Source organism: Arthrobacter sp. efr-133-TYG-120, from assembly GCF_030209785.1.
In the GTDB taxonomy this organism is placed as follows: Bacteria; Actinomycetota; Actinomycetes; order Actinomycetales; family Micrococcaceae; genus Arthrobacter.
In genome coordinates, this window is the sequence record NZ_JARVRI010000008.1 from 56,574 (window position 1) to 111,972 (window position 55,399).

Genomic DNA, 55,399 nt, shown 5'->3' on the forward strand with positions numbered 1-55,399 from the left:
GAACGCGGTGACATCCGTGCCGTGGAGGTTCGGGCGAGCGACTACTTCGGTCCTGGGGCGGCGGGGATGTCGACTCATCTTGGCGGCGGCTTTTTTCAACCACTCCTGGCCTCCAAAACGGCGCGTGTCGTGGGGGACCCCGCACTGGAGCACAGTTGGAGCTTCCTGCCCGATATCGCCGCGACACTTATCGCGGCCGCAGACCACACGGGCGAATGGGGACGGGCCTGGCATGTGCCGAGTGCATCCGTCCCGCGCTCGGAAATCGCGCGGCAGGTGAATGAGCGGTGGGGCGTGAATGGCCGGGCGGCCCCGATCCCGCAGTGGTCACTTAAAGCCCTCGGCACCGTGATTCCGATCATGCGCGAGATCTCAGCTTCCAGCTACCAATTCACGATGCCCTTCGTGATCGACTCCGAGGAGACGCGGAAGATGCTGGGTGTTAAGGCAACATCGTGGGACCAAGCACTGGAGGTCACTGTGGACAGCTACCGTAAGCCCGAAACGAGCCATTCGGTGCGGTGACTAACCCGTCCGCTCAACCGCCGCAAGAATGGCCTCGCCGAGTTCATGGGGCTTCGTGAACTGGGGCCAGTGTCCGGTGGGCAGATCCATGAATTCCACGTCGTTGATGCGCGCGAGCTCAGCTACGAAGGGGTGGCCGGATTCGATCCACTCGCCGAGCAGGCTGGAGGGGAACTCGCACGCGATGATGGTGGCCGGGACGTCGTAGCGGCGCACATCGTGCAAGCGCTGCTTATCTGTGGTCACGTTCTTTGGCTCCGGGATGGCGCGTGCCCGGAACGCGGCCCGCAGCTCCTCGTTGAGGTCCACGAGGTCCTCGTTTTCGAAAAGCTCCCACGGTGGCAAGGGCACGGCATCGCCCTCGACAGGCAGTTCGTCGTTGATGACGCCGCCCTCGCCAAGCGGTCCGCTGTCCACGTAGACCGCCCGGACCACCCGGTCCGGGCGGGCGTCGACGGCGCCGTGGATGATGGCACCTCCACCGGAGTGGCCGACCAGTACAACAGGACTGCCAACGGCGTCGACGGCTGCCACTACTGCCTCGATGTGATCCCTGAGGCCGATACCGGACCTCGGGGCGTCAATTGCCTCCAGCCCAGGCAGCGTGAGCGGGTGGACCGTGTGGCCCGCAGCAACGAGCGGCGGCGTGACCTCCGACCACGAAGAAGCGTCCAACCAGAATCCGGGAACCATGATGATGTCCATGCCGGTACCCTACGACGGGCCACCGACAGAATGAACCCTTGCGTTGGTCCCGCACGCCGGAACGCGCCAACAGCTCAGACCGCTGCGGTCCGTCCCGATCGCAGGAGGGGCGCGAAGAACGCGGCGAGCTCCGCCGTCGCGGTCAAGGGCAAGACGTTCGCCACGTACTGGTCCGGCCGCACCACCACCACGACGCCGCCGCGGTCAAGGCCGCGCAACTCGAAGATGTCTGCCGAAGGATCGGTGCCGTAGACGTTCTCAAGGTAGGTGAGCTGGAACGGTCCGACCTCCGGCTTGAATGCTTCCGGCACCGCTCCGATGTCGACGCTCGTGTGCTCCTGCTGATAGATCACCTTCACGTCGAACCACGCGTCCCGGTCAGCGCCCGACGGCGTTGCGGCCAGCGGCGAGTCCGGCGAGTTCGCGATCCACTCGGCAAAGTCCGAGATGGGCGACGACCCCCCTTGTGCCGTCCCGGCCTTGCTTGCGTCCGCGAACACGTAGATGCGCCACCGTCCGTCAGCCTTGGCCTGGTGGCCGAGTTGCAGCGGGTTGGTATCGCAGACGCGCACCACGGGCGCCGACTTGAAACGCTTGCCGATCGTGAATCCCTTGGCCAGGTCTTGGTGCGCAGGCTCGGCGATGAGCGGCGAGGGGGCGTAGTGGGTCATGAAGCCGGCAGGGAACTCTGCGGTGCTCACGTAGAAGTTCTCCAGCTCGGTGGGGTCCTCGAATTCTTCGGGCTTCTTCGCCATGAGCGTGGACCACTCTTTGTCGAAGTCGATGAGGTTCTTGGCAACCACTTGGCGCTCGGCGGAGTATGTGGACAGCAGGCTCTCCGGGCTGCGTCCTTCGAGTACGTGCCCGAGCTTCCAGGCCAGGTTGAAGCCGTCCTGCATGGAGACGTTCATGCCTTGGCCGGCCTTGGCGCTGTGCGTATGGCATGCGTCGCCGGCAATGAACACACGCGGTGTGCGGGTGCCGCGCTGGTCCGGCAGGACGTCGTCGAACCTGTCCGTGAGGCGGTGGCCCACTTCGTACACGCTGTGCCAGGCGACGTTACGCACATCGAGCGTGTAGGGATGGAGGATGTCGTTGGCCTTGGAGATGATCTCCTCGATGGTGGTGTTCCGCACGGAGCGGTTGTCGTTCCGATCCACCTCGCCAAGGTCGACGTACATGCGGAAGAGATGGCCGCCTTCGCGCGGGATCAGGAGGATGCTGCCGCCCGTGCCGGACTGGATGGCGCACTTCGTGCGGATGTCGGGGAAGTCCGTGACGGCAAGGACGTCCATGACGCCCCAAGCGTGGTTGGCCTGGTCGCCGGCGAGGGTGCAGCCGATCGACTCGCGCACCTTGCTCCGCGCGCCATCCGCGCCCACGACGTATTTGGCCCGGACAATGCGTTCCTGGCCCTCGTTTGGTCCGGCGGTGCGGAGAAGGGTAACGGTGACTGGGTAGTCACCGTCATTGGTGACTTCGAGGCCGCGGAACTCGTATCCGTAGTCGGGGGTCATGCGGGTGGGGGAGTTCGCCATGTACTCGGCGAAGTAGTCCAGCACGCGCGCCTGGTTGACGATGAGGTGCGGGAATTCGCTGATATCCCCGGTCGGATCGTCGAGGGCCCGCGCGGTACGGATGATGCGTGAAGGGTCTGACGGGTCCGGCTTCCAGAACGCCATCTCGGTGATCCGGTACGCCTCGGCAATGATCCGCTCGGCGAATCCGAAGGCTTGGAATGTCTCCACGCTCCGGGCCTGGATCCCGTCGGCCTGCCCGATCGCGAGCCTGCCGGGGCGACGCTCCACGATACGGGTTGTGACGCCCGGGAACTGGGACAACTGCGCGGCGGCGAGCATGCCGGCGGGCCCGCTGCCGACGATGAGTACGTCGACCTCGTCGGGAAGATCAGTGGGTCTCTTGATGCCGACGCCGGCGGCCGCCTGGACACGCGGGTCGCCGGATACATAACCGTGGTGGTGGAACTGCATGGGCTTTCCTCACTTCATTGTGCGGTTGTTCAATTATAGAACTGTGAATTCTTTATTTGAACCTTTGTGTGGATTCATACTGTACGGCAGGCGTGACGGGGGCTACAAGGGCCTCACGATCCGTCCGGGGATGCAGGGGGTTGACGTCCCGAAACTCCAGGGTCATAGTTATCGTATACGATTTCGTACTCGATGAGGAGTGAAACTTGGAACAGGTCACCGACCACACCCTGGCCGCGGCCCGCAAGGTCATCGCGGTGCATATCAACTACCCCAGCCGGGCGGCGCAGCGGGGCCGGATGCCGGAGCAGCCGTCGTACTTCCTGAAGCCGTCGTCCTCCCTTGCCCTCAGCGGCTCAACGGTGGAGCGTCCGGCTGGCTGTGAACTCCTCGGCTACGAGGGCGAGATCGCGCTGGTCATCGGCACGCCCGCCCGCCGCGTGGGTCTGGAAGACGCCTGGAGCCACGTCCAATGGGTCACGGCCAGCAACGACCTCGGCGTCTACGACCTCCGCTACGCGGACAAGGGCTCCAACCTCCGGTCCAAGGGCGGCGACGGCTTCACCCCGGTAGGCCCCGCGCTCATTCCGGCCGCCGACGTCGACCCCTCCGGGCTGCGGATCCGCACCTGGCACAACGGCGAACTCGTCCAGGACGACACCACCGAAGAGCTGCTGTTCCCCTTTGCGCGCCTCGTCGCCGACCTTTCCCAGCTCCTCACCCTCGAACCCGGCGACATCATCCTGACCGGCACACCGGCCGGCGCCTCCGTCGCCCGGCCCGGCGACGTCGTCGAGGTTGAAGTCACCGGCGGCGGGCTCAGCAGCGGCCGCCTGGCCACCACCGTGACGGAAGGTATGACGGCGTTCGCGGACTTCGGTGCCCGGCCCAAATCCGACGACACGCAGCGGGAGGAAGCATACGGTTCTCGGGAAGCGGCCGGTCTGACCGCCGTCGTGCCTGTCCTGACCCCGGAGTTGAAGAAGAAACTCGAGTCCGTCGCCACCGCCACCCTGTCCAGCCAGTTGCGCAAGCGTGGGCTGAACAACGTGAGCATCGACGGCCTGCAGGCCACCCGACCCGACCGCCGCGTCGTCGGGCTCGCCCGGACGCTGCGCTATGTCCCCAACCGCGAGGACCTCTTCACGACCCACGGCGGAGGATTCAACGCCCAGAAACGCGCCATCGACTCCGTCAACGAAGGCGAAATCCTGGTCATGGAAGCCCGCGGCGAAAAAGGCACCGGGACCGTCGGAGACATCCTGGCGCTGCGTGCCCAGATGCGCGGCGCCGCCGCGATCATCACCGACGGCGGCGTGCGCGACTATTCCGCGGTGGCGGGGCTGGACATGCCCACCTACTTCGCCAACCCGCACCCCGCCGTCCTGGGCCGCCGGCACATCCCGTGGGACACGGACATCACCATCGCCTGCGGCGGGGCCACGGTCCAGCCCGGGGACATCATCGTGGCCGATTCGGACGGGATCCTCGTGATTCCGCCGGCCATCGCCGACGAACTGGTGGACGAGTGCATCGCGCAGGAGAAGGAAGAGGCCTTCATCTTCGAGATGGTCAAGCAGGGCAACAGCGTGGACGGTTTGTATCCGATGAACGCCCAGTGGCGTGCCCGCTACGCAGAGTGGGAAGGAGCCCAAGGTGACTGAAACCGCCGTAAGCAGCACCGCCGTCGGGAGCAAGTCCGAGCAGGCCTATGCCGCCGTGAAGGCGCGCATCGTGGAGGGCACCTACACGCCGGGATACCGGCTGGTGCTGGCCAAGATCGCCGAGGACCTCGGCGTGAGCGTGGTTCCGGTCCGGGAGGCGATCCGCCGCCTGGAGGCCGAGGGGCTCGTGAAGTTCGAGCGCAACGTCGGCGCCACGGTCTCCGGGATCGATCCGACGGAGTACCTGTACACGATGCAGACCCTGAGCATCATCGAGGGAGCGGCCACGGCATTGTCGGCCCCCTTGATCGACTCCGTGGCCATCGCCCGGGCCCGTGCGGTCAATGCCGAGATGCGCGACTGCCTGGAGCATTTCGATCCGGTCCGCTTCACGGCCCTGAACCAGGATTTCCACAGCGTGCTCTTCGAACACTGCCCCAATCCGCACATCCTGGACCTCGTGCACCGGGGTTGGAACCGGCTGGCCTCGATCCGGGCCTCGACATTCCGCTTCGTCCCTGGCCGTGCGCAGGAATCCGTCAAAGAGCACGAGGCGCTGCTTCAGCTCATCGAAAGCAATGCCGACGCCGACACCATCGAACAAGCAGCCCGCCGCCACCGCAGCGCCACCCTGGACGCGTACCTCGCACAGAGCAACGCGGGGTCACTTAGCGCCCATTAAGCGCCCCGACATGGGCCGTAAGTGACCCCGCGTTCCAATAGCAAAGGAGAAAACAATGACGTTCACTGCACCAGAAACCACCCATTACGTCCCGAAGGACCTTCCCACCCACATCCAGCACTTCATCAACGGCGAATTCGTTGACTCGGTCAGCGGGAAGACCTTCGACGTCCTGGACCCGGTCTCCAACACCAACTACGCCACCGCAGCGGCCGGGCAGAAGGAAGACATCGACCTCGCCGTTGCCGCGGCCCGCGAAGCCTTCGTGAACGGCCCGTGGCCGAAGATGAAGCCGCGCGAACGTGCCCGCGTCCTGAACAGGATCGCCGACGCCGTCGAAGCCCAGGAGGAGCGCCTCGCCGAACTGGAGACCTTCGACACCGGCCTGCCGATCACCCAGGCCAAGGGCCAGGCGTTGCGTGCGGCGGAGAACTTCCGCTTCTTCGCGGACCTGATCGTGGCCCAGTTCGACGACGCCATGAAGGTCCCGGGCTCCCAGATCAACTACGTGAACCGCAAGCCGATCGGCGTCGCGGGCCTGATCACGCCGTGGAACACCCCGTTCATGCTCGAGTCCTGGAAACTCGCCCCCGCCCTGGCCACCGGCAACACCGTGGTCCTGAAGCCGGCCGAGTTCACCCCGCTCTCGGCCTCGCTCTGGGCGCAGATCTTCAAGGACGCAGGCCTGCCCGACGGCGTGTTCAACTTGGTCAACGGGCTCGGCGAGGAAGCCGGTGACGCCCTCGTCAAGCACCCGGACGTGCCCCTGATCTCCTTCACGGGTGAGACCACCACGGGCCAGACGATCTTCCGCAACGCCGCCGCCAACCTCAAGGGCCTGTCCATGGAGCTGGGCGGGAAGTCCCCGTGCGTCGTGTTCGCCGACGCCGACCTGGACGCCGCGATCGATTCGGCACTATTCGGGGTCTTCTCCCTCAACGGAGAACGCTGCACCGCCGGTTCGCGGATCCTCGTCGAACGCGCGATCTATGACGAGTTCTGCGAGAAGTACGCCGCCCGCGCGAAGAATATCGTCGTCGGCGACCCGCACGACCCCAAGACCCAGGTCGGCGCACTCGTCCACCCCGAGCACTACGAAAAGGTCGCCTCGTACGTGGAGATCGGCAAGTCCGAAGGCCGGCTGCTCGCCGGCGGGGGACGCCCGGAAGACTTGCCCGCAGGGCTCAACAACAGCAACTACATCGCGCCGACGGTGTTCGCCGACGTCGCGCCCGACGCCCGGATCTTCCAGGAGGAGATCTTCGGTCCTGTCGTCGCGATCACCCCGTTCGAGAACGACGACGAAGCCCTCGCCCTGGCGAACAACACCAAATACGGCCTGGCGGCCTACATCTGGACCCAGAACCTGACCCGCGCGCACAACTTCGCGCAGAACGTCGAGGCTGGCATGGTGTGGCTCAACAGCCACAACGTCCGGGACCTACGCACCCCCTTTGGCGGGGTCAAGGCCTCGGGCCTGGGCCACGAAGGCGGCTACCGCTCCATCGATTTCTACACCGACCAGCAAGCCGTGCACATCACCCTCGGCGCTGTGCACACCCCGAAGTTCGGCGCCTGACCCCGCCCAGCCCAACTACCTCGCACTTGTTGTCGTTATGGGGCTCCAAAACGACACTTACTGCGAGTCAGTTGGGCGGCACCCGGCACCAAAGGCGAGCATCCCGCCGTCGAACACCACAGACCCTTTCGAAGAAGAGAGAACCCCATGACCAACTTCGTCCCAACCCCCACCGTCCCGGCGCCGGATATCGTCCGCTGCGCCTACCTTGAACTCGTGGTCACGGACCTCGCCAAGTCCCGCGAGTTCTACGTGGACCTGCTCGGCCTGCACGTCACCGAGGAAGACGAGAACACCATCTACCTGCGTTCCTTCGAGGAGTTCATCCACCACAACCTGGTCCTGCGCAAGGGACCCGTCGCCGCAGCCGCGGCCTTCGCGTACCGGGTGAAGTCCCCGGCCGAGGTCGACGCCGCCGAGGCCTACTACCGCGAATTGGGCTGCCGGGTTGAGCGCCGCAAGGACGGCTTCACCAAGGGCGTGGGCGACTCCGTCCGCGTGGAGGACCCGCTGGGTTTCCCGTACGAGTTCTTCTACGAGGTGGAGCACGTCGAACGCCTCACCCAGCGCTACGACCTCTACTCCGCCGGTGAGCTGGTCCGCCTGGACCACTTCAACCAGGTCACCCCGGACGTTCCCCGCGGCCGGGCCTACCTGGAGGACCTGGGCTTCCGCGTGTCCGAGGACATCAAGGATTCCGACGGCGTCACGTACGCCGCGTGGATGCACCGCAAGCAGACCGTGCACGACACCGCCCTGACCGGGGGCAACGGCCCGCGCCTGCACCACATCGCCTTCTCCACGCACGAGAAGCACAACATCATCCAGATCTGCGACAAGATGGGCGCCCTGCGCATCAGCGACCGGATCGAACGCGGCCCGGGCCGGCACGGCGTGTCCAACGCGTTCTACCTGTACATCCTGGACCCGGACGGGCACCGCATCGAGATCTACACCCAGGACTACTACACCGGTGACCCGGACAACCCCACGGTCACCTGGGACGTCCACGACAACCAGCGCCGCGACTGGTGGGGCAACCCCGTGGTCCCGTCCTGGTACACCGAGGCCTCCCTCGTCCTGGACCTGGACGGCAACCCGCAGCCGGTCGTCGTCCGCGAGGAAAAGAGCGAAATGGCGGTCACCGTGGGTGCCGACGGCTTCTCGTACACGCGCCAGCCCGAGGACGGCCCCGCGGGGGAAAGGAAGGGCTTCAAGGTCGGCTCGCAGCTCTAGGCCGGCGGCCCTCAACGTATGCTGACCGCAGGATGGCCGAACGGAGTGTGGAGATGCTTGACCCGAAGACGATAGAAACCATTGCCGACGAACTAGTAGAAGCAGGCCGGAGCCGGACCCCGGTTCCGCGCCTGACTGCCCGCTACCCGGAGATGACGGTGGAGGATTCCTACGCCGTGCAGCAGTTATGGCGGCGCCGGAACGAGGACGCCGGCCGGAAGCTGGTGGGCCGCAAGATCGGGCTGACGTCCAAGGCCATGCAGGCCGCCACCGGAATCACCGAACCGGACTACGGCGCGATTTTCGATGACATGGTCCTGGACACCGGTTGCTCCGTGCCGTGGGACCAGTACACCCACCCCCGGGTCGAGGTGGAATTGGCGTTCGTGCTCAAGAAGGACCTCTCCGGGCCCGGCTGCGGCATCTTCGACGTCCTGAACGCCACCGACTACGTGGTTCCGGCCCTTGAGATCCTGGATTCCAGGATCGAGATGGAGGGCCGGACCATCGTGGACACCATCTCGGACAACGCGGCCATGGGTGCCATGGTGGTCGGCGGACGCCCGGTCCGCCCGGACGCCGTCGACCTCCGCTGGGTATCGGCGATCCTGTACAAAAACCAGGTGGTGGAGGAAACCGGCGTCGCCGCCGGCGTCCTGGACCACCCCGCCAACGGCGTGCACTGGCTCGTTAACAAGATCGCCCCGCACGGTGACGGGCTGAAGGCCGGGGAGATCATCCTCGCCGGCTCCTTCACCCGCCCGCTCTGGGTATACAAAGGCGATACCGTCCACGCCGACTACGGTCCCTTGGGAGTTGTCACATGCCGGTTCGAGTAGAACCAGACCGCACGTTCCGTCAAGCCCTGGCCGCCGCGGACAGGCCACTCGCCGGCATGTGGGTGTGTTCCGGCAGCCCGCTCATCGCCGAACTATGCGCCGGGGCCGGGCTGGACTGGCTCCTGATCGACGCCGAACACAGCCCCAACGGCCTCGAATCCATCCTCGCCCAGCTCCAGGCCGTCCGCGGCTACCCCGTCCAAGCCGTGGTCCGCCCGCCGATCAACGACACCGTGCTCCTCAAGCAATACCTGGACCTGGGCGTGCAGGACCTGCTCATCCCCATGGTCAACTCCGCCGCGGAGGCACAGGCCGCCATCGCCGCCGTCCGCTACCCGCCGCACGGGGTCCGCGGCGTCGGCTCCGCCCTGGCCCGGGCGTCGCGCTGGAACCGCATCCCGGACTACCTCGCCCGCGCCGCCGAAACCATCAGCGTCACCGTCCAGATCGAAACCGGGGCCGCCGTCGCCGCCGTCGAGGAGATCCTCGCGGTCGACGGCGTCGATGCCATCTTCCTCGGCCCCTCGGACCTCGCGGCGTCCATGGGCCTCCTCGGCGAACAGGAACACCCCACGGTGCGCGCCGCCGTCGAACACTGCCTCGCCGCCGCGCAAACCGCGGGCAAACCGGCCGGTGTCAACGCATTCAACGAAGCCACCGCACGCGCATACATGGACGCCGGTGCCTCGTTCCTGCTGGTCGGCGCCGACGTCGCGCTCCTAGCGCGCGGCACCGAAGCCCTCGCCGACAAGTTCATCCCAACAAACCCCGACGGCGGAGCGCCCTTAGGCGGGACAGGTGACGCCCCGTCGAGCTACTGAACTAGGTAGGTAGTCGGTACTCTTCCGGAGGTCCTTGGACGGAGCTACATTGGATATCCCGAGGCCGCTCGGGGGCGGTCGAGGAGGGGGTCGGCCGCAATTTCAATGGAGCATGCCGTGGTCCCGCAACCAGATCTCAATCCTCAACAAGCCGCAGCCATCGCCGAATCGCCGGCTGCAAGGCGTCCAGGCCCCGTGGAGTACGATCTGCGGGCTGTTTACGTCCCGCAGTCCGGGCTGTTCCTGGATGATGAGGGGCGCGAATTCTTTGTAACCGCCGTGGAATTCTGGGAGCACGCGACGGTAGTCAGTCTGTGCTGGAAACGCAGGCCCATGGCAGGGCAGGGAAGTCCGCCCTTGGTTGCGACGGATGAGCACGACCGGGTGCTGGGCGTGAAGCGCATTTGGAACGTTGGTGCGCGGTCGATCCAGCATTTTGAACCGATCTCGACGTCGGCCCGCGCATTAACGGTGCTCATCGCGAGGAAAACGGGAACACAGGAACTGTTTAGCTGCAGGACGCCCCCGGAAAAGAAAGACGCAACGAAGTAAGCTAGGCGGAGCGCGCGATGCCCCGCGTTGACCGGCGGATATGCTCGGGTGTGAGACCGGTCAGCGAGGCAAGTTCAAGGTCATCGCAGGCTTGGGTGCGGAGCGCCGTGACAATCAACGCTTCCCGCTGATTAACGATCCGGTCGCGATGCCTTTCGGCTGCTTTGAGTTGCTCGCTTTTCGCCCTCAGGCCATCCACATGCGCGCCTCGCGTGAGCCCGCTCGGGTGAAGGTCGTCATAAGCCAAACCGATGGTTCGGACAGCCCGAATGTTTTCCCCGGTCACCGCCGAAATTGTGGCCAACGTGAGCCCGTCTTCAAGGGCCTGGGCGATCATCTCGTTGCGGGCAGCGGTCAATGTGCGGATGGCGCTCGAAGCATGGGACAGGAGTTGCCTGTGCGCCGCGAGGGCGTGCGTGAGCTTGGCACGCTCTCCTTTGGCCACGGTTTGGGACCGGGCTGGAACCTTGGCCCGGTAGGTATACCTGCCGGTGGTTGACGGGCCCGGAAGGGACCCGGATTGGGCTGGCATTGGATCCCTTTCGGACTCTTCGCGAACTTCTGATCTATGAAATCTAGGCGGTGTTCGCAGAGCCGCGGAAATACCAATACCGCGTGAACCCATAAGCGAAGTGCATGGAAGATTCCCATATGGGGTTGAAATGTCCCTAAACGACCACAGAATCCCTATATAGATCAGGTGGTCATAAGGGCCTCTTATTGATCCACGCACATTAGGTCTTATCCACGGCGCCCGGCAGTGCCTAGTCTCGAAATTGGGGATTCGACACCCGAATCCTGAGTTTCACGATTCTGGAGAAGACAAATGTCCGAGTACCTGCCGGCGTCGAGGGTCACACGCATCAAGTCCTCAGCGAGCGTTGCGGCCGCCGCCCGCGTCCGTGAACTACGAGCCGAAGGCATCCCGATCATCGACCTGACCGTCGGCGAGCCGGACTTCGACACCCCCGGCCACATCAAGGCGGCAGCGATCGAAGCGATCAACGCCGGCCAGACCAAGTACACCTCGGTGACTGGAACGCCGGAACTGCAGACCGCCATCCTCCGCCGGATTGAAAGCCACACCGGCGTGCGCTACGAAGCGAACCAGCTGACCATCGGCGGCGGTGCCAAGCAAGTCCTCTACGTAGCACTCATGGCTTCGCTCAACGAGGGCGACGAGGTCATCGTCCCCGCACCGTACTGGGTGTCCTACCCGGACATGGTCCTCGCCAACGACGGCACGCCCGTGATCGTCGCTTGCGGAGAAGACACCGGCTTCAAGCTCACACCAGCCGCCCTCCGCGAAGCCATCACGCCCAAGACGAAATGGCTCATCCTCAACGCTCCGTCCAACCCGACGGGAGCCGTGTACACACGCGAAGAACTCCAGGCCCTGGGTGCCGTCCTTGAGGAATTCCCGCATGTCTACATCCTCACGGACGAGATCTACGACGAAATCCACTTCGGCGACGGCCGGGTGACCAGCCTCGTCACTGCCGTTCCGACCCTCCGCGACCGCATCCTCCTGGTCAACGGAGTCTCCAAGGCCTACGCAATGACCGGTTGGCGCCTTGGCTACGGCGTAGGTCCAGCGCCTTTGATCGCAGCGATGAACAAGCTGCAGTCGCAGACCTCATCCTGCCCGTCCTCGGTCAGCCAGGCAGCTGCGGCGGCCGCCCTGAACGGCGACCAGTCGTTCGTCCGGGACAGCGTGGAGGTGTACCGCAAGCGCCGGGACGTCGCCGTCGAAGGCCTCAACGCCATAGACGGACTTTCCGTCGCGCCGGCCGAGGGTGCCTTCTACGCTTACGTGAATTGCAGCGGCGTCATCGGCAAGACCGCTCCGGACGGCACGGTCATTGAGAACGACCAGGACTTCACGCTGTACCTCCTCAACGCGGCTGCGGTCGCCGTCATCCAGGGCTCGGCCTACGGCCTTGGCCCCTACTTCCGGATCTCCTTCGCCACATCGCTGGAGACCATCAACGCCGGCGTGGACTCGATCCGCAAGGCAGTCAGCGCCCTCAACTAAGCCCCACGGGCACCCCAGAAGCCAGCCAAGAGAAAGATTCAGGAAATGATCCACGTCAAGACCAAGTTCCAGAGGCCCGACGCCGACGTCGTCAGCCGCCTCGCGGCGTTCTCCTCCGCGACCATCCACGAAGCCCAGGGCCGCCGCGGCGCCCTGAGCTCCAAGATCAAGCCGATCGACCGCTCGATGTCCTTCTGCGGCCCGGCCGTGACCGTGGCCTGTGCCCCGCAGGACAACCTCATGCTGCAGGTGGCCATCCACTACGCCCAGGCCGGCGACGTGGTCCTGGTCGGTGCCCAGGAATTTTCCGACGCCGGAACGTTCGGCGACGTCTTGGGCAATGCCATGAAAGCCAAGGGCATTGCGGCGATGGTGACGGATTCCGGCGTGCGGGACACCCAGGACCTCATTGAATTGGGCCTGCCGGTATTCTCGGGCAGCGTCTGCATCAAAGGCACGGTCAAGGAAACCCTCGGACCCATCAACCACCCCCTGGTGTTCGGCGATGAGATCATCTACCCCGGAGACATCCTCCGCGGTGACGCTGACGGCGTCGTTGTCGTCCGCCGTGAGGAAGCGGAGGAGGTCATCGCGCTCTCCCAGGCCCGGGACGACGCCGAACGCGAGCTCATCAAGGCCTACCACGCCGGAGGCACCACCATCGAGTTGTGCGGACTAACGGAAAAGCTGAAGGCCAAGGGACTGCTGGTCGAAGACTGATTGTCACGCTGGGGCCGGTCACCGAATGCGGTGGCCGGCCTTTTGCGCGCCCGTTTCCGGGCACGAAGAAGGCGCCTTGCCTGGGGCAAGGCGCCTTGGGTGGTTAGTCGAGTCAGTCCAGTCCGGGGTGTCCTGGCCGTGCGTCGACCAGGTACCGCTCGATGCTGTGTCCGGCATGGGGCGGCATGAGGCTTCCTTCGAAGACGAAGAGGGGCTCGCCCACGCCGCCCAAAGGACGCCAGAAACCGTTCCTAGGGCAGTGGAATCCGGTCCGTGCGCTGATCGTTCCGAGGGTTGGATTCGAAACCCACCGGGTCTGGCTGATCTTTTTCACCGCTGTTCCTTTGATTGGGTTCACGGAATCCGCGAGCCGCTTTCGAATTACTTGCTAATTCGATAATAGGAAATAAAAATGCCCGTGAATAAGACCAAAGATGTCTGTCCGGATAAGGCAATGTTATGGATGGATCAACCCTAGGATGGATCGGCCGCGTACTTGCTGATCAACTGTTGCTGCAGCATCTCCTTGACCAGGATGAGCACGGCCGAGGCGGCCTCTGACAGCGGTTCGTGGTCGGGGGTGCACAGGGCGATCTTGCTCTGCAGGGCCGGTTCGACGATCCGCAGGACCTTGAAGTTCTCATCAGGGAAGAGCGCATCGGCAGCCGATTTCGGCAGCACAGTGGCCCCGAGGTTTGCGCGGATGAGCCGGACAAGCGACGGAACCGACTCCACTTCTCCTACGAGCCGCAGGGGCAACCCGTGCTCGGCCAGTCCCTTTTCGATGATCTGGCGCAGGGTGTGGTTCTTTTCGGGGAGGAACAGTCCAAGGGTGCTGGCTTCTTCAAGAGTGACAGTAGTGCGGCCCTGGGCAACATCGACGTCTTCGTGGGTGACCAGGTGCAGGTCTTCCACGATCATGGTGGTGAACTGAACCCCGCGGATCTTCCCCGGCTCGTAGATCAGGGCCATGTCGAGGCGCCCGTTCTTGATTGCTTCGCTCAGCACGCCCCCGAAGATCTCGGTCAAATGCACCACGATGTCCGGGTATCGCCGGCCGACCTCCCGGATGATCTGCGGTGTGAGGCTGGAGGCCATGCTGTACGGTGCGATGGCGATGGACACCCTGCCCGATGGTGCGGCCCCGGATGTCGCTACGTCCTGCCGCGCTTGTTCAACAAGCCGCAGGATGGTCTGGGCATGGCGGTAGAGTGTGTGCCCCGCGGCGGTCGGCTCGACACCTTGCTTACTGCGGATCAGCAGGCGCTGCTTCAAATCGCTTTCCAGTGCCGACACCTGCTGGCTGAGGGCAGGCTGGGCGACGTGGAGCGCTGCAGCGGCCTTGGTGATGCTCCCCGAATCGACGATCTTTACAAAATATGAGAGCTTCCGCGTATCCATCGGTCTGCCTTCCTCCAAGTCCACTTGGGGCCTGGATGCCATAAGGAAATTCTATGTAGGGACACACAATCCGTCTTTGTGTGACCTGTCTCTCAGCGACTAATTTGAGATCCACATCCCCATGGTGGCGTTTCCCAACCATTTACTGACAGTTCGTTGACTCCCCATCACCCGAATTGTCCCGATACCCAAATATAGACGCATTCGGGACGCTGCCTCACAAATCGATCGTCACGCAAAGAGCACCCTATGAGACTTTCGGGCACATCGCCCTCCGGCAACAGCGGCAGGTCCACCGCGCGCGCCGCCGCCCGCCGTCGTCGACCTTCACCACGGAGGACGACGACGGCGGCCCGGCAGCATGCCGTCTCCCCCACCAGCATGTGTGCCGTAGGTCATAACCGGGAGCTATCCCGTGATAGGGAATAGGTCTTTGTGCCCGAAGTTCGTGGGTGCGAGACTTCTATCACCAAAGAATTACCGACAGTTCCCCGGATTGAAGAATTTTAGCTAAACACTTTCAATCGAAAAGGCAACTGAGTTTACCGGATATTCCAGCCGTTCGAGCGGAATTGCCGGACCCCAATGCAGAACCACGGAAAGAGAACCACGTGAACCCGACAATTGATCTTGTAGCGGATCTTGGAGAGGGATTCGGTGCCTACACCATAGGCAGCGACACCGATCTTCTGGAGATCGTTTCAAGTGCCAATATCGCTTGCGGGTTCCACGCGGGCGATCCGGACATCATGGACGCCACCGTTGCTGAATGCGTTCGCCGCGGTGTGGGTATTGGAGCCCATCCGAGCTTCCCCGACTTGCGTGGTTTCGGCCGCAGGGACATGGGCCTGACTGCCAACGAGGTGCGCGCGGATGTCCTGTACCAGCTGGGGGCCCTTAACGGCTTCGCCGCCTTCCACGGAACCAAAGTGACCCACGTTGCGCCGCATGGCCGGCTGGGAAATCTCGTCGCCGTCCGGGCGGATTACGCGGAGGCCGTGGCTGAGGCCGCTGCCCGCGTGGACAACGAACTGATCGTGGTCGCGCAGGAGGGCGAGTTGGCCAAGGCGGCACGTTCCGCCGGCCTGGACGTGGCGATTGTGGGCATTGTCGATCGTGCCTACCAGGAAGACGGGACCCTGGTCCCGCGCAGCCAGCCGGGCGCCGTGCTGCACGATCCCTCGGCGATTGTCGAGCGAACCGTCCGCATGGTGTGCGAGGGCAAGATCCGATGCGCCAACGGCACTGACATCGACATCTCCGCGGACACCGTCCTGCTTCACGGGGACAACCCCGGCGCCGTCGAGCTCGCCCGGCTGATCCGTTCGGAGCTCGTTTCGGCCGGCGTCCGTATTGCCCCGTTGACCGAAGTCATGGATGCCAAGAGGAAGGCGGCCTGACATGTCCGTTCTCATGGCGGCTCCCACCGAGATCTACGAATCAGGAGACTCCGCATTGCGCGTCGTCGCCCTTGCCGAAGCAAGCGAGGACAACTGGCTCACGGTCCACCGTCTTGCCGACTGGCTGGAGAGCTGTGGCGCCGAGGGCCTTCACGGCGCGGTACCCACCTACGATTCCGTGCTGGTGGAATTCGACCCCGTCCTGGTGTCGGCCCGTCAGGTGCGCGCGTTCGTCAAGCTGGGGCTCCTCGAAATGGGCCGGTCCGCCGGCGCAGCAAAGGCACCCCGTGAATTTGATGTTCCGGTGGTCTATGGCGGCGAATACGGTCCCGACCTGGAGAAAGTAGCCGAATACCAGGGCATCTCCACCGAGGAAGTCATCCGCATCCACACCGAGAAGACTTACACCGTCCGCTGCCTGGGTGCTCCTGCCGGCTCGCCCATGATGGACGGTCCCGCCTTCCCCAAGCCTGTGCCCCGCCTCAAGGATCCGCGGCTCAGCGTCCCGGCCGGGGCAGTGGCCGTGGCCGGACGCCAAGCCGTCATCGCTCCCGCGTCCGCACCGGGTGGTTGGTGCGTCATCGGTCAGACCCCTTTGACTGTCCTGAACATTCGCCGTGAACCACTTGTCCCTTACAAGCCAGGAGACATTCTCCGTTTCCGTCGCATCGAGGCCGGAGAGTTCGGCTCTTACGTCGGCAAGGAACTGGAACCAAGGCCATGAGCGGGCACATCCTCATCCAGCAACCCGGTAACGCCGTGGTCACAGACCTTGGCCGGTTCCGCGGACCCCGCTTTGGGCTTCCGGTCAACGGCGCCCTGGACCAGTACTCGGCCCGGGCCGCCAACATCCTTGCCGGCAACGCGGACAACGATCCCCTGGTGGAGATCACGGCCCTCGACTTCAGGATGAAAGCGCAGTCCGACATCCTGATCGCAGTCACGGGGGCTCCGTTGACCCTCACCGTCGGAGGGCGTCCGTGCAGCCAGTGGGAACCGGTTTCGGTCCGTGCTGGCGAGACGGTGGCCGTCCGGGGAATCAACCGGGGCCTCCGTGCCTACCTGGCCGTCCACGGTTCCGTGGAGGCGCCGACGCTGCTGGGTAGTTGTGCCCCGGACACCGTTGTGGGCTTCGGCCTGCAGCTCAAGGAAGGAACCACCCTCCTGACCCGCCGCAGCGTGGGCCCTGTTCGCCAACCGTACTTCGACCTTCCGCTCTTCCGGCTTGGTCTTGAACGGCCGGACATGGGGCAGGAACTGATGGTCGATGTGACTGACGGTCCGGATGTCGCCGAGTTTGGCGATTCCGCCGAGCTGCTCTTCACCTCGGAATACGCCGTAAGTGGCCGGAGCAATCACATCGGCCTGAGGCTCGGGGGTGAACTTCCGGAAAGAACCTCGAGTGGCGAAGTGCTTTCACGCGGGGTACCGGTGGGCGCCGTCGAGGTTCCTTCCCGGGAAGAGTTGCTGGTACTGCACCGGGGACGCGGCGTCACCGCCGGATATCCAGTCCTCGCCGTGGTCACCAGCAATGGCCTGGACGTCCTTGCCCAAGCCCGCCCGGGCGACAAGGTCCGCTTCAGGAAAACAACAGTGGCGGAGGCAACTTCCGCCCACCGGCGCTCGCGGGCGCAGCTTGAAACCCTCCGCGAATCCGTCAACACAGTCTTCGGACTACTTGGCATTGGATGCCGACCCCAGTGGCAGGACCTCCCGGTTGCGGCATGCAGCTAAAAACCTGTCGTCAAAACCAATAGGCGTTGCTACGCTCAACATCAAGAAGGAAATGTCATGACCGCTAACACCAACGCTGCACAAGTGCAGCATGAACGGCTCACAGGCCGTCAAACGCGCAAGGTTGTCACCGCAGGCTGCGTTGGCATCTTCGTGGAACTTTATGACAACGGCATCTTCGCGTTTATGGCCGGAACACTTGCCTTGGTGTTCCTCGCCCCCGGTAACCCGGACAACGCCTTGTTGTTCGTCTTCGCCGGCTACGCCGTCTCGTTCTTCGTCCGGCCCCTCGGCGCGGTTGTTTGCGGCTACCTGGGCGACCGGATCGGCAGGCAAAAGCTACTGGTCTTCGTCATTCTGCTGATCAGCGTCGCCACAGCCGGTATCGGAATCCTGCCCACGTACGCGGCCATCGGCATTGCGGCTCCCATCCTGCTCGTCCTACTGCGGCTCCTGCAGGGCTTCTCGGTCGGCGGCGAAGCCGCCGGCGCCATGACCTTCCTCGCTGAACATGCCCCCGAGGGCAAGCGCGGCATCATCACTTCCTACGCGCAGATCGCTTCGTTCGCAGCCCTCCTCACCGGCACCCTTGTGGCGTTCTCCATGTCTCCGTGGCTCACCCAGGCCGCGATCGACGGCGGTGGCTTCGGCTCCTTCGCATGGCGCATTCCTTTCCTGGTCGCCATTCCCATGGGCGTCATCGGCTGGTACATCCGCAAGGCCATCGCGGACACCCCCAACTTCACCAAGCTCAAGGAAGAAGGCGGCCTTTCCAAGAACCCGCTCAAGGAAGCCTTCCAGTCCGCTGAGCACCGCCGGGCCATGGTTCTTGCCCTCTTCATCCCGCTCATGAACGGCTCCGGCTACTACGTCCTGTTCTCCTACATGCCTACGTTCCTCAAAGGCAAGCAGCTCAACTTCACCATCGGCGAGGCACTGTTCATCACCGCCTGCAGCCTGGTTGTCATCTGCATCGCCATTCCTTTCATGGGTGCCCTCTCCGACCGCATCGGCCGCAAGAAAGTCATCGCCGGCTCCGCCATCGCCATGACCATCCTGGGCATTCCGTCCTACGCCCTCATCGCAACGGGAAACATGGGCCTGGCTATCCTTGGCGCCTCGATCATGGCCATCGTCTTCGCCGGCCACACGGCCGTCATCCACATCCTGATCGTTGAGCTGTTCCCCACCCGGGTTCGCTACTCCGCCTACGGCCTCGGCTACAACATCTCCTCCGCGCTCTTCGGCGGAACCGCTCCGTTGCTGATGACCTGGCTTATCAGCAGCACCGGCAACATCTACATGCCGGCCTTCTACGCAGTGATCACGGCACTCGGCACGCTCGCAGCCGTGAGCACGGTCAAGGACCGGGCACACGAACCCCTGCGCGACGCCTAGGCGCCGCTGACCTCCGGGCACAGTTCGTGCCTTCCATTTCCACTCTTTGGAGAACCGATGTCTTTTTCCGACTACACCACCGCCCTCGTCACCGGAGCGTCAACCGGTATGGGTGCCGCGATCACGGAGCGCCTGGCCAAAAGGGGCCTGACCGTTCACGCCGTGGCCCGCAACGAGGAACGCCTCAGCGAACTGGCCGATCGTACGGGTGCCATCCCGCACGTAGTTGACCTGACCGACACAGCTGCCCTGACCGCCGTCGTGAGCGAGCTGAAGGTCGACGTCCTGGTCAACTGCGCCGGAGTTTCCCGGCCCGGGAACCTCCTGGACTCGTCCGAGCAGGACATCGACGAGCTCATCGACGTCAACCTTCGCGGCCTGCTTCAGCTCACGCGGCTGGTCCTGCCGGGCATGGTGGAGCGCGACCTTGGCCACGTCATCAACATCAGCTCGATCGCAGGCGTCTACAACTTCTATGGCCACACGGTGTACCACGCCACGAAAGCCGCCGTGCACCAGATCTCCCGCCAGCTCAGGAACGATACGGTCGGCAAGCGCATCCGCGTGACCGAGATCTGCCCGGGGCGTGTGGAAACCGAGATCTTCGGCCGGAACATGGGCGGCACGCCTGAAGCCATGGAAGAAGCATGGAAGACGTACTACGAAGGCTACGAGTCGTTGACCACTGACGACATCGTCAACGCGCTCGATTACGCCATCGAAACCCCGCGCCACGTCAATGTGGGCATGCTGGAACTTATGCCGACGTTCCAGGTCCCCGGTGGTCTCACCTTCGACAGGCGCTGACCCCCCGCCTCCCTTGAGGCGCCGCGCCCGTCTGGGCGCCCCGAAGTTCCAGTGACATCACTCCCGTTGCTGGAAATACAAGCTGGCGGCCGCGAATTTCGCGGCCGCCAGCACCCGTTTCCGGGGAAAGGAGCTTTGGTGCGGGCCCGCCGCTTAGGGAGGGCCCGACGTCGGGCGCTCAGTCCTCGTGGAGGGCTTGCGTCAGGTGGTGTGTCGGGATGCGGTCACGGTCATAGGTGATTTCCGTGTAGCCGTGCGGTTCCGGGCGGCCGTCGTGGCCGAGATTGACGAACACGATTTCCTCGATGGTCAGGATGCTGTCGCGGGTGATCATGTTGCGCACCTCCGCGCGCATGGTCAGAGACGTCCGGCCGAAACGGACCGCCGTCAGGCCCATCTCCACCAGATCGCCTTGGACGGCCGAGCTGACGAAGTTGATCTCGGAGATGTACTTGGTGACGGCGCGGCCGTTTCCAAGCTGGAGGATTGCGTAGATTGCCGCTTCCTCGTCGATCCATTTCAGCAGGCTTCCACCGAACAGCGTGCCGTTGGCGTTGAGGTCCTCCGGGCGTATCCACTTGCGCGTCCGGAACGTGATGTCAGCCTTTTCCATAATGCGAGATTAGCCGAGGCCGGGCGCCTGCGTCTCCTGCGGCGTGCCATGCTTGGCGCGACTCCGTAACATGGATACGGTGCACCCGGTTCAGGGCACAACACGACACGCCGATTCGCGCACCATGCGGTACACCGGGAACGCGCTGGAGGAACACCATGAAGATCGACAAAACCCGCCGTAGCGCCTGGCTGAGCGCCTGGCTGAGCGCCCGGCCTTCCGGCTTGGAACACTGACCATGCCACCGTTGGACGCTGTATTGGGCGCCTGGTCCATGAACTGGCCTGCCCTGGTCATTCTTATTGCCGCAGTCGCCCTGTATTCAAAGGGCCTGATTGCTGCCAAGCGCCGTGATATCCGCTGGCCCCTGTGGAACTCCTTTGCCTTCTTCGCCCTTGGCCTGGGTAGCTTCGCGGCACTGAGCTTTGGATTCCCGGGAACCTACAGCCACGACCTGAGGTGGGCATTCACCCTCAAAGTGACGTCCTATCTGTTTGTGGTCCCGCTGTTGGTTGGCCTGGGCAAGCCGTTAACCCTTGCCAGGCAGACCCTTGGCCGCGCGGGTGCGGCGAGGGTGGAAGCTGTGCTCGGGCACCGGCTCGTTCGCATGCTCAGCAACACGCTCGTGGCGGCGCTTCTGGGGCTCGCAATGTTCACAGTGTTCCTGACCCCGTTTTTCTACGTGCTGCGGACCAACCCCGCCGCCGACGTCATCCTGACGTTGCTCGTGCCCGTCATGGGCCTCCTCATGACCGTACCGATCATGGAAGACGGCGCAGGACGCACCTCATCGCTCATTGTCGTCGAGTTCATCTTTGTATTCATTGAGCTGCTTGCCGACGCGGTGCCCGGGGTCCTGATGCGGCTCAGCCCGGGAATTCTCGACGGCGCCACGTCAGTTTTGGGCAATCAGCCAGGCTGGTTCCCCTCACCCTTGCGCGACCAGCAACTCGCGGGAGACCTGATGTGGTTCCTCGCAGAGATTGTGGATCTTCCCCTCATCATCCTGATGTTTGTCCGCTTCTCCCGGAGCGACAAACACGAGGCCAAGAGCTTCGACGACCTGAGCGACGAAGAAATCGAAGCCCTGAATCGGGCACATCTGGGCCAAGGCGGACGCAGCCTGGATTGATCCGGTCCCGTCCTTAGGCCATCCCCCTGTGCCTCACGCCATTGCAGTGTGCGATGCGCTGTGCGAATCGATCGGCTTGGCGTAGCACTGCGAGTGGGTGACACCGATGTAGGGGCCGAAATTTGGCACCGCAGCGAAGCCGGCGCTTTCGTAGAAGCTGCGGCCGTCCGATTGGGCCGAACCCGCTTCCGCGGTGATCATGCTGAAACCGTGGGCATGTGCCTGCGCCTCCAACGCGGCAAGGATTGAACTCGCCACTCCTGAGCCCCTGGCGTACGGGACGACGTATAGCCGCTTGATTTCGGCCGTCTCGGCATCCAGGATCCTTAGCCCTCCGCAACCCAGGGGCTGGCCGGAACACTTTTCGTAGGCTACAACGAAGACGGCGGTATCTGCTTCCGACGGCGCGGGTCCGGGCTCGTGGTCCGAGTTGCCGAAACGTGCGTCCAGTTCCGCTTGCTGCGCTGCGCGGAGGTCCGCACCCACCGGGTTTGCCCAGGTGACCTGTCTGATGTTGAGCCGCGGATTTGTCTGCATCGGAACCTCTTTCGCCGAAGGGGGTTATGCCTATCAAGCCTAAGAAGCGGGGGTTACCGCGGTGTTTCCTCCGCGTAAGCGTCCGGAGAAATACCGGTGAGGCGGAACTGACCCCAACCAGCCCCTATTCGACGGCGTCGCCGGTGGGATCCTCGACCGTCCGGTCGGCCACGGCAAGTCCGCCTACGGGGCTTTGGTCCCAGTGCAGCAGCCGCCACCCGGTCTCCGGATCGCCTTCGAGCACCACGATTCCGGTGTTCTGCAGTTGGTGGGTGGCGGCGAACTCACGGCCAACATCCACGGCACGGCGGCCTGCCCAACAGCGGATCGCGGCACCATGGCTGACCACGACGGCGGTTTCGTCGCCCGACGCTGCCACTTTGGCAATGGCAGCGTCGTAGCGGGCGAAGAACTCGTGTCCATCACCAGCTCCCGGCATGCGGACGTCGAGTTCCCCGTCGGTCCAGTCGAAAACGGTGCTCATGTACCGGTGGTGCGACTCGTGGTCGGTGAGTTTCTCCAGGGCCCCGGCCTCAATCTCCTGCAGGCCGTCCAATACAGTGGCCTCGAGCCCGAGGGCTTTTGCAAGCGGGGCGGCGGTCAGCTGGGTGCGGACCAGCGTGGATGCATAGATGGCCGTGATGTCTTCGTTGGCGAGGGACTCCGGGAGCGCAGCGGCCTGGCGTTCGCCAAGTTCAGTCAGTCCCGGACCGGGAAACGCCGTGTCCAACTGCCCCAAGACGTTTCCAGGGGTCTGCCCGTGGCGGATAAGCAAGAGCCTCATGCTGACACAATTCCTTACGTCGATTCGGAAACGCAGGGCCCATGTGGCCGCTACTTCAGGTGGTCCACCAACTGGTCCGCGATGCCCGTGTACTTGCCTGGAGTAAGCGCCAGGAGGCGTGCCTCGGCTTCGGGAGACAATCCCAGGCTCGAGACGAACTCCTGCATGCGGACGGCATCGACGCGCTGGCCGCGGGTGAGATCCTTGAGCCGCTCGTACGGGTTTTCCATTCCAGCGACCCCGGCGATGGCCTCGGCGCGCATGACCATCTGGATCGCTTCGCCCAGGACTTCCCAGTTGGTGTCGAGGTCGGCCGCCAGTACGTCCTCGGCAACGTCCAGGGCCTTCAGCCCCTTGGCGACATTCGAGATCGCAAGGAGCGAGTGTCCGAATGCGACGCCGATGTTGCGTTGCGAAGAAGAGTCGGTCAGGTCTCGCTGCCAGCGGGAGGTAACCAGCGTGGCGCCCAGGGTGTCCAACAGGCCGTTGGAAATCTCCAGGTTGGCCTCGGCATTTTCGAAGCGGATCGGGTTGACCTTGTGCGGCATGGTGGAGGAGCCGGTGGCGCCTGCTACCGGGATCTGGCGGAAGTAGCCAATCGAGATGTAGCTCCAGATATCCGTGCAGACGTTGTGCAGGATGCGGTTGAAGCGGGCGACGTCCGCGTAGAGCTCGGCCTGCCAGTCGTGGCTCTCGATCTGGGTGGTCAGCGGGTTCCACGTCAGCCCCAGTCCCTCAACGAAGGACTGCGCTACGGCCTGCCAATCGGCGCCGGGAACGGAAGCGACATGCGCAGCATACGTGCCGGTAGCGCCGTTGATCTTGCCCAGGTACTGGGTTTTGGAAACGCGGTCCAGCTGGCGGCTCAGGCGATGCGTGATGACGGCCAGTTCCTTGCCAAGGGTAGTGGGAGTGGCCGGCTGGCCATGGGTGCGGGAAAGCATCGGGACGGCGCGGTTCTCCTCGGCCATTGCCTCGATCTGCTTCACCAAGGCGCGGGCTGCAGGGAGCCAGACATCTTCCACTGCGCCCTTGACGCCCAGGGCGTAGGAAAGGTTGTTGATGTCTTCCGATGTGCAGCCGAAGTGCACCATCGCGGTCAGCTTCTCGATACCGATCGCCGGGAGGCGGCGGCCGATGTAGTACTCGACTGCCTTGACGTCGTGGACCGTGACGGCTTCGATTTCAGCGAGTTCCGTGACCGAAGCGGCGTCGAACTCGGTGACGATGGCGCGCAGCTTCTCCTGCTGCTCGGCGGTGAGGGGCCCGGCGCCGGGAAGTACGTTGTTGCTGGTCAGGTGGATGAGCCACTCGACCTCGACGGCAACGCGGTCGCGGTTCAGCGCGGCCTCGGACAAGTAGTCGACCAGGGGAGCGACGGCGGACTGGTACCGGCCGTCCAGCGGGCCCAGGGCGATCGGCTCCGGCGACGCGGCGAGGGCCAGGCGTCCAGAGGGCGTACGGGTAACAGCGGCGGCGACGGTTTCAGGCATGGGGCAATTCTTTCATGAACTCGGCTCGCGCCCTTAAGCCGGACTTCTCTATGTGAATAACGTCGCAGCTTGCCCTCCCCGACCACGTTTCCTACAGGTTATCCACATAGCCCATCACGGCGGTTCCGAGCTGTCGGGGCACAACGTAGCGTCGGTGCCACAACATCAATGGACACGGAGGAGGGCAACGTCTTGAGCGGCATTCTTATGGCGGCCGGAGGAACGGATCTGGATTCGCAGCAGTGTATTTCACGAGGCGCGGAGATCCAGAGGCTCGGATGGCGGATGAGGATCTGCGCCGACCAAGCCGATGCCGTTCTTGCAAGGCTTGCTCAGTTGCAACTCGAGCAATGGGAGTCGCCGGCCGGCCGTGCCTACCGGACCACGCTGGCTTTTCAGGCCGCCTCCCTTCGAAGGGGGCGTGATGCCTTGCATGAGGCAGCTGAAGCGACCCTTCGCCATGCCCAAAATGTGGCTACGAAACTCCAGCCTGGCTTCTGATGGCCGAGGTCGCTCCTATCGGCGCGGGCGGAACACCCCACCCCCGAGCACCCGAGCCGGATGGCACATTGCGGATACGCGGCGGAGTCGGGGGAATCCATTTCCAATTCGAAGAGCTGCTTGCTGGCGCCGCCGCGCTGGACGCACTGGTGCTCCAACTGCAGGCCATTGAAGTGGAGGCTGAAGCGGTGAGGGTGGCTCTCTTCCCGCACCAGGCCTCGTCCTACGCGAGCGGCAGCAACGCAATCATCGCCGTTGGTGAGAGCGGCCGGGACATTGGACGCGTCCGCGAACAGCTTCAGCGGATCGGCAACGGGGTCAGGGCGAGCCATCGTGAATACGAGTTTGCGGAATCACATGCGGCGATCAGGTTGCGGATGGGATTGGGAATGCCAGGTCCTGCGACTGGTCCTGCTCCCCTCGACGTTGGCTTGAGGGGCGCCACCGAAGGAGCCGTGCGGGACCTGACCCGGATATTGGAGCTGCTGGTGGGGATACCGCCGGCCGCGGCCAACCTTGCAGGGGCAATCGTCGGGCCCACTGATGTCGGTGCAGTCCTGAGAGCGATCGTCGCGATTCCCGCATTGGCTTTCCTCAAGCCACGTCCCATTACGGTCAGCCGGGGAGAGGCAACCACCAAGAGCGTGGACCTGTCGGCAGCAGGAATGCTCAGGGAACTGGATCACGTCGGCGCCACGTCGGAGGGCGAAATTGAAGTGATGCAGGTAGATAAGGGCGGCGAACAGGCGTGGGTGGTGCTGATTCCGGGCACCCAGCCAGGCAACCCGCCGGGAGGGGGAAATCCATTGGACGAGGCCGGGATTGCCGAAGCGCTGGGTTACAACTCGATGGAAACCAGCAAGGCCATCCGTCAGGCGTTGCTCGAGGCTGGCGCCGCGGCCGGCGAAACGGTGGTGGCAGTCGGCCACAGCCAAGGCGGAATCCACGCCATGAACCTGAGCAAGGACAAAGCGTTCCTCGCCGAGTATGACCTCAAGTTTGTGGTGACAGCTGGATCGCCCGTCGGCGGGATTACCCCGCAGGCCGGCATCGGGAGCCTGCACTTGGAGCACGAACAGGATTGGGTACCCGGCGCGGAAGGCAAAGCGAATCCGGACACCAAGGACAGAGTCACGGTCACCATGACCAGTCCGGTGATCCTGGAACCCGGTGAGGACCTAGGCATTGGGCCGGCACACAAGCTCTCACGCTATGAGGAAGGGGCGAAGCTGGTGCAGCTCAGTTCCGATCCTTCACTGGCCGCTTCCACTGCCGCTCTGGGCGGGATACTGGGCGCCGGAGGAGTGGCCAAGGTGAGCCGGTTCAAGCTGAACCGCGAAGCGCCCCCGGCCCCTCGGGGAGGGCGGTGAGGAAAGCCGAGGAACATGCTGGCTTAAGGCCACTTAAGGCCACTTACGGCCTCTCACGGCCTGTTACCGCCTACCGCCTGGAATCCAGCTGGCCACCATGGAGATCAGGCTGATGATGATCGCCGCGAGAACTGCGGTCCAGAAGAAACGGTCGATGGTGAGGTGTACCGGCGTGTAGCTACTGAGCCAGGCTGTCAGGGACAGCATGGCCGCGTTGATGACAATCGTGAACAAGCCGAGGGTGAGGATCGTGATCGGAAGGGAGAGTAGCTTGACCAGAGGCCGCACGAAGGCGTTGACGATGCCAAAAATGAGCCCTATGAAGAGATAGGCAAGAACCACGCCCAAAGTGTCGCCCCCTTGAGTGACCCCCGCGTTGCTTACCGCATTGGTAGTTGCCGACGTGGAAATATCCATCCCAGGCAAAATCCAACTGGCAACCCAGAGGGCCAGTCCGTTGATCAGGACACGCACAATGAATGAACCCATACGCCCATGCTTTCACATGCGCCGGTTTCACACGCGATCGTTTTCACATGCGCCGGTTTTCATGTGCACAGGCCAAGGGGCTTCGAGCATGGCCCGAAGCCCTGCAAGTAGGCTGGTGCCATGAATTCTTCTGACAACGCACCGGAGGGCGTGCGTCCCCGCCCGGTGGTGGACAGGCTCCCCAAATATGCCGCAGGCAAGCCGCCCGCCGCGATTGAGGGCCTGACCAGTTACAAACTGTCGTCCAATGAAAACCCGCTACCCCCGATCCCCGCCGTACTCGAGGCGATCGCTGATCAGTCGGACATCAACCGGTATCCGGACCCGCTGTCCACCAAGCTGCGCACGGCGCTCGCTGACTTCCTGGGAATTCCCGCTGACGACGTCGTCACCGGAGCCGGAAGCCTCGGGGCCCTCAACCAAATCTTGTCCACCTTTGCCGGACAGAACCACGACGGCAAGTCTGATGAGGTCATCTACGCCTGGCGTTCCTTCGAGGCCTACCCCATTTCCGTAGGACTGGCCGGTGGGGAGAGCGTCCAGATCCCGTTGCTTTCCGATGGGCGTCACGATCTCGAGGCCATGGCGGCCGCCGTGACCGTCCGCACCAAGGTGATCTTGCTTTGCACGCCGAACAATCCCACGGGTCCCATCCTCACGGCCGAGGAAACTGAACGGTTCATCCAGTCGGTTCCGGCGGGCGTCGTCGTGGTCATCGATGAGGCCTACCAGGAGTTCGTCAGGGACGAGAACGCCGTGGACGGCATCAAGTTGTACCGCAAGTACCCTAACGTCGTGGTCCTCCGTACCTTTTCCAAGGCTCACGGCCTTGCCGGGCTGCGCGTTGGATACAGCGTCTCCGGTCCGGATCTCACCCAGCACCTGCGCGTCGCTGCCACCCCATTTGCTGTCTCGCAGATTGCGGAACGCGCCGCCATTACTTCGTTGGAGAATTTCGACCAAGTTGTTGAAAGGGTACAAAGCCTGGTGGACGAGCGGGACCGGGTTACCGCGGGACTTCGCGAGCTCGGATGGTTCGTGCCCGAGGCCCAAGGCAACTTCGTATGGCTGAATCTTGGCGAGAATAGCGCCGAATTTGCCGGACTGGCAGGCGAGCGGGCGTTGTCCGTGCGGGCCTTCGGCAACGAAGGTGTCCGGGTCAGCATTGGAGAGGTCGAGGCCAATACTCGATTCCTGGAACTCTGTGCGTCCTATACAAAAGCGCCGCTGCCTTCCTAGCGGTTAACAAATGCCCCTGCGTCCCTTACTGCGGATAAAGTAAGGGACGAAAGCCAAGATATGCCGATTCCGGAATGCATTCCGGAATCGGCATATATCAGCGAATATTGCTCAGCATCGGCTGTGGCAGGCAAGGAGACGGAATGGGCGCAACTCAATTGCCCACCCCCGGGATCAACGGAACGGGACTGGATCAGCAGTCTCCTGCGGGAGGCGCTTCGAGCGATCCCGCGGCCGACATGATCCAGCTGCTGGGGCCGGACGGCAAGCTAGGGACAGATCCAGTCTTCTCGGACTACGCCAAGCGCCTTGATCCTGAGCAACTCCGGGGCTTCTATGCCGACATGGCCAAGGTCCGCCGCTTCGACCAGGAGGCCACTGCACTCCAGCGCCAAGGCGAGCTGGCACTTTGGGTTCCCCTCACCGGCCAGGAGGCCGCCCAGATCGGTTCCGGGCGGGCTACCCAACGGCAGGACTATATCTTCCCCACGTACCGGGAACACGGCGTCGCATTGACCCGCGATGTGGACCTGGCGGAACTCCTCAAGTTGTTCCGCGGAATTTCGAATGGTGGCTGGGATCCCACCGAGAACAACTTCCATCTCTATACCCTCGTCCTTGCGGCCCAGACGCTGCACTCCGTCGGTTACGCCATGGGAATCCAGCGCGACCAGAAGCTTGCGGAAGCCAATGGTTCCAACGACCCGAAGGCTGCTGTGGTGGCCTACTTCGGCGACGGTGCCAGCTCCGAAGGCGACGTCCACGAATCCATGGTCTTCGCGGCTTCCTACAATGCTCCCGTGGTGTTCTTCTGCCAGAACAACCACTGGGCCATCTCCGTCCCTACCGAGGTCCAGACCAAGGTTCCGCTGTTCAACCGGGCCAAGGGATACGGCTTCCCGGGCATCCGCGTTGACGGCAACGATGTCATCGCAGTCCATGCGGTCACCGAGTGGGCGCTTGAGCACGCACGGGAAGGCCGCGGCCCGGTGCTCATTGAGGCATACACGTATCGCGTTGGTGCCCACACGACGGCGGACGACCCCACCAAGTACCGCGAATCCGCCGAGGAGATTTCATGGCGGGGCAAGGATCCCTTGGATCGTCTTGAGAAGTACCTCCGCAACGAGGGCCTCGCCGACGAAGCTTTCTTTGAGCAAGTCAGGGTCGACGGCGACAAGCTCGCCGCTCACGTCCGCAGCACCACGCAAGGCCTGCAGGGTCCCAACTTCCGCGAGTCATTCGCGGGTGTCTATGCCGAGCCGCACCCCTTGGTGGCCGAGGAACTTGCTTGGTTCGAGGAATACTCCGCCGGATTCGAAGGCAACGAGGAAGAGGGGGCAGGCAACTGATGACCACTATGACCATTGCCAAGGCCATCAACGAAGGCCTGCGTGCCTCGCTCACCAATAACCCGAAGTCCTTGCTCATGGGCGAAGACATCGGCCCGCTGGGCGGCGTCTATCGCGTGACCGACGGACTCATCAGGGAGTTCGGCGCAGACCGGGTGGTGGATACCCCACTGGCTGAGTCCGGCATCGTCGGCACGGCTATTGGCCTCGCCTTGCGCGGCTACCGTCCCATCTGCGAAATCCAGTTCGACGGTTTTGTGTTCCCCGGGTTCAACCAGATCACCACTCAATTGGCCAAGATGCACTCCCGCAGCGGCGGCAAGTTGACTGTCCCCGTAGTCATCCGCATTCCTTACGGTGGCGGCATCGGCTCGATCGAACATCACTCGGAATCACCGGAAGCACTGTTCGCCCACACCGCCGGCTTGCGCATCATCACCCCGTCCAACGCCCACGACGCCTACTGGATGATCCAGCAGGCCGTTGACTGCACGGACCCGGTCATCTTCTTCGAGCCCAAGCGCCGCTACTGGCTCAAGGGCGAGGTGGATACCGAGAACGCCGGATTGGCTTCGGACCCCTTCCAGGCGCACGTCCTGCGCGAAGGTTCCGACGCCACCATCGTGGCGTACGGGCCGCTGGTACCGGTCGCGCTGGCCGCAGCAGCGGCCGCGGAAGAGGACGGGCACAGCATCGAAGTGATCGACCTGCGCTCGATTTCCCCCATCGACTTCGACACCGTCACGGCTTCCGTCAAGAAGACCGGCCGCTTGATCGTTGCCCACGAGGCACCGACGTTCGGAGGGATCGGCGGCGAGATCGCTGCGCGGATCAGTGAGCGTGCTTTCCTGCACCTGGAGGCTCCGGTCATCCGCGTGGGCGGTTTCCACATGCCATATCCCGTGGCGAAGGTGGAAGAGGACTACTTGCCGGACATCGACAAGATCCTCGAAGCCCTGGACCGTTCCCTGGCCTACTAGCCGCCCCTGATTGCACCCGCCGCCACGCGGACGGGCCAGCCGAGATCGAGGACCTAAGTGACTGTTAAGAAATTCAACCTGCCGGATGTCGGCGAAGGCCTGACCGAGGCGGAAATCGTCTCCTGGAAGGTCAAGCCCGGCGATACCGTGGCCATCAACGACGTCATCTGCGAGATCGAGACCGCCAAGTCCCTCGTGGAATTGCCGTCCCCGTATGCCGGCACCGTGGCGGAATTGCTCGTTGCCGAAGGCATCACGGTTGAAGTAGGGACCGCGATTATCGGAATTTCGGACAATGCGCCGGGTGACACCGCGCCCGCGTCAGCGCCCGGTGCGCCGCTCGCCGAGCAGCCTGCGGCTCCGACCGCCGCCGCGACGCCCGCCGCCGCGCCTGCAGCGGAACAGGTCTTCGAAGCCTCGATGTACGGCAAGTTGCCCGACGACGCCGGAACGTCCGACGGCGGTCCGGCCGGCGGCCCGCTGGTTGGCTCCGGTCCCAAGGCCGACGCGGTCAAGCGCCGCCCGCGCAAGCGCCCGGAAGGTGCTGCTTCGGTACCCGCCGCCGCGCCGAGCGCGGTACCCGCCGCCGTCGAGACCGCCGTCGAGCGAGTGGCAGAGCCCAGCGCTCCGGCCCTGCCGCCCGTTGCCGCACAACAGCCCGCAACCGCAAGCCAGACATCCGCAAGCCAGACATCCGCAAACCAGGCGCCGGGTCTCACCGGCATCGGTGCAACGGTCAGTGGCCTCGTCAACCGGGTGCTGGCCAAGCCGCCCGTGCGCAAGATCGCCCGTGAACTTGGGATTGACCTGGCCGACGTCGTTCCCACCGGAGCCCGCGGCGAAGTGACCCGCGAGGACTTGGTCAGCTACCAGTCGCAGCGCGATGCCGAGGTGGACCAAGCAGACACGTTCTGGGGTGCGTCCAAGAAACCGCAGGATCAGCGAGTGGAACGGATCCCGGTCAAGGGCGTCCGCAAGGCCACGGCCAAGGCCATGGTGGAGTCGGCCTTCACGGCGCCGCACGTGAGTATCTTCGTTGACGTGGATGCCAGCCGCACCATGGAATTCGTCAAGCGGCTCAAGGCCTCCAGGGACTTTGAGGGAATCAAAGTATCGCCGCTGCTGATCCTCTCGAAGGCTGTGATTTGGGCCGCGGCGCGCAATCCGAGCGTTAACGCGACCTGGGTGGAGAACGCCGATGGCAACGGAAACGCGGAGATCCACGTCAAGCACTACATGAACCTGGGCATTGCCGCGGCGACGCCGCGAGGGCTTATGGTTCCGAACATCAAGGATGCCCAGGATCTTTCCCTCAAGGAACTGGCCCTCGCCCTCAATGAGCTTGCCAGCACGGCACGCGCCGGCAAGACCCAGCCGTCGCAGATGCAGGGCGGCTCGCTGACCATCACGAACATCGGCGCCCTGGGCATCGACACCGGAACGCCTATTATCAACCCCGGTGAGGTGGCAATCGTCGCGTTCGGCACCATCAAGCAAAAGCCGTGGGTGCTCGACGGCGAGGTCATCCCCCGCTGGATCACAACGCTTGGCGGTTCGTTCGACCACCGCGTGGTGGACGGCGACCTCTCTGCCCGTTTCATGGCCGACGTAGCATCCATCCTCGAAGAACCTGCCCTGCTGCTTGACTGAGCATCGCGGCATCAAGGACGGGCGGCGCGGCGTTAGGGGAGAGCGGCACCGCGTTGCCAGGGTCCTGACGGAAGTCTTCCAGCCGCCCGCCGTCGTATCCGTCCTGCTGCTCATGAGCCCTGCGGTGGAACCAGGCTTCCCGGGCACGATATGGTTCGGTGTCCTGGCGGCGCTCTTTGTCTGCGTGCTGCCGCTGGCCTACGTCCTGCTCATGGTGCGGCTCGGCAAACTCAGCGACCACCACGTCAGTGATCGCAAGGAGCGGGCGCCGTTGCTGATGCTTGCGCTCGTGTCCGTGGTCGTGGGGCTGGTGGTCCTCAATCTCATCCACGCCCCGACGAGCGTCTCAGCGATGATCCTTGCACTGATTGGCGGCATCACGGTGTTGGCCGCAGTCAGCCTCGTGTGGAAAATCAGCGGCCATGCCTCGGCAATTTCCGCGGGCTAGTAGGACGTGTAGCTGAGCGCGAGGTCGCGCAGTTGCTGATCGCTCATGCTGCCGATCATTCCGAATGACAGCACCATCGCCAGGGCTCCGACGGCGAGCATCGCGGAAGCAACCACAAGCAACAATTTCCAGTCGGAGCGAAGGATGCTGCGGAAGGTCTCCGGCATCTGGAGCAACGGGGAGATCATGTTCGGGGCGCTGTCTACCGAGCCGTCGTCGAGAAGTGCCACGATGCGGTCATTCGCCCGGTCGAAGCGCATGGAACTGATGTGGTTGCCATGGCGGGCGAGCAGAATGTCGTGTCCGACGCGTTGGCGCGGCTGCAGAGTAAGCAAAAGGGATCCCCTACGGGTTGATGTGATGGGCGGCTCGCGCCCTTGGGGGCCACTTCAATTTTATCGGCGGCATCCTAGCCGCACGGCCAAAATCGGGGTGAGACCGCCCACCACAACGCGTGATCCCCGTCAAAGTCCAGGGGTCGGCGTGTTCCCTACGGTTCGTCCGTCTTGGCAATGTAGACGTCGCACGGCGCGTTGTGCGCCACCGTGTTCGCAACGCTGCCGAGAACCCTTGCCAGTCCCTGCATACGGCGGTTGCCGACCACGATCACTTGGGCACCCACTCGTTCGGCTTCCTTGACCAAGGCCTCTCCGGCTTTGCCGAAGACGGCCCCGTAGCTGGTGGTCAATTGCTCGGAGGCGAGTTCTGCGGCGACTTTGCTGGCGACCTTCTCCGCGGCGTCGGCGTCGGAGAGAATCCACTTGTCCCCTCCGCTTTCGACGACCTCCACGTGGGCGCCTTCAAAAGCGGTGATGACGCGGAGTTCCGCGCCCAGTGCGGTCGCCAAATTCTTTGCCGAATCGGCGGCCCTTCTCGCTGTTACGCTGCCGTCGACTCCGACGAGGACTATTCCGCTCATATATCTGCTCCTTTGCTGATGACATCAATGGCTTCTTGCAAAACCGGCGCCAATCGGCGGACACCTTCGGCGATGGACTCCGGTGGCACTGCGCTGAAAGCCAACCTCAGTTTGTTGGATGGTTCGTCCGAGTGCGTGAACGCCGCGCCGGGGATGAACACGACCCCCGCCGCGATTGCCCTCTTGAGCAGCGGATACGTGTCGACGCCGTCGGGCAAAGTGACCCAGACGAAGAAGCCGCCCTCGGGCCTGGTCCACCTGAGCCCGGAAGGCATGTGCTCTTCCAGCGCCACCAGCAGGGCATTGCAGCGTTCCTCGTAAAGAGCCCGGTAGGTGTCAATCTGCCCGCGCCAGTCGTAGTCCCGAAGATATGCGGAGATGATCATCTGGTTCAGGGTGGGAGGGCATAGGGTCACGGCTTCCGAAGCCAGGTAGAAGCGCCGCTGCAAGTGCTCGGGTACAAGGGCCCACCCGATGCGCAGTCCCGGGGCAAAGATCTTGGAGAACGAGCCCATGTAGATGACGTCGTGCTCATTCGCGGCACGCATTGGTTCCAACGGCTTGCCGTCGAAGCGCAAAAGACCGTAAGGGTTGTCTTCGAGCACCAGAATATTCGCATTGCGGCATATATCGACAATGCGCTGACGCCTCGCCGGAGCAAGCGTGATGCCGGAGGGGTTGTTGAAGTTGGGGATCGTGTAGAGGAACTTGATGGTCTTGCCCTCGGCCTGAAGCTCAGCGATCTTGGCTTCGAGGAGCTCCGGAACCAAGCCGTCGTCGTCCATGTCCACGGTCTCAACCTGGACCTGGTAGGCCTCGAAGGTGTTCAGGGCACCCACGTAGGTGGGGTTTTCCACGAGGACGACGTCGCCAGGATTGCAGAAGACTTTCGTGGCGACATCCTGGGCCGACTGGGAACCGGCGGTGATCACCACGTTCTCCGGGCGGGCGTCCATGATGCCCTCCGCGGCCATGATCTCGCAGATCTGGGTACGCAGTTCCTCGGTGCCTTGGCCGCCGCCGTACTGCAGTGCCGTCATGCCTTCTTCCGCGATGATGCGGGCCGCGGTCTGGCCGAGCTTCTCGAGGGGCAGGGACTGCAGATAGGGGTTTCCGCCAGCGAGGGACACGAGTCCCGGCCGCATTGAAATGTCGAAGACGTCACGCACAGCGGACTGCTTGATGTTGGCGGCGCGCTCCGAGAAAAGTTCCTCGTGGCGGTGGGCGGCAGTTGCTGCTCGCTCTATTGCGTCGATTGCTTCCGCGGGCAATTCAGGCCCGGCGTCCAATGTTTCGTGGGTCACATGGAAAGGATACTCCCCGGAGTTGCCAATTGGGCAACGGATGTTTCATCCCATTTTTTGGATTCGCGGTGCGAAGCGCTTTACGTCCGGACATAGGAAGGCTGGAATAGAGCAATGACGACGCACCCCGAACTCGAATCCAAGGCCCTCCGCTTCCACGAGCTCCATGCCGTGCCGCATGCGCCGTTGGTGTTGGTTAATGCGTGGGATGCCGCGTCTGCGCGGATGGTCGAGGAAGCGGGCGCGACGGCGGTGGCGACTTCCAGCTCGGCTGTCTCCTGGAGCCTGGGGTACCGGGACGGGGACCACCTTCCGCGGCACCTCGCAATGGAGGCGCTCGCCCGGATAGCGAAGGCCACCCGCTTGCCCGTGACCGCGGATATCGAGACCGGGTACGGACGCGCAGACGAAGAACTCCAGGCCACGGTTCGAGCGGTGCTGGACGCGGGCGCCGTCGGGATCAACATCGAGGACTCGGCGGACCAGCCGTTGAGCGAGATCACTGAACAGTCCAGACGCATCGCGCTGATCAGGCAGACTGCCGAGGACGCGGGCGTCCGGCTGTTCATCAATGCGCGAACGGACACTTATTGGTCTGGAAAGTTCCCGGACACTGCATATGAGGAAACGCTGCGCCGGGCGGATGCCTATCAGCGGGCAGGGGCGGACGGAATATTCGTGCCCGGCTTGGCGGACCTCCATGTCCTGCACGAACTTTCCCGGCGGATCGGCGTACCGCTCAATGCGTTGGCCGGCTTGGGTTCGCCGTCGCCCGGAGAACTGCACGACGTCGGCGTGCGGCGGATCAGCATCGGCGGCAGTACTGCCAGGGCGGCCTACGCGAAGGTCTCCAGGCTGGCCATGGAAGTTCTTGGCGACGGGAACTGGTCGGGCCTCGCCGGAAGCCGGAGCTACGCAGATATGGATGCGCTCTTCGAGTGACTGGCCACCTCAGCGCAGACTCAGGACGTCCGCCAGGGCATTCCCGTCGATGTAGATCGCTGCCTGGGATGCTCCCGTAGCCGCCACCGCGGTTTGCGCCAGCTGAGTCTCGATCCGCGGGTTGTCGCACACGCCTGCAGGGCGAAGTGAACCGCTCAGGTTCACGACGGCGGTGGTGCCGTCGAGGTAGCCGGAAACGTAGCGCAGCGCGGAACCCGAGAGCGCGTTGTACAAACCTGCCCGGGACGCGGTGCCGTCGGGCGCCAGCAACTGCGCCATTGCCCCTGCCAAGCGGTCGCTGCCGGGAGGGGTGGTGACGTGGACGGCCACGAGGCTGTCGTCACAGCCGAACCGCACGCCGCGGCTGCCGCCGTCGCCGATTGCCACGAAATACACGAAAGTCCCAGTCGCTTCTCCGGCGGTCGGGAGGGGCGCGGGAACCGGCGCGGCTACGGGCGCCTGCGGGCTCGCAGCGGTCGGCCGCGGAGCCGCGGGCGGCGGGTTGATATACGGGGGAGGCGCCGGGAGGGGCATGGGAATCGGGCCAGCTACCGGCTCCTGCGTCACCTGGACGGAGCCCGGTGAGGCCGGTTGTGTGGAGAGTGAGCCGCCCGGATCGGTGCCGCCGGGGGAAGCGCAGCCAGCCAGGCAGGGCGCGAGGGATAGGCACAGCGCGGCGACCGCCGTCGTCGTGCATTTCACGCCGCGTCCGACCCGCATGAAAGCCCCCGCGCTTTGCCCTGATCACTCCTGGTGCCTGTAACTCAACGTTACGGCTGGCCGATCGGGTGTGGGCCGCTCCGTCCATGACGGTTCGGCCTCAGCTCAGTCACGGAATGGTAGCGGCGCGGCGACGCGCTTCCGTTCCGAAGCGCGTTCCGGCTAGTCCGTTCCCTTGATCTTCCGCCAACCGCCGGCACGGTTGTTCGCCGCGATCTGCCGCAGCATGGTGATGAGGGGCGCGCGGGGAATCGGCCCGTGCTGGTGGAAGGTGATCATGCGGGCGGTCTTGTTGTCGTGACCCGATGTGATGATGTTGTCCGGGTCGAGAACAATCGCACCGTCGTAGAGGAACAGGTTGACGTGGTCCTTGGCTGCGAGAAACGCGCAAACGTTGCCCTCGAGGACGAAGTAGGGCCGGGTGCGGCGCTTGATCGTTTCGACGATTTCAGGCTCGGCTTCGTGGATGAGATCGCGTAGTTGCTCTCCGATGGCGCGCTGCCAGTCCGGGAGGGCCTCAAGGTAGGCATCGACGTCGGGATGGCGGTTGTAGTCGGCCATGCCGCCATCGTATCGACAAAGAACGCCCCCGCCCACGCCTCAACGGCTGGACGGGGGCGTTCTCGCGGCGAGCGGGGGAACTAGGCTGCGACGTCTTCCTGGACGGCGGTCAACGGCTCGAAGATGCCCTTGATCTGCTCGACAACTTCGGCGTCGTCCTTCGGGTGCAGTTCAGCGAAGCGGATCATGGAGCCGGGAACGGCAAGCTTGACGTCCTCGAGGACCTTGGCGCCGGCGATGCCAGCGGCCTTGCGGGCCTCGTCCTGTGCCCAGACGCCACCAAACTGGCCAAAGGCGGTACCGACGACGGCGGTCGGCTTGCCTGCCAGCGCGCCGGCGCCGAACGGGCGGGACAGCCAGTCGATGGCGTTCTTGAGCGACGCCGGCATGGTGCCGTTGTGCTCCGGTGTGATGAGCAGGATGGCGTCTGCTTCGGCGGCGGCAGCGCGGAGGGCTGCGGCTTCGGCCGGAACCTGGCCTTCGACGTCGATGTCTTCGTTGTAGAACGGGATGTTGCCGAGGGAGCCGTGGATCTGTACTTCGACGTTTTCCGGGGCGTTGAGCTGGATGGCTTCGGCGAGCTTGCGGTTGTGGGAATCGGCGCGGAGGCTGCCAACAAGGGCGAGAACGGTGTTCTTGGACATGGGAACTCCTTGGGTCTGGCCGCGGACGGTGCCGCAGGCGCTCGGTTTTGGAGGCTTTTGCTGCCTTCGTAGATTCTAAACGGACTGCGGTCCGCTTAATATTCCCAAGGCTAGAATGTTTCTGTGAGCCTCATCCCCATCCGGCCCGGTTCGCCTTTCGGGACGCCGCCGGAGCGCAGCGACGCCGCGCGTAACCGCGAACGGCTCCTTCAAGCTGCCAGGGATCTCGTGGCCGAACACGGAGTGGACGCCGTCACGATGGACATGCTCGCGTGCCGGGCCGACGTCGGGAAGGGAACGGTCTTCCGCCGTTTCGGCAGCAGGGCCGGACTCATGATGACCCTCCTGAGCGATGCCGAGGCGGAATTCCAGCGCGAGTTCATCTTCGGTCCGCCGCCGCTAGGCCCCGGAGCGCCCCCACTTGAACGGCTCATTGCCTTCGGCGAAGCGCGCATCAAATATGTCGAAGAATACGGCGAGCTGGCCCGTGCTGCGGCGGAGCATTCCCCGCAAAACCGGCACGACGCCCCGCCGGTCGTGTTGTGGCACCGGCACATCGAGATGCTGCTGCGGGAAGCGGGCCTGGACCGCGATCCATGGCTGCTAGCTCTTTCCCTCGGCGCCACGCTGGATCCCGAGCGCATGCTCCATTCCCTCCGCGCCCATGGAGTCGCCCCGGAGCGCCTGGCTGCGTCGTGGCGAGAGCTCGTTACGCGCCTGCTGAAAGACTGCTGACATAACCTTCGCCGGGCCACCTTCGCCCGGTAGCGTAGCGGCATGACCCACACACCGATCCGCACCGCCGTCGTCGGCTATGGCCTTTCCGGCAGCGTCTTCCACGCGCCGTTCATCGCAGCCAATCCGGCGTATTCCCTCGACGTCATCGTTACTTCGGACGCGGGCCGTAAGGCCAAAGCGCAGGAACGGTATCCCGGCACGAGGGTCGTGGACAGTCCGGAAGACGTCTTGGCGCTTGCCGGTGACCTCGACCTCGTGGTGCTCGGCACGCCGCCTGCGACCCATCACCCGCTCACGAAAGCCGCGCTGGTAGCCGGGCTCGACGTCGTCGTCGACAAGCCGTTCGCGGTGACCAGCGCGCAGGGGCAGGAGCTGATCGAGTTGGCCGCGAAGCTGGGCCGTGTGCTCACCGTCTACCAAAACCGCCGCTGGGACGGCGACGCCCTCACCGTGAAGAAGCTGCTCGACGCCGGGACGCTGGGCGACGTGATGCGCTGCGAGGCGTCAATGGAACGGTGGGCGCCCGAAATCAGCAAGGCGTGGAAGGCCGGCGCCACGGCCGACGACGGCGGTGGGCTGCTCTTCGACCTGGGAACCCACCTGCTTGACCTTGCCCTCCAGATGTTCGGTCCCGCCGAAGTCATCCATGCCGAAATCCTTGCCCGAAGGCCCCGGGAGAAAGCCGACGACGACGTCTTCCTGGTCCTTCAACACGCTTCCGGAGTGCTCAGCCACGTCGCCATGAACGTCAACAGCCAGCTTCACGCACCGCGCTTCCGCATCCTGGGGAGCAAGGGTGGATTCGTGAAGTTCGGAATCGACCCCCAGGAACCGTTCATCGTGGCGGGCGGCCGGCCCACCGATGGCGCCTACGGCGTCGACGATCCGCACCACTACGGCACCCTGGAAATCGACGGCGTGCGGACCACGGTACCCACCGAGCGCGGCGCCTACCAGGAGTTCTACCGGATCCTTGCGGAGAAGATCGCCGACGGCGGTGCCGCCTCCGCTTTGCCGCTCCCCGTGGATCCGGCCGGGCCAGTCGAGGTACTCAAGCTGATTGAGCAGGCCCGGACACTCGCCTGAAAGTTTTTTGGATAAGGGCGTAACTTCGACGGGACCGCCAGCGATGTAAGGGGAGTGTGGGCAACGTCCGCACTGATCATCCAGTAGCGACAAAGCCGCTGCCGGAGTAGTCCCAAAACGTTTGTCGGAGGGTTTCATGTCCTTGTTCACTGTCCTTGCCACTAGCAAAATCGCCGCCGGCGTCCTCGCTGCCGGAGCTGTAGCGGTTGGCGGAACCGGCGTCGCAGCCTTCAACGGAGCACTTCCCAACGATCTGCAGAAGAGCGCCCACGAGCTGCTCGGCGCCCCGGCTCCGGTAGCGTCCAAAGCAGCCGAGTCCGCGCTGTCCAAGACTGCCGACGCGTCCCAGACGGCAACGTCCAAGGCAACTGACGCCGCTGCCGATGCCAAGTCCAAGGCCACGGACGCCGTCGACGACGCAAAGTCCAAGGCCGCAGCGGCAGCCGCTTCAGCCAAAGCCACCTCGCCTGAGGCATTCGGCCTCTGCACCGCCCTCCTCAACGGCGGCCTGAAGGCTGACGCCAAGGTACCCGGTTACTCCTCACTGGTAGTCGCCGCTGGCGGCGAGGCCAACGTCAACGCACACTGCGCCACCGTCGTGAGCGAAGGCAAGGCCGCCGGCCTGAACGCTGACGGATCTGCTTCCGCCAAGGCCGACGCCGATGGAAACGCCGCAGTGCCGGCCGTACCGGCTGTTCCCGCCGTGCCGTCTGCACCGGCCGTTCCTGCTGTACCGGCCGTCCCGGCTGTGCCGTCCCACGTGCCGACCGCACCGGTGCACGTGCCGTCCGATTCTGTCAGCCCGTAACACTGCGGCTACGCTTGAACGGCGGGGCTCCTTGGCTAAATGACAAGGAGCCCCGCGACGCAACAGACGGCGGCAGTGGTCATTTCCTAGGCCAGGGACGATGACCGTGCTGCGTGGGATGGAGGGGTCGCGGGTGCTTGACCCTTTGGCTGACGAATATTTGCAGGCGGACGAGGAAGATCCCGCTCTGCTCTTCACGGCTGCCTACAACGAATTTTCCGGACCGGTGTTTGGATACCTGCGAGCCCGCGGCGTAGACGATCCGGAAGCAGTTACCCAGGACGTGTTCCTGGCCCTCTATCCCAAACTGGATTCCCTCCGCGGAGGTCTCCAGGGGGCCAAGACCCTGCTCTTCTCCATAGCGCACGCGCGCATGGTGGATCACTACCGGAAGCGGGAACGCACCCCTGATTCCGCGCCCTATGAATCCGATCTGGATTCGCGGCGCGCGCCTTCGGCCGAGGACCAGGCATTCGGGCATGGCGCAGGACTGGGTGTAACCGAGCTACTGGCGGACCTCAATCCCGACTATCGGGAGGTCCTGGCACTACGGGTCGTGGCGGACCTTTCGTTGGAAGAAACAGCGGACATCATGGGCAAGTCCCAAGGAGCCGTGAAGCAGTTGCAGCGCAGGGCATTGAGTGCACTGAGAGAACGTGCACTACTAAGGAATGGCACATCATGAGCGAAAAATCCGCATCCTTCGGCGAGCAAGGCGTTGACCGCCTGCTTGCTGAAGCCGGGCTCGACGAAGCGTACGAGATCCGGACCGAGCTGCTGGAACTGCGCGCCCTTGCGAGCACCCGGCCGCAGCCATCGGCGGCTGTGCAGGCTTTGATGGCACCTGCGGGCGTTGCGGCTGCTCCTGTCGCGGCCACAACCCCGCTAGCCCGCGCCGCGGCCACCCCTGTTGATGAACTGGCCACTTGTCGCCGTCGTAAGCGCCGTGCCGGCATTGCGGCTCTTGCCGTTGCGGCTTCCCTTGCCGCCGGAGCTACCGCCGCGGCTGCGTCCGACGGCGGCATTCCGGGAACGATCGAACACTTGGGCGCCGTGGTGGGATCCGTTGTTTCGCAGCTCACCCCTGGATCGGGCGGCAACGCTCCACAACAGCAAGGAACCCGCCAGGAGCCGGTCCCTATGCCCACCCGGGAAACAAACGTTCCCGGATCGCCCTCTCCGGAGTCCTCTGCGCCTGGGGCCCAAAACACCGCGCATCCATCGCCGCACGCGACTCCCGGCACTACCGCTCCGGGGTCCGAGTCGGATCCGCGTAATGGATTGCACGACATCGCAAAGGGCCGCCCGGGGCCAATTACGATCCCGACGCCGGAGGTCCCAACGCCCACGCTGCCGTTGCCCCAACCGGTTCCGTCCGAGATTCTTCCGGGCAGCCCGGTCAAGCCGTAACTGGCGTCGTGGAGTGTCCGGCGTCGTGCTCGGACAAGCCGCTCAGGCGGCCGGGGGTACTCCATTAGACGCTCCTGCAGATATGGCCTATTTTCACCCGACGCTCGCTCACCAATACGCCTGATATCTTCAACGCTCGCTCAGAAGATCTGAGCGAGCGTCGGGCCATAATGCCCTAAAAGCGAGCGAGCGTTGGGCCAAAATGCCCTAAAAGCGAGCGAGCGTCGGTGGGACCACGACGGCGGGGTGCCGCTTCCCGTGGAAGCCGCACCCCGCCGTCGTGATCGCTAAGCCGCCCCGGTGAGAGGCGGAGAGGAAACTATGCCGAGACCAGGTTGTGCCAATCGGCGACGAGGGGCAGGTTGTGCGCCTCGGAAACCGAGCGGTGCGTGACCTTGCCTGCCGCGATGTTGAGGCCGGCCGCCAGTGCGGGGTCGCGGTCGAATGCAGCCCTGACGCCCAGGTTGGCCAGTGACACCGCGTAGCGCAGGGTGACGTTGGTCAGGGCGTAAGTGGAAGTGTTCGGAACGGCGCCCGGCATGTTGGCGACGCAGTAGAAGATCGTGTTGTGGACCTTGTACGTGGGTTCCTGGTGCGTGGTGGGGTGCGTGTCCTCGAAGCAGCCGCCCTGGTCCACTGCGATGTCCACCAGCACGGAGCCGGGCTTCATGCGGGAAACCAGCTCGTTGGTGACCAGCTTGGGGGCCTTGGCGCCCGGGATCAGCACGGAACCGATGACGAGGTCGGCGTCGACCACGGACTTCTCGATCTCGTATGCGTTGGAGGCGACCGTCTTCAGGCGGCCCTGGTAGAGGGCGTCCAGTTCGCGGAGGCGGTTGATGTTGATGTCCAGGATGGTGACATCGGCGCCCAGGCCCAAGGCCATGGCGGCGGCGTTGGTACCGGCAACACCGGCGCCGAGGACAACAACCTTGGCCGGGCGGACGCCGGGTACGCCGCCCAGCAGCACACCCTTGCCACCGGCCGGAGCCATGAGGGAGGAAGCGCCGACGACGACCGACAGGCGGCCGGCAACCTCGGACATGGGTGCCAACAGAGGCAGCGCGCGGCCGTCCTGGACGGTTTCGTAGGCGATGGCCGTGACGCCGGAGTTGATGAGTTCCTGGGTCAGCTCGGCCTCGGCGGCCAAGTGCAGGTAGGTGAAGAGGATCAGGCCCTTGCGGAAGCGGTGGTACTCGGCCTTGATCGGTTCCTTGACCTTCATGACCATGTCAGCGCGTGCCCAGACGTCGTCGGCCTCGGCCACGATCTCAGCGCCGGCAACCGAGTATTCCTCGTCCGTGATACCGGAGCCCAGGCCTGCGCCCCGTTCCACCAGAACGGTGTGGCCGTGGGTGCGGAACTCGTGAACGCCCGCGGCCGTGATGGCAACGCGGAATTCGTTGTTCTTGATCTCTTTGGGGACACCGATGATCATTTTGGGCTCCATCTTCGAAAGGCTTCAACGGCCTTTTTCTCTGCGGGGGACTGTGCTTCCAGAATAAATCCGCTGTGAGCCAGCCGACAGGAAAGGCGATCGTCACAGTTGCCGACTTCCCCGGAATTACGCGGTTTTTGCCGCCCTCGACTCGACATTTGTCGATATTGAGGGCGTCAGGTGTCGCCTGATGTTCGTGGGGCAAAGTAGTGTTTTCTCCATGCAGCAAGACGTGGAGAAAATCGTCGAGGACGTAGCACTCAAGTTGGGCCGCGGCCTCTCCTTGGAAGACCTCGACGGCGTGCTGCTCGCCTACAGCTCCAACCAGTCCCACGCCGACCGCGTGCGCGTGAATTTCCTCCTCAGCAAGCGTGTCCCGGTGGACGTCAGCGCCTGGCAGCTCTCGCACGGCATCGCAACCGCGGTGCGTCCCGTCGTCGTACCCGCCAATGAAGAACTCGGGATGGTCGGGCGGGTTTGCGTCCCGTTGCTGGTGCGCGGATTCCGTGTGGGATACCTCTGGGTCCAGCAGGACCTTGACGAGCAGACCGCGACGGCGATACTCGCCGAATTGCCTGGTGTCCGGGACGAGTTGGACCTCCTCGCGGGGTTGCTGCTCGATTCCAATACGGCGGAATCGGAGTTCCGGCGCCGCCGTGAGCAGGAATTCCTCGCTGCATGCCAAGGCGAGTCCAACGCGGTGGCGGCCGTGGCGGGATGGAAGGAGATCCAAGGCAGGGGACCGTGGCAGCTGGTTACCGTGCTCGATGCTGCGGACAGTGGCGGCGTCTCTGATCCGATCGCGGCGACCCTGACACACCGTTCCGCCGCACTGCAGGCCACTATCGGGGTCGATTCCGTGCTTTTCAGCGCCGGGACTGAGACGCACTCAGTCCTGTTGTTCCGCGAAACGGGCGGACGGGCAGAGCATGCCCAGGTCCTGGTCCACTATCAGCTGGAACTCGCCAAGCGCGCCGGCCGAAAAGTGGACCGCGTCATTCTTGGCATCAGCGAGCCGTTTTCGGCTATTCGCCAACTGGGCCGGGCGTACCGGCAGTCGAAGCTCGCGGCCCAGGCTGCCGCCGTCGATCCTCCGCTCGGCGAGCTCGTGGACAGCCGCTCGGCCGGGATCTACCAGTTGTTCGAACGGCTACAGGCGCCCGGGGGCTGGGACGATTCGGGTTCCGTGCACTTCCAGGAGATCGAGGACGCCGACCGCAACGGCGAGCTGCTGCCCGTGCTCGAACTGCTTTACGACAGCGACGGCTCCGTTCAGGATGTGGCCTCGAAGCTCCACCTGCACCGCAGCAGCATCTACAACCGACTGGCCAGGGTCCGCCAGCTTATCGGAGCGGATCCGTTGAATGGCGCCACCCGTCTCGAACTCCACGCAACGCTCAAGGCGCGCCGCTGGGCTGGCCGACCGCGGATTTGAAGCGCAGGTACCGGAAACCGCGCTGGCCTACTTGTTGAACTGCCTCAACTGAAGGCTGCAGCGCCAGCGGTCCGGGCGGTGCTGAATCATCTGCGTCCAGGTGTTCCGGCAGCATCGTCCGTGCCACTCGACGGCAAATGCTCGATGCCCTCCCATCCTCACTGCAGTGCCTTGGTTGCTGCGTCCAGAATCGACCCAAGATCGACGCCCGGTTGGGTAGGCGGTGGCGTCGGTGTGGGGCTGGCCGGGGTCCGCGGCTTCCAAGAACCTGTGGGTGCGGGAGTCGGAGACGCTGGATCCGTCGGATCCGGTGTCGGGGTTGGGCTAGCGGGTCCGGTCGGACCGGGGCTGGGAGCCGGCGCAGGCTGGGCCGGAACCGGGGTGGAAGGAACAGGCGCCGGGGTGAGGCTTGGGGGCAGCGCTGACGGGAGGGCAGGAACCTGAACGGAGATCGATGGTGCAGGGACGCTCGACGATTCGACAGCTACCGGTCCTTGCGGCGAATGCTGCGCCGGGTCCCCGGCCTGGCCGGACTTGGCGCTCGGGGTAGCTGCCGAAGGTGATCCCGCAGCGCTGGGGGAGGTGCTTGGCGTCGTGGAAGGAGCGCCGGATTGCGTGGAGTCCTGGCTGTCTGCGCTGGCAGCGTCCTGGGCGCGGGATTCCTGGCCGAAGAAGGGCAACTCGAGGGCTTGTCCCAGGGAGCCGGCGGCCAACAAGATGCCTAGGGCACCTGTCACCACTGCCATTCGGTTGCTCATCGTCCGGACGGCGGCGGCCTTCTTGAGGACGGCGTGTGGTTCACGGCTGAAGGAGGAACCGGTAAGGGTCGCCGGACCGGCGCCCGCGCGGGTTGCCGCGGGAAGTGCCGTTGTGGCTGCGTTCTCGGTTTTGGCCGACTCTGCTGTCGCGCGAGCCAAGGTCGCAGCAGACACCGTCGGTATGGCCGCAGTGGCCGGCTCAGCTGTCGCAGGAGCCGCGGTCTCGGCAGCGACAGTCGGTATGGCCGCGGTGGCAGGTTCTGCCGCCGCAGCAGGCACTGTTTGAATGGCCGCAGTATCGCTGGCTTCGGAGGCCCGCTTCCGTTCGGCTGCACGGGCGGCCGCGCGCGTGGTGGGTGCCGCCGTCGTCGGGGTTGCGGCGGTGGTGGGTGCCGCCGTCGAACTCAAAGGTTCGGAAGCCGGCGCAGCGATGAACGGTTCGCTGTCTGTGGCCCGACGACGTCCGGTTGGTTTGGTGCTCTCGCCCGCCACTTGGGCACGGCGAGGCTGATCCATGGTTGGGGACATGGTGATTGCCTCTCAACGCCTTCGAGGTTAGCTGTCGGGTTCGGACGAGGCCGTCCGGCCGCGCGTGGCGGCTTCACCCCAAGGGCCTGAAGTGGGCCCGGAGACTCTGGGTCCCCCGTCTCTGCCGCGGGTCTGGCGGATTCCGGGTTGCGGCAGAGCTCGGCGTCAACCCGGAAGCGGCCCGGTTGGGGACTGGGTCGCCCCTCGACGTTACAACAGCCGGCATGCAAAGTCACATTTGAATAACGGGCGCGGTGACCCGTTTTTGCCCGGCCTGGCCGGCGATGAGTCCCGCGACGTGTTCGGCGTCGCGGCCGACCCCGCCCACGAGGCCGGAGGTCAACCCGTATTGGAAGGGCATGCCCGCAAAGAACAGTCCTGGGAGTTGTTCTACGGCGCCCCGGAGGGTGAGCGGCCAGCCGTCCTCATCCGTGGGAAGTCCTTGGATCCAGCCAAAGTCCGGTTGGTAACCAGTAGCCCAGATGACCGTGGACACCGGTATCGCGTGACCTTCATCGGTCAGGGGTTGGCCATCGCGCGTGCCCTTCAGGCGTGGTAGGCGGGTGACTCCCGCGGCGTCGAGCTCCCGCGTTGAGGTCCGGATCAGTGGCGCGCCATGCTGGGTGAACCCGAGCGCGACCTTGCGGCCGACAGGGGTGGATCTGTTCAGCACCTTGTGGATGAAGAGCCACCAAAGCCCGCCGGCGTATCGCGTCACGGGGCCTGGAATGTGGAACGGAGGGTTTCCTGCGATGTAGGTGCGGTGCGTGGGTGCGAGCTCCAGGGCGATTTCGACGCCGGAGGTGCCGGAGCCGACCACCAGGACATCTCCGGGCGGAATTGAGTCCGGGTTGGAGTATTCCGCTCCGTGCAGTTGGTGGATGCCTGGATCGAGATCCCTGGCGAACGCCGGGACCCGTGGCTGTGTATTCGGGCCCGTGGCAACAACAACGTTTCTCGCCAGGATCGACCCGGCGCTCGACTGCACCCGGAACCGGCCGTCCTCCCGCTCGATGCCGACGACGCGGGCGCCATGGCGTACCGGGAGTTCCCAGTTCGTGGCGTAATTCTCGAGGTATTCGGCCATGGTGTCTTTGCCGGGAAAGGTCCCCCGGGCGGCTGGAAACGGCAGGCCGGGAAGGGAATCGTGCTGCGCCGGGGTGAAGAGACGCAAGGAATCCCATCGGCTCCGCCACACGTCGCCGACGCGGGCCTGCGAGTCCAGGATGAGGAAATCTTGCCGGTGTTTCTTCAGGTGGTATCCGGTGGCGAGCCCCGCCTGCCCGGCGCCCACAATTACCGTGTTCACTGCCTCATTGCTGTCCATCGCGAAGCCTCCTGAGGTGTCCGAGGTCATTAGAATAGCATTCCAGTCACTGGAATGCTATTCTTTTTTCGTGGAAATCCGGCACAATGACAGGCGCTTAGCTCAAGCTGTCGCAACCAAAGCTGCCGTGGTGGAGGCCGCCCGTCAGCTGTTTCTGAGCAAAGGGTATGTGGCCACCACTATCGGGGCCGTCGCCGAGCAAGCAGGTGTGGCCGTCCAGACCATCTACAACTCCGTCGGCAACAAGGCTGCGCTGCTCTCCGCCGTGGTCGACGCGACGGCGGCGGGTCCGGACGCCCCCCGTTCCGTGCCGGAGACCATGCGCGAGCGGACTGCCGCAGCCGCCGACGCCGGAGCGGTCCTGGCGCTGTTGGCCGACTGGTTTGCCGAGGTGAATCCGCGGAGCGCCCAATTGTTCACCGTCATGCGGCAGGCCTCCGCCGTCGACGCCGAAGCCGCAAAAGTGGAGCGGGACCGGGCCGAAACCCGGCTACGGAACTATGCGGAAGCTGCGGCCGCGCTCAGGCGGCGCGGGGCACTGAGCTCCGGCATGAGCGACGAGCAAGCCGCTGCCGTGATCTGGTCGGTGGGTCATCCGGACACCTACCGGTCACTCGTGCTGGACTTCGCCTGGGGATTGGACCGCTACCGGGATTGGGTCCACGCTGCGCTCAAGGCCGCCCTCGCGTAGCTTTTCTACTTGTTGCTTTCCTCTTCCGCCGCGGCCGTCTTCTTCTGGGTTTCCAGCCACGCCATGATGTCCGCGAGCCTGATGCGCCGATGCGTGCCGCGGTATTCCACCGGGATTTCGCCACGGTCAGTCATGTTCCGCAGGTAGGTGTGCGAGATTCCCGCGAGTTCGGCCGCCCTCGACGTCGTGAGCATTTCCTCGACGCTGCTCACGGTCACAGCTTCACCTCGGCCCAGCCTGCCAAGGAGGTCGACGACGGCGTCCCTCGCCTCATCCGGCAGCCGGTGGACCGTGCCATCCACGAAGACGGTGATGTCGTTGCTGTCCTGGAGTGAGCGCGCCAGGTTACGGGCGTCGTCCGCGGGCAAGCCAGGCGTCACGCGGGGAGCTATCAATGCCATGGCAGAAGCCTAGCCGCGCTCAAGGCTGTGCGGTTACGCCGCCGTGTTAGATTCACGCCTATGGTCAACTACCCCGCCAATCCGGATCCCGCGCTCGCCGTGGCCGCGGCAATCGATCTACTGGTGCGGCAAGGCTATGACGCGACCTCCGTGGACGACCTTGCCGATGCCGCAGGGATCAGCCGGAGCACGTTTTTCCGCAAGTTCGGCTCCAAAGAGGACATTGTTTTCGCTGATCACGACCGTATTCTGGCGCGGGTCCAGGACCTCCTTGCGCGGACGACGGCGGATCCGTTGCGTGCCGTCGTGGATGCCGCGCTCTTGGTTTTTGGCCACCATGTGGGCAACTGGAGAACCTCCCTCGCCCGCTACGAGCTTCTGCATCAAGTGCCGGCTCTTCGTGACCGTGAACTGGTCACGACGCATCGCTATCAACGGGCTTTCCGGAATCATCTTCTTTCCGCGCTGCCCGAGGGCGAAAGCCGCGAGGTCACGGCCGTGGCCTTTGCCGCTTCGGTGGTTGCTGTGCACAACAGCGTCTTGCGCCAGTGGCTGCGCGCTATTTCTGCTGGCGATCGCGAGGCGGGTGCGGAGCGCGTCACAGGCGCGGAGCGCGATGTGCGGGAAGCTGAAGCCGAAGAGCTGGCCGCGCGGCTCGGGCGTGAATTGGGCGCGTTGGCGGACACTTTCGCCCATGTTTCAACCGGCGAGGCGGGTAGCGACGCAGCCGGTGCCGCGTCCGCGCCAGGCGGCCGGCCCGCCGTCGTGGTTGCTGTCCTCGATCCGGCAGCGGGTACGGAAGAGATCATTCAAGCGGTCCGGGACGCGCTGGCTTAGTTCGATCCAGCAGAATCCATGGTTGGAACTGAGTTCCTTGACATGAAACTGAGTGTCAGCGCATGCTGGGAGTCGTAGATCGCAACCCTGAGCGAGGATCCCCCATGACCACGATGTCCAACAGCGCTTCCGAGGAACTGGATGCCATATTCCCGGTCGGCGCAGCTTTTCCGGCTGGCACCATGGAGCCCGAGTATGTCCTGAACGAATCCCTGGACCCGGACCCGGCCTCCGTCTTCAAGGACGTTAGCCGCGAAGACCGCGCCTACTGGGACCGCGCGCGGACCTTTGTCCAGGACGACGTGCTCCCGGTCATCGCGGGGTACTGGGAGCGCGCGGAGTATCCGCTCCATCTGGTGAAGCGCCTGGGTGAACTTGATCTGCTGCGCGACGGAATCAACGTCGACGGGTTCCCGGCCATGAGCAAAACCGCCGCCGGACTGGTCACCATGGAACTGAGCCGCGGGGACGGCTCCATCGGCACAGTCGTCGCAGTCCAGGGCGGCTTGGCTTTGCGGTCCGTGGCGGAATGCGGTTCCCCAGAGCAGCAGGACCGTTGGCTTCCCGCGCTTTCCCGGGCCGAGGAATATGGCGCTTTCGCCTTGACCGAGCCCGCGCACGGTTCCGATTCGGTGGGACTCGAGACGACTGCGACCGCCGTCGACGGCGGCTATGTGCTCAACGGTGAAAAGAAATGGATCGGCAACGGCTCAATCGGCGGGCTGACCGTCGTCTGGGCCCGCGGCGACGACGGGCAGGTTCACGGATACCTCGTCCCCCAGGATTCCCCCGGGTACTCCGCCACGACCATTGAAGGCAAGCTGTCACTCAGGGCAATCTGGCAGGCACACATCCGCCTTGAGGATGTCTTCGTCCCGGCGGAAAACGCGCTCCCGGGTGCCCGGAGTTTCAAGGACACAGCCCGGGTGCTCCTGGCGACCCGGCTGGGAGTGGCCTGGTCCGCCGTCGGGCACGCCACTGCCTGTTACGAAACCGCGGTGCAGTACGCGGCCCAACGCCGGCAGTTCGGCCGCCCGTTGGCCGCTTCGCAGATTGTGCAGGAGCGACTTGCCCGGATGCATTCGGAGCTCGCCACCATGCAGCTCATGGTCATGCAGATGACCAAGCTGGACGAAGAGGGCGTGCTGACTCCCGCGCAGGCGGCCCTCGCGAAGTTCACGTGCACCCGCACTGCCCGCAGCATCGCGTCGAACGCCCGCGACCTGCTCGGTGGCAACGGGATCTTGTTGGCCAACCGCGTGGCCCGGCACTTCGCCGACATAGAGGGCATCCATACCTATGAAGGCACAGAGACTGTCCAAGCGTTGATCATCGGACGCTCGATCACGGGTATCTCCGCCTTCGCCTAAGGCGGTATCCCCCGCCCCCGGCGCGGCCCCCCGGACGCTCGCTCAGATATGAGCCCAAAATCCCGGACGCTCGCTCAGATATGAGCGCAATCGACGTAACGCTCGCTCGCCAATCAACGGTGAGCGAGCGTCTGGCGGGAGGCCACCGTATGTGAGCGAGCGTCTGGCGGGAAGCCACCATATGTGAGCGAGCGTTTGAGGGGGACGCCCCTACTCCGCGTCGAGGTCCGTTTCCAACAGTGTCACCAGGGAATCGAGGGCAGCGTCGGCGCCGTCGCCCTCGGCCCGAAGCACCACGACGTCGCCCTTCGCCGCGCCGAGCGTCATGAGCGAAAGGATGCTGGCGGCGTCGAGCGCGTCATCGGCAGGCGAACCGGCCATCGCGATGGTCACTTCAACCGGGGATTCCCCCGCGGCTTCGGCGAAGATCGCCGCCGGACGGGCGTGCAGTCCGGAGCGGCTGGCGATGGTGGCGGTGCGTTCGGGCATGGTTTCTCCTTGTGTTCAGGTGGGGCAGTACAGCGGGGCTCAGAGCCCGAGTTCTTCGAGGATCGGCAGTTTGGCGCGGACCCAGGCTTTCGCGTCAAGCGCATCGGGTGCGCTGAGCGCCAGCCGGGCCAGCTCTTGCGCTTGTTCCAGCGTCACCGTTTTGAGCACGGTTCCGACGGCGGCCAGCGAGCGGGCGGTCATGGAGAGCGTGGACACGCCCAGGCCAACGAGCACGACGGCGAGGGCCGGGTCCGCGGCAGCCTCACCGCAGACACCAACCGGCTTGCCGTGGCCCTCTTCCGCCGAGCCCGCCACCGTCAGCTGAACGAGGCGCAGGACGGCGGGCTGCCACGGGGTGTTGAGTTCGGCGAGGGGGCCGAGTTGCCGGTCGGCGGCCATGGCGTACTGGGTGAGGTCGTTGGTGCCGAGGGACGCGAAGCCCACGTGTCGGAGGACCGACGCCGAAGTCAATGCCGCGGAGGGAACTTCCACCATCACGCCGGGCGTCTTGATTCCCGCGGCATCGCACATCGACGCGAAATGGGCGGCCTCGGCGGCGGTCGAGATCATGGGTGCCATGACCCACACCTCGGCTTCTGTTTCGTCGGCAGCGATGGCGATGGCCTCGAGCTGGCGGTCCAAAACACCGGGCGTGGTGAAGTCGGTGCGGTAGCCGCGCACGCCGAGGGCCGGGTTGGGTTCGGTGGCGTCAGTGAGGAACGGAAGGGGCTTGTCAGCGCCGGCGTCGAGGGTACGGAGTACAACTTTCTTGCCCGGGAAAGCGTCAAACACACCCCTGTACGCGGCGGCCTGTTCCAGCACGGTCGGCTCGGTGTCGCGTTCCAGGAAGCAGAATTCGGTGCGGAAAAGGCCCACGCCCTGGGCGCCGAGCGCAGCAGCCGCGGCAGCGTCCTTGGCGCCGCCGACGTTGGCGAGGAGGGGCACCAAGTGGCCGTCCGCCGTCGTGCCGTTTCCGTCAAAGACCGCCAGAGTGGCGGCGTTTTCGACCCATGCGAGGGCAGCCGCGCGCTGTTCTTCGCTGGGTTCGAGGGAGAGTGAGCCGGCCGCGCCGTCCACAAAGACTTCTGCGCCGTCAGGAATTTCGTCCACTCCGCGGGCCGCGACAACCGCGGGCAGGCCGAGCGAGCGAGCGATGATCGCGGTGTGGGACTGCGGTCCGCCGCCCGAGGTGACCAGTGCTGTCACGACGGCGGGGTCCAGCGTTGCGGTGTCGGCGGGAGCGAGGTCTTCGGCCACGAGGATGAACGGAGTGTCCGATGCCGGGATCCCCGGGGCGGGGACTCCGCGGAGTTCGGCGACGATCCGCGCGCGGACGTCCAGGACGTCGGTGGCGCGCTCGGCCATGTATCCGCCCAGGTTGTGGAGCATTTCGGACACGGAGGCACCGGCTTCCCAGATGGCGCGTTCGGCGGAGCTGCCGTTGTTGTTGATGAGCTTGGTGGCCGATTTCAGAAGCATGGTGTCCTTGGCCATGAGCGCGGTGGCTTCCAGCACGGCCTTACCGTCGCCGCTGGCCTTGTCCGCGCGTGCTTTGAGTTCGTCGTGGACCGACTGGGCCGCCGCTTTGAGGCCGGCGACGGCGTCTTCCGCGGTGGTCGATGCGGCTAGCTGCTCTCCCGACGGCGGTTCGCTGACTGGTTTGGGCATCTGACGGATAGTGCCAATGACGCGGCCCGGGCTGACGCCTACTCCTTGGAAATTCTGCACTGAAATCCTCTGTTCCTGCTCTCGGATCGGACCCGGCGGCTGCGGCGCCTCGGGATCCGAAAAAATCTCCTGTGACTCACTTCATATAGCGTTGCTATAGGTGCTAGGGTAGCGGCTATGAGTTTCGATGACCAGCTTCCGCCCAAAACTCGGCTGCTCCGTGCAGCTGCCGAGTTGCTGGCGAATTCGGATGGGTCGCCGGTCTCTACGCGCCAAATCACCAAACTTGCCGGCGTCACGGCGCCCACGCTTTACCACCACTTCGGCGACAAGGAGGGGCTGTTCGACGCCGTCGTCGCGGCCGGCTTCGAGGAGTATGTGGCGGGAGAGCGGGACTTCGCTCCCTCTGGGGTTCCCCTGGAGGACGTCCGCCGGATGTGGGACAACCACGTCCAGTTCGGACTTACCCAACCGCACCTTTACCTGGTAATGTTCGGCAACATCCGTCCGGAAAGCAGGCCGGCCATCGTGGCTGATGCCGAGTCGCTTCTGGAGGAGATGCTGAGCAAGGCGGCCATTGCCGGGCAGATCAACGTACCCCCGCGTGAGGCGGCCAGAAGCATCCTGGCGGCCAACGTTGGCGTCACGCTCATGCTCATTGCAGAGCCCCTGGAAGACCGGAACCTCGAACTTTCCACCATGACCCGGGATTCCATGATTTTCGCCGTGTCCACGGAAACAGCCCGTGGCGCCGCAGCAGACGACTCCGGCAAGTCGTCCGTTGTTGTTGCGGCAATCGCGCTGAATGCGGCACTCCAAGCCTCGCATTCAGACCAGCTATCCAGTTCGGAACTGAAGCTGTTCCTTGAATGGCTTCACCGAATCTCCAGCAGCTCCTAGAGCTGTCCTCCTTCGATAGATATCGACTGATTCCGCATTGATGCGGGACTCACGTTAGGAATTCACACAATGGCAACAGCGTCAGTTGCGAAACCGCGCACCAGCGTGCGCGTTGGTGTCCAAAAGTTCGGAACGTTCCTCTCGGGCATGATCATGCCCAACATCGGGGCCTTTATTGCATGGGGCATCATCACCGCCCTGTTCATCCCGGCAGGGTTCTTCCCCAATGCGGACCTGGCCAAACTCGTGGGCCCCATGATCACGTACCTGTTGCCGCTGCTGATCGGCTATACCGGCGGCCGGGCGGTCCATGGCATCCGCGGCGGCGTGGTTGGAGCCGCCGCCACCATGGGTGTGATTGTGGGTACGGATATTCCGATGTTCATCGGTGCCATGCTCATGGGCCCGCTCACAGCCTGGATCATGAAGAAGCTCGACAAGGTGTGGGAGGGCCGGGTCAAGCCGGGCTTCGAGATGCTGATCGACAACTTCTCCGCAGGCATCGTCGGTGCCGCACTGGCCATCTTCGGCATGCTGGTGATCGGTCCGGTTGTTAAGGCCTTCAGCGACGGCGCGAGCAACGTCGTCGAGTTCCTGGTCCACAACGGACTTCTGCCACTGACCAGCATCTTCATCGAACCCGCCAAGGTCCTGTTCCTCAACAACGCGGTCAACCACGGCATCCTCACTCCGCTCGGTACGGAACAAGCGCTGCAAAACGGCAAGTCCATCTTGTTCCTGCTCGAGGCGAACCCCGGCCCGGGCGTCGGCGTCCTGCTCGCGTACATGTTCTTCGGCAAGGGCCTGGCACGGGCATCCGCTCCGGGCGCCGCGCTCATCCAGTTTGTCGGCGGTATCCACGAGATCTACTTCCCGTACATTCTCATGAAGCCGATCCTCATCCTCGCCACGATCGCGGGCGGCATGACCGGCATCTTCACCTTGGTGGTCACCGGCGCGGGCTTGCGTTCGCCGGCAGCCCCTGGCAGCATCATCGCCGTCTTTGCCGCGACAGCGAAAGACAGCTATTTCGGTGTCGCCCTGTCCGTGCTCCTCGCAGCCACAGTGTCCTTCCTGATCGCCTCCGTGATCCTGCGGACCAGCAAGACCACCGATGTGGACGCGCTGGGCCAGGCAACGTCCAGGATGGAAGAACTCAAGGGCAAAAAGAGCTCCGTTTCCTCCACCCTCCTGGGCGCCGGCGGCGGTACCGCCGTCCTGACCCGTCCTATCCAGAACATCGTGTTCGCGTGCGACGCCGGCATGGGCTCCAGCGCGATGGGTGCCTCGGTCCTGCGCAACAAGATCAAGGCAGCCGGTTTCGCGGACGTCAAGGTCACCAATTCGGCCATTGCCAACCTCAGCGACACTTACGACGTCGTGGTCACGCACCAGGACCTGACAGAACGCGCGCGTCCGGTCACCTCCAGCGCCGTGCACGTCTCCGTGGACAACTTCATGAATAGTCCCCGGTACGAGGAGATCGTGGAACTGGTCAAGAGCAGCAACGCCGGATCCGGCGCTGAGGGCTCGACGGCGGTTGCCGAACCGGCCGCCGGTGCCCACGCAGCCCAGCCAACCGCCGTCGGGGGCAAGGATGTCCTGCTCCCCGAAAGCGTGATCCTCACAGGCACCGCGACTGATCGTGACTCGGCCATCGACGAAGCAGGCAAGCTCCTGCTGGACCGTGGCGCCGTGGACATGGGCTACATTCACGCCATGCATGAGCGCGAGGAATCCGTGTCCAC

General features: G+C 64.4%; 56 protein-coding genes and 1 riboswitch (2 of these 57 only partly in view). Of the genes, 34 read left to right on the forward strand and 22 right to left on the reverse strand.

From position 1 onward, the window contains the following. On the forward strand, positions 1 to 525 hold the 3' portion of the coding sequence (locus QRN51_RS05310) for an NAD-dependent epimerase/dehydratase family protein (protein WP_284988929.1). Its footprint begins 417 nt before the window's first position; the window shows 525 of its 942 coding nt (coding positions 418–942); its start codon lies beyond the left edge, outside the window; its stop codon occupies positions 523 to 525. Here QRN51_RS05310 and QRN51_RS05315 read toward each other — a convergent pair whose 3' ends face one another. Both QRN51_RS05315 and QRN51_RS05320 read right to left on the reverse strand, forming a co-directional pair. Next, positions 526 to 1,230 carry an alpha/beta fold hydrolase gene (locus QRN51_RS05315; RefSeq protein ID WP_284988930.1) on the reverse strand — a complete coding sequence of 235 codons (705 nt, stop codon included), beginning with the start codon at positions 1,228 to 1,230 and terminating at the stop codon, positions 526 to 528. It abuts the gene before it with no gap. Between the two features lie 74 nt (positions 1,231 to 1,304). Continuing rightward, a complete protein-coding gene (locus QRN51_RS05320) occupies positions 1,305 to 3,221 on the reverse strand; it encodes an FAD-binding monooxygenase (protein ID WP_284988931.1) in 1,917 nt (638 codons plus the stop codon). Between the two features lie 206 nt (positions 3,222 to 3,427). Between QRN51_RS05320 and QRN51_RS05325 the strand changes: the two genes are divergently transcribed. From QRN51_RS05325 to QRN51_RS05355, 7 genes are all read left to right on the forward strand, one after another. Further along, positions 3,428 to 4,885 (forward strand): fumarylacetoacetate hydrolase family protein, encoded by a 1,458-nt coding sequence (locus QRN51_RS05325; RefSeq protein ID WP_284988932.1) that lies wholly within the window; start codon positions 3,428 to 3,430, stop codon positions 4,883 to 4,885. After that, positions 4,878 to 5,567, forward strand: a complete 690-nt coding sequence (locus QRN51_RS05330; protein ID WP_284988933.1) for a GntR family transcriptional regulator — start codon at positions 4,878 to 4,880, stop codon at positions 5,565 to 5,567. The genes QRN51_RS05325 and QRN51_RS05330 overlap by 8 nt, the downstream gene beginning before the upstream one ends. A 55-nt stretch (positions 5,568 to 5,622) precedes the next feature. Then, positions 5,623 to 7,146 carry a 5-carboxymethyl-2-hydroxymuconate semialdehyde dehydrogenase gene (gene hpaE / locus QRN51_RS05335; RefSeq protein ID WP_284988934.1) on the forward strand — a complete coding sequence of 508 codons (1,524 nt, stop codon included), beginning with the start codon at positions 5,623 to 5,625 and terminating at the stop codon, positions 7,144 to 7,146. 147 nt (positions 7,147 to 7,293) lie between these two features. Next, positions 7,294 to 8,382 (forward strand): 3,4-dihydroxyphenylacetate 2,3-dioxygenase, encoded by a 1,089-nt coding sequence (gene hpaD / locus QRN51_RS05340; RefSeq protein WP_284988935.1) that lies wholly within the window; start codon positions 7,294 to 7,296, stop codon positions 8,380 to 8,382. A 53-nt stretch (positions 8,383 to 8,435) separates the two neighbouring features. Continuing rightward, a complete protein-coding gene (gene hpaH, locus QRN51_RS05345) occupies positions 8,436 to 9,221 on the forward strand; it encodes a 2-oxo-hept-4-ene-1,7-dioate hydratase (RefSeq protein WP_059388754.1) in 786 nt (261 codons plus the stop codon). Beyond that, complete coding sequence (locus tag QRN51_RS05350) at positions 9,206 to 10,042, forward strand: HpcH/HpaI aldolase family protein (protein ID WP_284988936.1); 837 nt, start codon at positions 9,206 to 9,208, stop codon at positions 10,040 to 10,042. The genes hpaH and QRN51_RS05350 overlap by 16 nt, the downstream gene beginning before the upstream one ends. 117 nt (positions 10,043 to 10,159) lie before the next feature. After that, positions 10,160 to 10,594, forward strand: coding sequence for a hypothetical protein (locus QRN51_RS05355; protein WP_284988937.1), 435 nt, complete (start codon positions 10,160 to 10,162; stop codon positions 10,592 to 10,594). 1 nt (position 10,595) lies between these two features. Here the strand turns inward: QRN51_RS05355 and QRN51_RS05360 are convergent, their stop codons facing one another. Further along, a complete protein-coding gene (locus QRN51_RS05360) occupies positions 10,596 to 11,126 on the reverse strand; it encodes a hypothetical protein (RefSeq protein ID WP_284988938.1) in 531 nt (176 codons plus the stop codon). Positions 11,127 to 11,420: 294 nt separating this feature from the next. Here QRN51_RS05360 and QRN51_RS05365 point away from each other — a divergent pair, with 294 nt between their 5' ends. Next, the gene (locus QRN51_RS05365) at positions 11,421 to 12,629 is read left to right on the forward strand and encodes an aspartate transaminase (protein ID WP_284988939.1); all 1,209 of its coding nucleotides are present in this window, start codon (positions 11,421 to 11,423) and stop codon (positions 12,627 to 12,629) included. Positions 12,630 to 12,674: 45 nt separating this feature from the next. Next, the gene (locus QRN51_RS05370; RefSeq protein WP_059388748.1) at positions 12,675 to 13,349 is read left to right on the forward strand and encodes a 4-carboxy-4-hydroxy-2-oxoadipate aldolase/oxaloacetate decarboxylase; all 675 of its coding nucleotides are present in this window, start codon (positions 12,675 to 12,677) and stop codon (positions 13,347 to 13,349) included. A 112-nt stretch (positions 13,350 to 13,461) separates the two neighbouring features. On the opposite strand, the gene QRN51_RS05375 is transcribed toward QRN51_RS05370, so the two are convergent. Next, positions 13,462 to 13,683: a hypothetical protein gene (locus tag QRN51_RS05375; protein WP_284988940.1), complete on the reverse strand. Its 222-nt coding sequence runs from the start codon at positions 13,681 to 13,683 to the stop codon at positions 13,462 to 13,464. A gap of 140 nt (positions 13,684 to 13,823) precedes the next feature. Beyond that, the gene (locus QRN51_RS05380) at positions 13,824 to 14,750 is read right to left on the reverse strand and encodes a LysR substrate-binding domain-containing protein (RefSeq protein ID WP_059388746.1); all 927 of its coding nucleotides are present in this window, start codon (positions 14,748 to 14,750) and stop codon (positions 13,824 to 13,826) included. Between the two features lie 611 nt (positions 14,751 to 15,361). Here QRN51_RS05380 and QRN51_RS05385 point away from each other — a divergent pair. Genes QRN51_RS05385 through QRN51_RS05405 form a run of 5 tightly spaced genes read left to right on the forward strand, consistent with a single transcriptional unit; the run spans position 15,362 to position 20,089 of the window. Continuing rightward, positions 15,362 to 16,150 (forward strand): LamB/YcsF family protein, encoded by a 789-nt coding sequence (locus QRN51_RS05385; protein ID WP_284988941.1) that lies wholly within the window; start codon positions 15,362 to 15,364, stop codon positions 16,148 to 16,150. 1 nt (position 16,151) lies between these two features. Then, entirely contained in the window at positions 16,152 to 16,874 is a 723-nt protein-coding gene (locus tag QRN51_RS05390; RefSeq protein ID WP_284988942.1) for a 5-oxoprolinase subunit B family protein, read from the forward strand. After that, positions 16,871 to 17,884, forward strand: coding sequence for a 5-oxoprolinase subunit C family protein (locus tag QRN51_RS05395; protein WP_059388743.1), 1,014 nt, complete (start codon positions 16,871 to 16,873; stop codon positions 17,882 to 17,884). Before QRN51_RS05390 ends, QRN51_RS05395 begins: the two co-directional genes overlap by 4 nt. A gap of 57 nt (positions 17,885 to 17,941) precedes the next feature. After that, a complete protein-coding gene (locus QRN51_RS05400; RefSeq protein WP_059388742.1) occupies positions 17,942 to 19,282 on the forward strand; it encodes an MFS transporter in 1,341 nt (446 codons plus the stop codon). A 57-nt stretch (positions 19,283 to 19,339) separates the two neighbouring features. Continuing rightward, entirely contained in the window at positions 19,340 to 20,089 is a 750-nt protein-coding gene (locus QRN51_RS05405) for an SDR family oxidoreductase (protein WP_059388741.1), read from the forward strand. 178 nt (positions 20,090 to 20,267) lie between these two features. Here the strand turns inward: QRN51_RS05405 and QRN51_RS05410 are convergent, their stop codons facing one another. Further along, complete coding sequence (locus tag QRN51_RS05410; RefSeq protein WP_084784486.1) at positions 20,268 to 20,702, reverse strand: acyl-CoA thioesterase; 435 nt, start codon at positions 20,700 to 20,702, stop codon at positions 20,268 to 20,270. Positions 20,703 to 20,940: 238 nt separating this feature from the next. On the opposite strand from QRN51_RS05410, the gene QRN51_RS05415 reads away from it, so the two are divergent. After that, complete coding sequence (locus QRN51_RS05415) at positions 20,941 to 21,834, forward strand: cytochrome c oxidase assembly protein (RefSeq protein WP_284988943.1); 894 nt, start codon at positions 20,941 to 20,943, stop codon at positions 21,832 to 21,834. A 33-nt stretch (positions 21,835 to 21,867) separates the two neighbouring features. Here the strand turns inward: QRN51_RS05415 and QRN51_RS05420 are convergent, their stop codons facing one another. The 3 genes from QRN51_RS05420 to purB form a co-directional block, all read right to left on the reverse strand. Beyond that, positions 21,868 to 22,371, reverse strand: a complete 504-nt coding sequence (locus tag QRN51_RS05420) for a GNAT family N-acetyltransferase (protein ID WP_059388739.1) — start codon at positions 22,369 to 22,371, stop codon at positions 21,868 to 21,870. A gap of 124 nt (positions 22,372 to 22,495) precedes the next feature. Continuing rightward, complete coding sequence (locus QRN51_RS05425) at positions 22,496 to 23,155, reverse strand: histidine phosphatase family protein (protein ID WP_059388738.1); 660 nt, start codon at positions 23,153 to 23,155, stop codon at positions 22,496 to 22,498. Positions 23,156 to 23,205: 50 nt separating this feature from the next. Continuing rightward, positions 23,206 to 24,648 carry an adenylosuccinate lyase gene (gene purB / locus QRN51_RS05430; RefSeq protein ID WP_284988944.1) on the reverse strand — a complete coding sequence of 481 codons (1,443 nt, stop codon included), beginning with the start codon at positions 24,646 to 24,648 and terminating at the stop codon, positions 23,206 to 23,208. Positions 24,649 to 25,148: 500 nt separating this feature from the next. Here purB and QRN51_RS05435 point away from each other — a divergent pair, with 500 nt between their 5' ends. Beyond that, complete coding sequence (locus QRN51_RS05435) at positions 25,149 to 26,519, forward strand: hypothetical protein (RefSeq protein WP_284988945.1); 1,371 nt, start codon at positions 25,149 to 25,151, stop codon at positions 26,517 to 26,519. Between the two features lie 63 nt (positions 26,520 to 26,582). On the opposite strand, the gene QRN51_RS05440 is transcribed toward QRN51_RS05435, so the two are convergent. Beyond that, positions 26,583 to 27,008, reverse strand: coding sequence for a phage holin family protein (locus tag QRN51_RS05440; RefSeq protein ID WP_059388735.1), 426 nt, complete (start codon positions 27,006 to 27,008; stop codon positions 26,583 to 26,585). 120 nt (positions 27,009 to 27,128) lie between these two features. Between QRN51_RS05440 and QRN51_RS05445 the strand changes: the two genes are divergently transcribed. The 5 genes from QRN51_RS05445 to QRN51_RS05465 all read left to right on the forward strand — a co-directional run bounded on the left by QRN51_RS05445 (position 27,129) and on the right by QRN51_RS05465 (position 32,677). Further along, positions 27,129 to 28,247 carry a histidinol-phosphate transaminase gene (locus tag QRN51_RS05445; RefSeq protein ID WP_284988947.1) on the forward strand — a complete coding sequence of 373 codons (1,119 nt, stop codon included), beginning with the start codon at positions 27,129 to 27,131 and terminating at the stop codon, positions 28,245 to 28,247. A gap of 143 nt (positions 28,248 to 28,390) precedes the next feature. Further along, a complete protein-coding gene (pdhA, locus tag QRN51_RS05450) occupies positions 28,391 to 29,599 on the forward strand; it encodes a pyruvate dehydrogenase (acetyl-transferring) E1 component subunit alpha (protein WP_059388733.1) in 1,209 nt (402 codons plus the stop codon). Continuing rightward, positions 29,599 to 30,579: an alpha-ketoacid dehydrogenase subunit beta gene (locus QRN51_RS05455; protein ID WP_284988948.1), complete on the forward strand. Its 981-nt coding sequence runs from the start codon at positions 29,599 to 29,601 to the stop codon at positions 30,577 to 30,579. The genes pdhA and QRN51_RS05455 overlap by 1 nt, the downstream gene beginning before the upstream one ends. A gap of 57 nt (positions 30,580 to 30,636) precedes the next feature. Beyond that, positions 30,637 to 32,229 (forward strand): dihydrolipoamide acetyltransferase family protein, encoded by a 1,593-nt coding sequence (locus QRN51_RS05460; protein WP_284988949.1) that lies wholly within the window; start codon positions 30,637 to 30,639, stop codon positions 32,227 to 32,229. Then, positions 32,222 to 32,677: a hypothetical protein gene (locus QRN51_RS05465; RefSeq protein WP_350224959.1), complete on the forward strand. Its 456-nt coding sequence runs from the start codon at positions 32,222 to 32,224 to the stop codon at positions 32,675 to 32,677. Before QRN51_RS05460 ends, QRN51_RS05465 begins: the two co-directional genes overlap by 8 nt. On the opposite strand, the gene QRN51_RS05470 is transcribed toward QRN51_RS05465, so the two are convergent. From QRN51_RS05470 to QRN51_RS05480, 3 genes are all read right to left on the reverse strand, one after another. Further along, positions 32,674 to 33,012, reverse strand: a complete 339-nt coding sequence (locus QRN51_RS05470; protein ID WP_113990649.1) for a hypothetical protein — start codon at positions 33,010 to 33,012, stop codon at positions 32,674 to 32,676. The two genes, QRN51_RS05465 and QRN51_RS05470, sit on opposite strands and share 4 nt — an antisense overlap. A gap of 155 nt (positions 33,013 to 33,167) precedes the next feature. Beyond that, positions 33,168 to 33,596, reverse strand: coding sequence for a universal stress protein (locus QRN51_RS05475; protein ID WP_059388730.1), 429 nt, complete (start codon positions 33,594 to 33,596; stop codon positions 33,168 to 33,170). Next, entirely contained in the window at positions 33,593 to 34,900 is a 1,308-nt protein-coding gene (locus QRN51_RS05480) for an aminotransferase-like domain-containing protein (RefSeq protein WP_284988950.1), read from the reverse strand. The genes QRN51_RS05475 and QRN51_RS05480 overlap by 4 nt, the downstream gene beginning before the upstream one ends. Before the next feature lie 114 nt (positions 34,901 to 35,014). On the opposite strand from QRN51_RS05480, the gene QRN51_RS05485 reads away from it, so the two are divergent. Beyond that, positions 35,015 to 35,842: an isocitrate lyase/PEP mutase family protein gene (locus QRN51_RS05485; RefSeq protein ID WP_284988951.1), complete on the forward strand. Its 828-nt coding sequence runs from the start codon at positions 35,015 to 35,017 to the stop codon at positions 35,840 to 35,842. Positions 35,843 to 35,851: 9 nt separating this feature from the next. Here QRN51_RS05485 and QRN51_RS05490 read toward each other — a convergent pair whose 3' ends face one another. From QRN51_RS05490 to QRN51_RS05500, 3 genes are all read right to left on the reverse strand, one after another. Beyond that, positions 35,852 to 36,562, reverse strand: a complete 711-nt coding sequence (locus QRN51_RS05490; protein ID WP_284988952.1) for a GerMN domain-containing protein — start codon at positions 36,560 to 36,562, stop codon at positions 35,852 to 35,854. A 162-nt stretch (positions 36,563 to 36,724) separates the two neighbouring features. Then, the gene (locus tag QRN51_RS05495; RefSeq protein WP_284988953.1) at positions 36,725 to 37,123 is read right to left on the reverse strand and encodes a DUF1801 domain-containing protein; all 399 of its coding nucleotides are present in this window, start codon (positions 37,121 to 37,123) and stop codon (positions 36,725 to 36,727) included. Positions 37,124 to 37,203: 80 nt separating this feature from the next. Then, entirely contained in the window at positions 37,204 to 37,767 is a 564-nt protein-coding gene (locus tag QRN51_RS05500; protein WP_284988954.1) for an NAD(P)H-dependent oxidoreductase, read from the reverse strand. Positions 37,768 to 37,890: 123 nt separating this feature from the next. Between QRN51_RS05500 and QRN51_RS05505 the strand changes: the two genes are divergently transcribed. From QRN51_RS05505 to QRN51_RS05525, 5 genes are all read left to right on the forward strand, one after another. Then, on the forward strand, positions 37,891 to 38,502 hold the full coding sequence (locus QRN51_RS05505; protein ID WP_284988955.1) for a TetR/AcrR family transcriptional regulator: 612 nt from the start codon (positions 37,891 to 37,893) through the stop codon (positions 38,500 to 38,502). Positions 38,503 to 38,544: 42 nt separating this feature from the next. Beyond that, positions 38,545 to 39,591 carry a Gfo/Idh/MocA family protein gene (locus QRN51_RS05510; RefSeq protein ID WP_284988956.1) on the forward strand — a complete coding sequence of 349 codons (1,047 nt, stop codon included), beginning with the start codon at positions 38,545 to 38,547 and terminating at the stop codon, positions 39,589 to 39,591. A 136-nt stretch (positions 39,592 to 39,727) separates the two neighbouring features. Next, complete coding sequence (locus tag QRN51_RS05515) at positions 39,728 to 40,399, forward strand: hypothetical protein (RefSeq protein WP_059388726.1); 672 nt, start codon at positions 39,728 to 39,730, stop codon at positions 40,397 to 40,399. A 133-nt stretch (positions 40,400 to 40,532) separates the two neighbouring features. Further along, positions 40,533 to 41,084, forward strand: a complete 552-nt coding sequence (locus tag QRN51_RS05520) for an RNA polymerase sigma factor (RefSeq protein WP_059388725.1) — start codon at positions 40,533 to 40,535, stop codon at positions 41,082 to 41,084. Further along, positions 41,081 to 41,809, forward strand: a complete 729-nt coding sequence (locus tag QRN51_RS05525) for a hypothetical protein (RefSeq protein ID WP_284988958.1) — start codon at positions 41,081 to 41,083, stop codon at positions 41,807 to 41,809. The genes QRN51_RS05520 and QRN51_RS05525 overlap by 4 nt, the downstream gene beginning before the upstream one ends. 319 nt (positions 41,810 to 42,128) lie before the next feature. Here the strand turns inward: QRN51_RS05525 and ald are convergent, their stop codons facing one another. Then, the gene (ald, locus tag QRN51_RS05530; RefSeq protein ID WP_284988959.1) at positions 42,129 to 43,247 is read right to left on the reverse strand and encodes an alanine dehydrogenase; all 1,119 of its coding nucleotides are present in this window, start codon (positions 43,245 to 43,247) and stop codon (positions 42,129 to 42,131) included. A gap of 220 nt (positions 43,248 to 43,467) precedes the next feature. Here ald and QRN51_RS05535 point away from each other — a divergent pair, with 220 nt between their 5' ends. Further along, a complete protein-coding gene (locus tag QRN51_RS05535; RefSeq protein WP_059390274.1) occupies positions 43,468 to 44,682 on the forward strand; it encodes a PucR family transcriptional regulator in 1,215 nt (404 codons plus the stop codon). A 158-nt stretch (positions 44,683 to 44,840) separates the two neighbouring features. Here the strand turns inward: QRN51_RS05535 and QRN51_RS05540 are convergent, their stop codons facing one another. Both QRN51_RS05540 and QRN51_RS05545 read right to left on the reverse strand, forming a co-directional pair. After that, positions 44,841 to 45,956 (reverse strand): hypothetical protein, encoded by a 1,116-nt coding sequence (locus QRN51_RS05540; RefSeq protein ID WP_284988960.1) that lies wholly within the window; start codon positions 45,954 to 45,956, stop codon positions 44,841 to 44,843. 14 nt (positions 45,957 to 45,970) lie between these two features. Further along, a riboswitch (cyclic di-AMP (ydaO/yuaA leader) is annotated at positions 45,971 to 46,116 on the reverse strand. A gap of 84 nt (positions 46,117 to 46,200) precedes the next feature. Next, on the reverse strand, positions 46,201 to 47,325 hold the full coding sequence (locus tag QRN51_RS05545) for a flavin-containing monooxygenase (RefSeq protein WP_284988961.1): 1,125 nt from the start codon (positions 47,323 to 47,325) through the stop codon (positions 46,201 to 46,203). Between the two features lie 40 nt (positions 47,326 to 47,365). Here QRN51_RS05545 and QRN51_RS05550 point away from each other — a divergent pair, with 40 nt between their 5' ends. After that, positions 47,366 to 47,986: a TetR/AcrR family transcriptional regulator gene (locus tag QRN51_RS05550; RefSeq protein ID WP_284988962.1), complete on the forward strand. Its 621-nt coding sequence runs from the start codon at positions 47,366 to 47,368 to the stop codon at positions 47,984 to 47,986. 5 nt (positions 47,987 to 47,991) lie between these two features. Here QRN51_RS05550 and QRN51_RS05555 read toward each other — a convergent pair whose 3' ends face one another. Then, entirely contained in the window at positions 47,992 to 48,387 is a 396-nt protein-coding gene (locus QRN51_RS05555; protein WP_284988963.1) for a helix-turn-helix domain-containing protein, read from the reverse strand. A 60-nt stretch (positions 48,388 to 48,447) separates the two neighbouring features. On the opposite strand from QRN51_RS05555, the gene QRN51_RS05560 reads away from it, so the two are divergent. Continuing rightward, entirely contained in the window at positions 48,448 to 49,224 is a 777-nt protein-coding gene (locus tag QRN51_RS05560) for a TetR/AcrR family transcriptional regulator (RefSeq protein WP_284988964.1), read from the forward strand. A gap of 113 nt (positions 49,225 to 49,337) precedes the next feature. Then, complete coding sequence (locus QRN51_RS05565; protein ID WP_284988985.1) at positions 49,338 to 50,594, forward strand: acyl-CoA dehydrogenase family protein; 1,257 nt, start codon at positions 49,338 to 49,340, stop codon at positions 50,592 to 50,594. Between the two features lie 210 nt (positions 50,595 to 50,804). On the opposite strand, the gene QRN51_RS05570 is transcribed toward QRN51_RS05565, so the two are convergent. Together QRN51_RS05570 and ptsP are read right to left on the reverse strand one after the other, a co-directional pair. Next, positions 50,805 to 51,083, reverse strand: coding sequence for an HPr family phosphocarrier protein (locus QRN51_RS05570; protein WP_234751838.1), 279 nt, complete (start codon positions 51,081 to 51,083; stop codon positions 50,805 to 50,807). 39 nt (positions 51,084 to 51,122) lie between these two features. Continuing rightward, entirely contained in the window at positions 51,123 to 52,811 is a 1,689-nt protein-coding gene (gene ptsP / locus QRN51_RS05575; protein ID WP_284988965.1) for a phosphoenolpyruvate--protein phosphotransferase, read from the reverse strand. Between the two features lie 117 nt (positions 52,812 to 52,928). Here ptsP and QRN51_RS05580 point away from each other — a divergent pair, with 117 nt between their 5' ends. Both QRN51_RS05580 and QRN51_RS05585 read left to right on the forward strand, forming a co-directional pair. Continuing rightward, positions 52,929 to 53,651 carry a TetR/AcrR family transcriptional regulator gene (locus QRN51_RS05580; RefSeq protein WP_059388720.1) on the forward strand — a complete coding sequence of 241 codons (723 nt, stop codon included), beginning with the start codon at positions 52,929 to 52,931 and terminating at the stop codon, positions 53,649 to 53,651. A 69-nt stretch (positions 53,652 to 53,720) separates the two neighbouring features. After that, positions 53,721 to 55,399, forward strand: partial view of a PTS mannitol transporter subunit IICBA gene (locus QRN51_RS05585; protein ID WP_284988966.1) — the 5' portion only. 277 nt of this gene lie beyond the right edge of the window; 1,679 of the gene's 1,956 nt are visible here — the first part of the coding sequence; it begins with the start codon at positions 53,721 to 53,723; its stop codon lies off the right edge, out of view.

Excerpts from the sequence above, each read along its gene's own strand:
- QRN51_RS05315 (WP_284988930.1), bottom strand. The coding sequence starts at position 1,230 with ATGGACATCATCATGGTTCCCGGATTCTGGTTGGACGCTTCTTCGTGG.
- QRN51_RS05320 (WP_284988931.1), bottom strand. The coding sequence starts at position 3,221 with ATGCAGTTCCACCACCACGGTTATGTATCCGGCGACCCGCGTGTCCAG.
- hpaE (WP_284988934.1), top strand. The coding sequence starts at position 5,623 with ATGACGTTCACTGCACCAGAAACCACCCATTACGTCCCGAAGGACCTT.
- hpaD (WP_284988935.1), top strand. The coding sequence starts at position 7,294 with ATGACCAACTTCGTCCCAACCCCCACCGTCCCGGCGCCGGATATCGTC.
- hpaH (WP_059388754.1), top strand. The coding sequence starts at position 8,436 with ATGCTTGACCCGAAGACGATAGAAACCATTGCCGACGAACTAGTAGAA.
- QRN51_RS05350 (WP_284988936.1), top strand. The coding sequence starts at position 9,206 with ATGCCGGTTCGAGTAGAACCAGACCGCACGTTCCGTCAAGCCCTGGCC.
- QRN51_RS05360 (WP_284988938.1), bottom strand. The coding sequence starts at position 11,126 with ATGCCAGCCCAATCCGGGTCCCTTCCGGGCCCGTCAACCACCGGCAGG.
- QRN51_RS05365 (WP_284988939.1), top strand. The coding sequence starts at position 11,421 with ATGTCCGAGTACCTGCCGGCGTCGAGGGTCACACGCATCAAGTCCTCA.
- QRN51_RS05370 (WP_059388748.1), top strand. The coding sequence starts at position 12,675 with ATGATCCACGTCAAGACCAAGTTCCAGAGGCCCGACGCCGACGTCGTC.
- QRN51_RS05380 (WP_059388746.1), bottom strand. The coding sequence starts at position 14,750 with ATGGATACGCGGAAGCTCTCATATTTTGTAAAGATCGTCGATTCGGGG.
- QRN51_RS05390 (WP_284988942.1), top strand. The coding sequence starts at position 16,152 with ATGTCCGTTCTCATGGCGGCTCCCACCGAGATCTACGAATCAGGAGAC.
- QRN51_RS05395 (WP_059388743.1), top strand. The coding sequence starts at position 16,871 with ATGAGCGGGCACATCCTCATCCAGCAACCCGGTAACGCCGTGGTCACA.
- QRN51_RS05400 (WP_059388742.1), top strand. The coding sequence starts at position 17,942 with ATGACCGCTAACACCAACGCTGCACAAGTGCAGCATGAACGGCTCACA.
- QRN51_RS05405 (WP_059388741.1), top strand. The coding sequence starts at position 19,340 with ATGTCTTTTTCCGACTACACCACCGCCCTCGTCACCGGAGCGTCAACC.
- QRN51_RS05410 (WP_084784486.1), bottom strand. The coding sequence starts at position 20,702 with ATGGAAAAGGCTGACATCACGTTCCGGACGCGCAAGTGGATACGCCCG.
- QRN51_RS05415 (WP_284988943.1), top strand. The coding sequence starts at position 20,941 with ATGCCACCGTTGGACGCTGTATTGGGCGCCTGGTCCATGAACTGGCCT.
- QRN51_RS05420 (WP_059388739.1), bottom strand. The coding sequence starts at position 22,371 with ATGCAGACAAATCCGCGGCTCAACATCAGACAGGTCACCTGGGCAAAC.
- QRN51_RS05425 (WP_059388738.1), bottom strand. The coding sequence starts at position 23,155 with ATGAGGCTCTTGCTTATCCGCCACGGGCAGACCCCTGGAAACGTCTTG.
- purB (WP_284988944.1), bottom strand. The coding sequence starts at position 24,648 with ATGCCTGAAACCGTCGCCGCCGCTGTTACCCGTACGCCCTCTGGACGC.
- QRN51_RS05435 (WP_284988945.1), top strand. The coding sequence starts at position 25,149 with ATGGCCGAGGTCGCTCCTATCGGCGCGGGCGGAACACCCCACCCCCGA.
- QRN51_RS05440 (WP_059388735.1), bottom strand. The coding sequence starts at position 27,008 with ATGGGTTCATTCATTGTGCGTGTCCTGATCAACGGACTGGCCCTCTGG.
- QRN51_RS05445 (WP_284988947.1), top strand. The coding sequence starts at position 27,129 with ATGAATTCTTCTGACAACGCACCGGAGGGCGTGCGTCCCCGCCCGGTG.
- pdhA (WP_059388733.1), top strand. The coding sequence starts at position 28,391 with ATGGGCGCAACTCAATTGCCCACCCCCGGGATCAACGGAACGGGACTG.
- QRN51_RS05455 (WP_284988948.1), top strand. The coding sequence starts at position 29,599 with ATGACCACTATGACCATTGCCAAGGCCATCAACGAAGGCCTGCGTGCC.
- QRN51_RS05475 (WP_059388730.1), bottom strand. The coding sequence starts at position 33,596 with ATGAGCGGAATAGTCCTCGTCGGAGTCGACGGCAGCGTAACAGCGAGA.
- QRN51_RS05485 (WP_284988951.1), top strand. The coding sequence starts at position 35,015 with ATGACGACGCACCCCGAACTCGAATCCAAGGCCCTCCGCTTCCACGAG.
- QRN51_RS05490 (WP_284988952.1), bottom strand. The coding sequence starts at position 36,562 with ATGCGGGTCGGACGCGGCGTGAAATGCACGACGACGGCGGTCGCCGCG.
- QRN51_RS05495 (WP_284988953.1), bottom strand. The coding sequence starts at position 37,123 with ATGGCCGACTACAACCGCCATCCCGACGTCGATGCCTACCTTGAGGCC.
- QRN51_RS05500 (WP_284988954.1), bottom strand. The coding sequence starts at position 37,767 with ATGTCCAAGAACACCGTTCTCGCCCTTGTTGGCAGCCTCCGCGCCGAT.
- QRN51_RS05510 (WP_284988956.1), top strand. The coding sequence starts at position 38,545 with ATGACCCACACACCGATCCGCACCGCCGTCGTCGGCTATGGCCTTTCC.
- QRN51_RS05515 (WP_059388726.1), top strand. The coding sequence starts at position 39,728 with ATGTCCTTGTTCACTGTCCTTGCCACTAGCAAAATCGCCGCCGGCGTC.
- QRN51_RS05525 (WP_284988958.1), top strand. The coding sequence starts at position 41,081 with ATGAGCGAAAAATCCGCATCCTTCGGCGAGCAAGGCGTTGACCGCCTG.
- ald (WP_284988959.1), bottom strand. The coding sequence starts at position 43,247 with ATGATCATCGGTGTCCCCAAAGAGATCAAGAACAACGAATTCCGCGTT.
- QRN51_RS05535 (WP_059390274.1), top strand. The coding sequence starts at position 43,468 with ATGCAGCAAGACGTGGAGAAAATCGTCGAGGACGTAGCACTCAAGTTG.
- QRN51_RS05540 (WP_284988960.1), bottom strand. The coding sequence starts at position 45,956 with ATGGATCAGCCTCGCCGTGCCCAAGTGGCGGGCGAGAGCACCAAACCA.
- QRN51_RS05545 (WP_284988961.1), bottom strand. The coding sequence starts at position 47,325 with ATGACCTCGGACACCTCAGGAGGCTTCGCGATGGACAGCAATGAGGCA.
- QRN51_RS05555 (WP_284988963.1), bottom strand. The coding sequence starts at position 48,387 with ATGGCATTGATAGCTCCCCGCGTGACGCCTGGCTTGCCCGCGGACGAC.
- QRN51_RS05560 (WP_284988964.1), top strand. The coding sequence starts at position 48,448 with ATGGTCAACTACCCCGCCAATCCGGATCCCGCGCTCGCCGTGGCCGCG.
- QRN51_RS05565 (WP_284988985.1), top strand. The coding sequence starts at position 49,338 with ATGTCCAACAGCGCTTCCGAGGAACTGGATGCCATATTCCCGGTCGGC.
- QRN51_RS05570 (WP_234751838.1), bottom strand. The coding sequence starts at position 51,083 with ATGCCCGAACGCACCGCCACCATCGCCAGCCGCTCCGGACTGCACGCC.
- QRN51_RS05580 (WP_059388720.1), top strand. The coding sequence starts at position 52,929 with ATGAGTTTCGATGACCAGCTTCCGCCCAAAACTCGGCTGCTCCGTGCA.